Below are 57,671 nucleotides of genomic sequence, written 5' to 3'. Positions count from 1 at the left end.
AAATATAGATATATTGATTATAAAGGTATTAATGGAAATGTTCATATGCCATCAAGATTTGATGAATCAACAAATACTTTAACAAGATTATATGCTTATCAAAAACAAGAATTTTCTGAACATGCTTTACAATATACATTTAATAAAGAATTTGATTTATTTAATAAGAAAAATCATCTAAGTATAGGAAGTGATTATAATAGATCTTACTCAAAGACTACTATGTTTTTTGTACCAAATATTCCATATAATATAAATTTATCAAATCCTAGTTATGAACATCTTTCTAATTTAAGTGAGCATCCAAATGCTAGAGATATGACAGGAAATAAAAAATATCTTGAATCTTATGGGATATTTTTACAAGATAGTTTATATCTAAGTGATGATTTAATTTTAAATGCTGGTATAAGATATAGTGAATCAAAACCTCAAAATGGAAAGAAAACAGATGCAATCACTCCATCATTTGGTATAGTTTATAATCTAGCTCCAAAAACAAGCATATTTGCTAACTATTCTGAATCATTTAATCCTAATAGTGCAACTGATATAAATAATAATATTTTAGATCCGGAAACAGGTAAAGGATATGAACTAGGAATAAAACAAAAACTATTTAATAATAAATTTGATTTATCAGCTTCTATTTTTAAAATAAATAAAGAAAATATTGCTCTACCAGATCCAAATGCACCTGCTGTTGGAGGATGGTCAATTGCTAGTGGAGAACAAGAAAGCCAAGGTTTAGAACTAGATTTAAGTGGTGAGATAACAGATAATTGGTCTATAATAGCATCTTATGGATATACTGATACAAAAAATAAAGATCTAAATAATAATAAATTAAAAAATATTCCAAACCATACTGCAAACTTATTTACAACATATAAATTAGCATCTTTAAAACTTCCAGACTTTTATATAGGTGGTGGAGTTAAATATTTAGGTAGTAAATATGCAGATGATTCAAATAATATTAAACTAGATTCAGTAGCAATATACAATGCTACTATTGGGTATAAAAAAGCAAATTGGAGAGCCAATTTAAGTGTACAGAATTTAACAAATAAAGAGTATGTAAATGGTGCTATGACTAGTAATGCAGCTGGAACAAGAGTTTATGTAGGAACTCCTAGGACTTTTTTAGCTTCTATTGCTTATAAATTCTAAAGAATAATTTATGTTAAAAAAAACTTATTTATATTTATCTACTCCTGAAGTTTCAGGGAAAGAAATAGGACTATTTAGAACATTAGCCGCCATTTTTGGCGGTTTGTTTGTTGCTTATTTAGGTATGACTCTACTAGCTTTTATAATACCTATGGAAATTAAACAATCTGGAATAATATCAATTATGTTTAATACTTCTGCGTGGGCATGTAGTGCTACTTGGATAGCTTTATCTTATACGAAATTTGAAGCACTTGTAAAATCTACTGTTCCAAGTATAGTTTTTGCTATATCACTTTATTTTTTATATTAGGATTGAATATGGAAAGATTAAAATTATTTAAACAAAGATTATTTGCTCTTCATATTACTGCTGGAGTTACATTTTCTATTATTATGTACCTTGCAATATTCTTTGGAGTATTTGCAATATTTTTACCACAAATTCAAACTTGGGAAAAACCTTCTAGATATATAGAAAAAGCTGATCTTACAAAAATAAATTATAACTATATGATAGATGAAGTTTTAAAAGATCCAAACTATCCAAAAGATAATATTCTTATAAACTTACCTGGTCGTATTGGAGAAACAGCTGTTAGTGTTGGAAATCGTTTTGTAAAACCAGTGGTTTTTAATCCATTTACAAATGAAAAAATAGAGAATGAAAGTAAAGAAGTTACAAATTTAGCAAGTTTTTTAAATGAGCTTCATTATGGACAACCTTTAAAACTTTTAGGAAGATTAGCATTTGGGTTTACAGCAGTTGGAACTTTAGTTTTAGTAATAACTGGACTTTATTTAATATATTATTTTAAATTTAATTATAAAGTAAAAAATCAACAAGGTCTTTTTTCTACTATTCATATAAAAATATTTACTTGGGCATTTTTACCATTTTTACTTATTACTATAAGTGGTGCAGTTATGAATCTTGGTTTAATTTCTGCTCCACCTATGGCAAAAATGCTAACAAAAGGTGAAGCAAAGTCTATTGATGAACTTGTTGGTTCTGAACTATTTCCACAGAATAAAGCTGTTAAGAAAGAGAATATTCAGGCTTCTATGCTTCCTTTAAATGAGCTTTTATTAAAAGCTATTGAAATAAATCCCGAACTAACTTTTAAACAGATAAAAGTTTTAAATTGGAACGATACTACTGCAAGAGTTGAATTCTTAGCTTATAATCCATATAAGCCTTTTTTAAATGGTGGTATATTTAATATTCCTTATATAGCTTTAAATGCTCATACAGGAGAAGTAATTGAAAATAAAAAAGTATTAGATACTACTATTCCTGTTTTAATTGCTGAAAGTCTATTTTTCTTACACTTTTTATTTGGGATAGACTTTTTTTCAAGAACTATTGTAGCTATTTTAATGGCACTTTGTGGTATTTCAATCGGATTTGGAATTATGCTTTGGCTTGAAAAAAGAGCAAAAAAACTAGAAGGAAAGATTACTTTTTATCACTGGATGGGAAAATTATCTTTAACAACTATGGTAGGTGTAATTCCAGCAACTGCTTTACTATTTTTACTACAATGGATTCTTCCATTTGATTTAGAAGATAGAGTATTATGGCAACAAGGAAGTTTTTATAATGTTTGGCTATTTACACTATTTTGGTCATTTTATAGAATAAACTCTTTTCAAGCTAGTAAAGAGTTTCTATTTATTGGTGGAGTTATATTTTTATTAGCTCCTATTTTACACTTTATAAAATTTCAAATTATTATTCTTAATATTTTAGGAGTTGATATTGCACTAGCTTTATTTGGTATTTTACTTTTATTTATTGCAAAAAAACTACCAAATAAAAGAGAAGATTTTATATTAGCAAAGATTTTAAAAAAAGGAAAAACAGATGAATAAAATATCTAAAATAGCAATACTTTTACTATCTCCATTATATATTTTTGCACACTCTTTAGTATTATATGTAGATGACAATAAAGATGGAACAATAACAATTGCTGGAGAGTTTAATACAGGAGAAAGTGCTGCTGGTGCTTTAATATTACTTGAAGCCTTACATTCAGGAGAAATACTTTTTCAAAAAAGATTAACAGATGATGATTTGATAGTTGATATCCCAAAAATTCCTTATAAAATAGTTTTGGATGGAGGAGGTGCAGACCACCAAGAAGAGAAGATAGGAGTTCCACCACCAAATGGTTTTGATAAAATAGAAGAGGAAGTTGCTAAACAAGAGCCTAAAAAAGAGCAAAAACCTAGTAGAAGTTTGATAAAATTATCTTCAAGTACAGCTGTAAATGTAAGTATAATTTTAGCTTTTGTACTTCTTTTTGCAACAATATTTATAAGTATAAGAAATACAAACAAAATTCTTAAAAAACTAGAAAATAATAAATAAAGAGCTTTACTCTTTATTTATTGAATTGTGGGCTTCAAAGTATTTCTTCTAAATTTCTATTCAAATTATTTATAAGAAAAGCCAATCTTCATTTTTTACTTTGGAGCTCATACTTGAATAAATAAAATTATTCTTCTTCTATTTGATTAATAGGAATATATGAATTTATATACTCTTTAAAAGTATCAAATTCATCTTTTGTTTTATAGTCTTCTATTAATCCTACAATATAATCAACAACTTTTGTAGCAGGAATTTTTACTCCTATTTTTTTAGATAAACTACTAGAAGTTCCTTGAAGATTTCCACCAAATAATATTTCATAAGCCTCTACTCTATTTTTATTTTCATCTCTCATCATACAACCAACAAGTCCAATATCTGATATTTGTGGTTGTGAACATCCATTTGTACATCCAGCAAAAGCTATTGTTATCTCTTCATCAAAATCTTCTATCTTCTCTTCTAAAATATCAACAATATTTCTTACATACTCTTTTGTTTCAGTTACTCCAAATTTACAAAATTCTCTTCCTGTACATGATTGTAACCTAGCTCTTAAAGCACTATTTTTATATGGGAAACCTAAATCTTCAATCTTTTTTGCAAACTCATCTACAATATCTTCTTTTACATCATAAATTACAAAATTTTGTGTAGCAGTTAATGCCAAACCACCAACTTCATATTTTTTACAAACTTCATATATTTTTAATAAATTACTTGCTTCAATTCTCCCTGCATTTGTAGCAAAACCGATATAATAAAGCCCTTTTTGATTTTGTTTATGTATTCCAAAGTGATTTCTTTTTTCACTTGGAGTTATTTTTGGTTCAATTTCTCCATCTTCAAGTTTATATCCTAGATTTTCTTCTATCTTAGCTATAAATTTTTCAACTCCCCAATCATTTAGAAGATGTCTGATTCTTGCTTTGCTTCTACTATCTCTATTTCCATTATCTCTAAAAATATTTGCAACAGCAACCGCTACATCTCGTACTTGTTCCTTTTTTACATATTTATTTAATCTTGTTGCTATTTGTTGTGATTTTGATAATCCTCCACCTAAAGTTAAATCAAATAAAACTTCTCCTTCTATATTTTTAAAAGCTGTAAATGCTAAATCTTGAATTTCATGATTTGCACAGTGATGAGAACATCCGCTTATTCCCATCTTATATTTTCTTGGAAAATTACAAAACTCATCATCGTGTTTATCAAAATAGTTATCTACATCTTTTAAAATATCTTTTACATCCAAAATCTCGTCTTCTGCTATTCCACTAACTGGGCAAGTCATTATTGGTCTTGGTCCATCTCCTGAAGCCATTCTTGAAGTAAGATTAACACTTTTTAGAAGTTCAAATATCTCTGGCATATCTTTTATTTGTATAAAATGGTACTGCACATTTTGTCTAGTTGTAAAATCAATGTAATTTTGAGCAAATTTAACTCCAATTTGTGCAATTATATTTAATTGCTCTAAGTTCATCTTTGCATCAACAATCTTGATTCTTTTCATAAAGTATTTTTTATCTTCTAGATTATCTTTATTTACATGTGGATACATTCCATACCATTTTAAAAGTCCAATATATTCATCACTTAAAGGAATCCCTTCTAAAGCCTCTTTATAGATATCATCTATTACTTTTAAAGGATTTCTTGAAGCTTTTAATTGTTCAAGTGCTGATAAATCTGCCATATTTTTTCCTTATAACTATTATAATTTTAGAAGTATATCCTTAAATTTTTAAATATAGATTAAAATAAACTTGATTAATTTACTATATAATATTAATTTTTATATTAAGCTATAATTTAGCTTATTTCTAAAAATTTAGTTTATAATTCTTCGCGTAGAATATTATTCTATTTTATAATTTTTCTAGGAGTTATCTTGAATGCTTCATTTTTAAATGAGCAAAAAAACTTTAGTATTTTTCTTGATTTACTAAAACAGTTAATAAGAGTTCCTTCAGTAACAGGTGCTGAACACTCATTTTTACTCTACTTAAAAAGAGAGTTAGATGAATTAGGTATCAAAACTGAACACTATGATGGACTCTTAGTTGCTATTGGTAATGAACCAACAAATGGTATTTTAAGTGCTCATATTGATAGACATGGAATAATTTGCACTGGTCCAAATGAGTTCCAATTTGCTGCTTTTTTAGCAAAAAATCGCTCTGATTTAAGAGGAAATTCCCTTTCTGAACAAACATTTCAATTAATCTCTAAAAGATATATAAATCAAGATGTTCATGCTTATGATCCATTTAATGGTGGATATTTAGGTATGGGAAAGATAAAAGACTCTTTTTTAAAAGAAGAGATAAACAATCTAATTTTTGAAATTGAAGGTTTAAATCATTTAGTTCCTAGTACTCCTATTGCTTTTGTTGATAAACTAAAACAAGAAGAAGATTTAATTTCAGCTCAGCTTGATAATGTTATTAGTGCTGCAATAATTTTATTTCTATACCAAAATGGATTTCAAGGAACAGCATTTTTTACAGCTCAAGAAGAAGCTGGAAAAAGCTGGAGATTTATAAATGAATGGTTTAAAAAAAATAAACTTTCTACAAATAGATTAATTGTTCTTGATACTAGCCCTTATGACAATAGAGATGAAGCAAATAAGCAAAAAATAGTTTTAAGAAATAAAGATGCAAATGCCAAATTTAAATCTCCACTTTTAAAAGAGATAAAATCTTTTTGTAAGAAAAACAAAATATCTTTTTCTTGTAAAGATGAATTCCTAAAAGAGAAAAATATTTCAAGAGTAAAAGATGGACTAAAACCTTTAAGTATTGGAAGTACAGAACTTGGAAGAATTATTTTAGAATCAAATGGAACTATTCAAGGAACTACACTACAAATACCTACAACTGGTTACCATACTGTTGATGAAACAGCAAATATATTGTCTGTGAAATCTGTTATTTTTATTTTAAGTAGTTTTTATATTAAAAACTTTTCAAAACAATTTTAATTTTTGAGGGAAAAAATGAGTTTAGCTATTATTTATGAATTAAGAGCAAATGATATAAAAGAAGAAGATATCGAGCTTATAATGAGTAGAATAAAAAATAGATTGAGTGAAGAAAATATTGATAAAGAGTTAGTAAAATTAGGTTATCCAAAGATTTTTACAGTTGATTATGATGATTACGATAACTTTGATTATACAGAAGATGATTTTACTCCAAATAGCAAAGGGCACTATGACGATGAATAATCATCGTCATATCTTAATAAAAATCTTCATCAAAAATAATCTGAATACCATATTCTTCGTGTAAAACTACTTTCTTATAATAATCTTTTCTCTCTTTTTGTCCAAATCTTTTTTGACTTTTAAACTTTAGTTCTAATTCTTCATTATTTAATAAAGCCCGAACTTCACTATGTTTTAAATAGTGACCATATCTACTCAAAGCATTTTGCCAAATTCTAAACCCACATTTTGAAGAACTAGTTAATTCAAAAAACTCTCCATCTTCACTTATCCAAGAAGCATTTGAACAAGCATAGAGTTCGACTTTTTTGCCTCTTACTTCTTTTTTTCTAACTTCAATTTGTCCATCACCACAATATGGACAAGCTCCTAAAATCATATCTAGTTTTTAAAAGCTATTACTTCAACTTCAACCAAAACATTTTTTGGTAATGTTTTAACAGCAACAGTACTTCTAGCTGGAGCTATTAATACTTGAAAATATTCTCCGTAAACTTCATTAAAAGAATTAAAATTGTCCATATCTGATAAAAAACAAGTTGTTTTAATAACATTATCAAAAGAGCTTCCAGCTTCTTCTAATATTGCATTTAGGTTTTCCATAACTTGTCTTGTTTGCTCTTTTATTCCTCCACTTACAACTTCCATCTTTTTTGCATCAAGTGCTATTTGCCCCGATGTGAAAATCAATTCTCCAAAACTAACTGCTTGATTATATGGTCCAATTGCACTTGGAGCTTTTGTTGTACTTATTATTTGTTGCATATTTTATACCTTTTAAATTTTAATCGTATTGTATTTAGTTTTTAGTTTCTACCTCATTAAACAAATTTAATAGGTAAATAAAAATCCAATATAAAATTCCCATCTTCACTTAAAAAATGGTTCTTGTGATAAATAGTATATGATGGATTTGTTGTAGTTTCATATCCACTTTTTATAAGCCAAGTATGATAAACCCACTGTATTAATTTTATAATATCACCATATTTTCCATTTAAAGAGAATTTTGCATAAATTCCTTTTTGAATAGTTAAACTTGGAAGAGATAAGTTATTTAAAAATTTATCATCTTCTAAAACAACTACTGCATTATATTGGCATTTGTCAAGAGGAGTTATTATTGGATTATCATGATGAAGAGCAATTTGTTTATAATTTTTTATCTCATTTGTATAGATCCAAGTTTGAAGTTTAGTCCAAGTTTGCTTGATTGATTTATCATAACCATCATGCCTTATATAATATCCCTTCATTTGAGGCATTCTTACAACCACTGGCTCTATTTTTGTAAAATCAATATTATCTCTATTTGAAGATAGTTTTTCTACAATTTTATTTGAATATTTTTCATATCCTCCATTTCTCCACTCTTTTGGTGTCATTTTAAATCTTTGTTTAAATGATCTTAGAAATGAGATATGAGAACTATATCCAGTTATTGAAGCTATATCACTTATTGTTGAATACTGATTAGTTATAAGTAAATTTGCAGCTTTTTCAAGTCTAATAGATACAATTGTTTCATAAATATTTTTCCCAAACTCCTCTTTAAATATTCTTTGTAGATGAAATTTACTAATCTCTAATTCAAAACTTAAATCATCTATATTTATATTTGTATCAATATGCTGATAAATATAGTTCATAACATTATTTACAATTCTTGTTCTTTTTTTAAAAGTATCTCTTTTCATAACTCAATTATAGCATTTTTTGTTAATATTATAAGCATTTATTGTAAAGAATAAATAATATTTTTGCTGTAAAATTTCATAAAAATTAAGGAATTTTAGATGAAACGATCGTTTATAAGGGAAATTCTTGAAGCAATAGATGAACATACAATATCTTTTGCAGGTGGATTACCAAGTGAAAATTTATTTCCAATAGAAGATTTAAAAATAGCTACAAATAAAATATTAGATACTCCAAAGATTTATCAGTACACTGTAAGCAATGGAATAGCTGAATTAAGAGAACAAATAGCACAAAGATATACAAATGAAGGTTTTCCTACAACAAAAGATAATATCTTAATTACAACAGGAAGCCAACAAGCCATGTATATTTTGGCTAAATTTTTTGAGAATAAAGAGATTACTATAGAAGAGCCATCATATTTAGGTGCTATGAATATTTTTAGATTAAATAATTTAAAAATGCAAGGTGTAAAACTTGAAAATGATGGTGTAAATATAGATGAATTTGAAAAAAGTTTAAAAATTACAAAATTATCATATTTAATTCCTGATTTCCAGAATCCAAGTGCAACAACTTATAGCCAAGACAAAAGAGATGCTGTAGTTAATATTGTAAAAAAACACAATGCTCTTCTTATAGAAGATAGCCCATATAGTGAACTATTTTTCAATAAAAAAAGTAAATATATAAGCCAAGATTTACCAAACAACTCTTTTCATTTAGGAAGTTTTTCAAAGACTTTGGTTCCAAGTCTTAGAATTGGTTGGATAAGAGCTGATGAAGAAAAGATAAGATCATTAATGATTATAAAAGAGAGTATAGATCTTCATTCAAGTGGTATTTCTCAATATATTTTGGCAGAATATTTAAAAGATACAAATAAATATGAAAAACATCTTCAATCAATAAGAGATGATTATAAAGCAAAAGCTGATTTTTTTTCTGAACAATTAAATATATTAATGCCTGAATTTAAACATCAAAAACCAAAAGGTGGAATGTTTTTATATGGTGGATTTGAAGATAAAAAGATTGATACTTTTGCACTTGTTCAAGAGTGTTTAAAGAAAAAAGTTGTTTATGTTCCAGGAAATCAATTTTATATAGATAAAATACCAAATGCTGAGATTAGATTTAACTATACTCACTCAAGCTTTGAACAAATAACAAAAGGTATAAAACTTATAAAATCTTGTTTATAAGTCTAAATATCAAATCTTCTTTTAACTTTTTCATAAAATTCAATCACTCTATTATAAATAGGGTGATTTGTAATATCAAACTTATCTACTAAATAGTTCTTAATTTCATAAAATTTATTATATATCTTATTATAAATCTTAGAGTTTTGTATTTTTAATTTTAAATCAATTGTCAAAGAATAAACTATTTCAAACCATTTAAAACTAAGGAGTTTATATTTTGTAATATCAAAAAACCATAATATTACAACTGCAAATGGAAACTTTAAAAGATATACGAAAACTGCAAGAAATATTTCAGCTCTAAAAAATAAGATAGCTGCATAGATCCCAAAAAATTCAACTATTGCAAATAATATTAAAAAAATAAAAAGTATAATATATTTATTTAAGTTATTAATTCTTTCTATAACTTTGTCAAATATATTTATTTTGTCTATAATTTTTGATATAAAATTAAATATTGGTTTTGCAGTTTTTTCCCAAACAAGCTCTATAAAAACAATAAAAATAAGAGTCAAAAATGTTAGTAAATAATCAAATAGCTTTTTAAAAATATCTACTATTTTATACATTTTATTTTTTCTTTCTTACCTTCTTATAATAAATATAAGAGAAAATTGCAATTAATATCAATAAAGCTATGATAATTTGATGTAAATAGTCTTTTATAAGCTCTTCATTACCACCTAAGAAATATCCTAAAAGTGTTAAGATTATCACCCAAATACCTGCGCCTAAGCTTGTAAAAATAGAAAATAGAGCTATATTCATCTTTGATAATCCAGCAGGAAGTGAGATATATTGTCTTACAACAGGAATTAATCTTCCAAAGAAAGTAGAAATATGTCCATGCCTTTCAAAGAATTTTTCCATTTTAATTATAGTTTCTTCACTAATAAAAAAATATTTTCCATATCTTAATAGAAAAGTCCTACCAAATTTAAGTGCAAAAAAGTAATTAAAAAGTCCTCCAGCCAAAGAACCAAGTATTCCAAAAAGAACTACTAAAAATATACTCATCTCACCTTTAAATGCTAAATATCCAGCTGGAATCATAACAACTTCTGATGGAAAAGGGAAAAAAGAACTCTCAAGAAACATCATTATAAATATTCCAAGATAACCAAAATCTTGAACTTTATCTACAATAAAATTTATTATTTCTGAAAGCATAATTTTATATTTTTAGTATTTTTGTAAGTTAATAAAAAGAGTTTTAAACTCTTCTTATTATTTTTTAAGCTCTTTAATTTTAGCGGCTTTACCTTTTAAAGTTTTAAGATAGTTAAGTTTTGCTCTTCTTACATCCCCTCTTCTTATTACTTCAATAGATTTTAAAGACTCACAATATAGTGGGAAAATTCTCTCAACACCAATATTATTTGCTCCTAATTTTCTAATAGTAAAAGTAGCATCAACACCGTTTCCGCTTCTTCCAATTACAACACCTTCAAAAGTTTGAACTCTCTTTTTTTCACCCTCTTTAATTTCAACACCAAGTCTTAGGTTATCCCCTGCTCTAAATGCTGGAACTTCAATTGAAGCTATTTGAGCTGCTTCAAAACTTGCTATATATCTGTTTTTCATCTTCTTTCCTTATTAGGTCTATAGTATTTCGTCCTACAAACGGACATCTGAAATTTTAAGTCGCAAATTTTACTATGGTTTCCCTTTAAATATTCTTTAACTACAATTAAATTTTCATAATTTTCTGGTTTTGAAAATGAAGGAGCTTCTAAAAGATTATTTTCATAACTCTCAACTTCTAATGATGCTTCATTTCCTAAAACTTCTTCTACGTTCCTAGATATAGCATCTGCCATAACAAGAGATGGCAATTCACCTCCTGTTAAAACATACTCTCCTATACTAAAAACCTCATCTGCATATTTTTCAATAACTCTTTCATCAATCCCTTCATATCTACCACTAACAAAAACTATATTTCTCTTTTTTGCTAATCTTTTTGCATCATTTTGTCTAAAAGGTTTTGCAGCTGCTAATGGGAATATTATATATGTATCTTCATTTTTTCTTTTTATTTCATCTAAACAATCAAAAAGTGGTTGACAAAAAAGAAGCATTCCAGCTCCTCCACCAATCATAGTATCATCAACTTTTTTGTGCTTATTTGTTGTAAAATCTCTAGGATTATAAAACTCATATGATATAAAATTTGATTCAACTGCTCTTTTTAATATTGAATCTTTAAAATATGGTTCAATTAAATTTGGGAAAAGTGTTACAAATGTAAACTTCAACTCTTTTTCTCCTTCATAATGTTAAGTTAATATAATATCTTTAATTCGTTTTACTTATTATTAAGTTAATGTTTCTTAAAGTTTCAAACATATTATATAAGGAAATTCTTTGAAAGTTAAAGGTTTTGGGAAAAAATATTTCGCATTAGCTTCAATTCAAGCATATTCATGTGTATTAACTCTGCACAGAACTACTGCTGCTTTCAAATCTTTATTTATTTCAAATCTTAAAATTGTAAGCAAAAAAGATGAAGAGATACCTTTATTAGAAGATTTACTTCAAAAATCTTGTTTATTACAATCAAGTAAACCTTGTCATTGCGACTGTTTCTTTAGAAGAAAAACTGCTCTTGCAGTAAGACTTTTTAAATATATTCCTAGATGTCCATTTTATTGTACATTTTTTGCTTTTAGAAGAACTGGCGTTCATCCTCCTTTTATTAATCTTTAATTTAAAATTATTTTTATAATAAATACCAATTAATATTTTATAGAAGCTTTCAATAAAGGCTTTTTAGTTTTTACTACTTATGTAATTTAAATAATCAAGTAGTAAATAATTTATGGTTTCAAAAAATATGAAACTTTTTATTTAAGGATTAATAATGTCAAAAAACTATGTATTAGGATTTCCAAGAATTGGAGAAAAAAGAGAACTCAAAAGAGTTTTAGAAGAATTTTGGGCAAAAAAAGTTGATTTTAATGAAGTAGAATTTATTTCAAAAAATTTAAGACAAAGACACTGGACTTATCAAAAAGAAGCAAAAATAGATTTTATATCATCAAATGATTTTTCACTTTATGACAATATGCTTGATACAACTGTTCTTTTAGGAGCTATTCCAAAAAGATTTCAAGGTTTAAAAGAGAGTGAATTATATTTTACTATGGCAAGAGGTGATGATACAAGAGTTGCTATGCAAATGACTAAATGGTTTAATACAAACTACCATTATATAGTTCCTGAACTTGAAAAAGATACAAATTTCTCTTTAAATCCAAAAAAAGTAATTAATGAGTATAAAGAGGCAAAAGAACTAGGAATTAAAACAAAAATAAATTTAATAGGTGCAATTACATATTTAGCACTTTCAAATAGTGTTGATAATAGTGATAATTTCTTACATATAAACAAAGTTACTTCTGTTTATAAAGAGCTATTAAAAGAGATTTCAAAACTAGATGATGAAATTGTTGTTGAATTTGCTGAACCATTTTTTGCAAAAGATATTGATACTAAAGTTTTATCTTTATTAAAACCATTATATGATGAACTAGCTAATGTATCTTCAAATATAAAAATTGTTGTAAGTACATATTTTGAGCACTCAAATGAAGCTAGTAAAATATTAGTAAATACACCAATTTGGGCTTTAGCTTTAGATTTTGTTTATGGAGAAAAAAATAAAGAAGTTTTAGATTTAATAGCTAATTCTAATAAAGTGTTAATAGCTGGAGTAATTGATGGTAGAAATATCTGGAAAAGTAATTTTGAAAAGAAAGTTACTTTATTGGAAGATATTTCAAAAATTGTTCCAAAAGATAGATTAATTATTGGAACTTCTTGTTCATTACTACATGTTCCTTATGGTTTAAAATATGAAGAGAATTTGGATAAAGAGATAAAAAGTTCTTTAGCATTTGCAATAGAAAAATTAACTGAATTAAGACTTATCTCTAAAATATTTTTTAATGAAAAATTATCTTTAGATGATGAAGCAAGTATTAAAAAAAATAAAGAAGATAATAAAAAAAGAGAAGAATCTACAAGAATTCATAAAAAAGAGGTTCAAGATGAAGTTAAAAATCTTAAAAAACTTGAAAGAACTGATAAATTTGAAGATAGAATAAAAATTCAAAGAGATTTTTTCAACTATGATGCACTTGCAACTACAACTATTGGTTCATTTCCACAAACTCCTGAAATAAGAGAAAATAGAAAAAACTATAAATTAAACAATATTTCAAAAGAGCAATATGAAAATGAAATCAAAAAATACATTGATGATTGTATTGCATTTCAAGATGAAATTGGACTTGATGTTTTAGTTCATGGAGAGCCAGAAAGAAATGATATGGTTGAGTACTTTGGTGAATTACTTGATGGTTTTATATTTACAAAAAATGCTTGGGTTCAATCGTATGGAAGTAGATGTGTAAAACCTCCTGTAATTTTTGGTGATGTAAGCAGACCAAAAGCCATGACTGTTGATTGGATTAAATATGCTCAAAGCAAAACTAAAAAAATAGTAAAAGGAATGCTAACAGGTCCTGTTACTATATTAAATTGGTCTTTTGTAAGAGATGATATTGCTAGAAGTGAAGTTACAAAACAGATAGCTCTTGCAATAAATAAAGAGGTAGATGATTTACAAAATGCTGGGATTAAAATGATTCAAGTTGATGAAGCAGCATTTAAAGAGGGTTATCCTTTAAGAACTGAAAATATAAAAAACTATGAAAAATGGGCAGTTGATAACTTTAAACTAAGTGTTAGTAGTGCAAAAATTGATACTCAAATTCATACTCATATGTGTTATAGTGATTTCAATGATATTATAAAAACTATTGAAGCAATGGATGCTGATGTTATCTCTATCGAAACTGCAAGAAGTGGAAATAGACTTTTAAAAATTTTTAAAGAGACAAACTATAAAAATGAAATTGCACCTGGAATTTACGATATCCATAGTCCAAGAGTTCCAAGTGTTGAAGAGATGGTTAATCAAATTAAAGCTTTAATTGAAGTATTACCAAAAGAACAGTTGTGGATAAATCCTGATTGTGGATTAAAAACAAGAAAATGGCCAGAAGTTAAACAGAGTTTAAAAAACCTTGTTGAAGCTGTAAAAATAGTAAAAAACTTATAATTTATAGATAGTAAGAGAAATCTCTCTTATTATCTCTTTTTTAATCATCTTATCTTAATAGCTTTAATTTGATTTTAGATAGAATAATTTTAAAATTCCTAAAAAAGACAGAAAATGATTACACTAAATGATATAAAAGATGCAAAGAAAAGATTAGAAAACACAATCTCAAAAACTCCTTTAATGAAAGCTCCAATTTTAAGTAAAGAGAAAAATGCTGAAGTTTATTTAAAAGAGGACAATCTTCAAATAACTGGTAGTTTTAAATTAAGAGGTGCTTTTAATAAAGTTGCAATGCTTGATGATAAAAAAAGAGAAGCTGGTGTTGTTGCTGCAAGTGCTGGAAATCATGCTCAAGGCTTAGCTTTTGCTGCACAATATTTTGGCTGTGAAGCAACTATTTTTATGCCAGAAGCTACTCCTTTAACAAAAGTTAGTGGTGTTCGTTCTTATGGTGCAAATGTTGTTTTAACAGGTGAAAACTTTGATGAAGCATATGCAAGTGCAATTAAATTTGCAAAAGAAAAAAATAAAGAGTTCGTTCACCCTTTTGCAGATGATGAAGTAATAGCAGGTCAAGGAACAATTGCCTTAGAAGTTTTAGAAAATATTGATGACACTGATGAAATTGTTGTACCAATTGGTGGTGGTGGTTTAATAGCTGGTATTGCAATAGCTGCAAAATCAATAAATCCAAATATTAAAATAACTGGTGTTGTTGCAAGTGGTGCAAGAGGGATGAAAGATAGCTTTGAAGCAAGAATGCCAATTGATTCAAGTAGTGTTAGAACAATTGCAGATGGAATTGCTGTTCGTGATGTAACTCCAAAACTACTTGATATTATTTTGGAATATGTAGATGAAATAGTTGAAGTAAGTGATAATGAAACAGCAAATGCAATTTTGTTTTTACTTGAAAAACATAAATTAATGGTTGAAGGAGCAGGTGCAGTTAGTGTTGCTGCAATAATGCATGATAAAATAAATGTTAGTGGAAAGAAAATTTGTGCAGTTGTTAGTGGTGGGAATATCGATGTAACAATGCTTTCTCTTATTATTGAAAAAGGTTTAATAAAATCTCATAGAAAAATGAATTTAATTGTAACTTTAATGGACAAACCAGGAGCATTACAAAATCTAACAGATATTTTTACATCTTGCTCAGCAAATATTGTTCAAATAGATTTTGATAGAAACTCTTTAAAACTAGATTTTGGAGAAGCTCATGTAACAATTGCATTAGCAACAAAAGGTGAAGAACATCAAGAACTGATTAGAGAAAAATTGAAACAAAACGGATACAAATTTAAACAAATTTAGATTAATTTTATTTATTTATATAGATTTTAGAAAATTAATATTATAATCGTCACATAATTTAGTATTTGTAGAAAAGAAAAAAGGAAGAAAATGGAAGGAAGATTGTTTACATTCTTAGGAACTATTGGTGGACACGATCAAGTGTGGATTATTCTATCTCACTTAGCTTTAGTAGTTCTAATTATTTTTGTAGTTTCAATATTGGCTACAAGAAGGCTTCAACTAGTTCCAACAGGAAGCCAAAATGTTATGGAAGCATTTGTAGGTGGAATTATTGCAATGGGTAGAGACTCTATGGGTGAACAAAATGCAAGAAGATATATGCCACTTATTGGAACACTAGCTTTAATTATTTTTGTTAGTAATATGATGGGAGTTATCCCAGGATTTGAAGCTCCAACAAGTAATATTAACTTCACTGCAGCTTTAGCTATTATGGTATTTGTTTACTACAACTACTTAGGTATAAAAACAAATGGTGTTATAAACTATTTTAAACACTTCATGGGACCTTTACCAATCTTAGCTCCTTTAATGTTCCCAATAGAAATCATATCTCATTTCTCAAGAATAATCTCATTATCTTTTAGGTTATTTGGTTCTGTAAGAGGAGATGATATGTTCTTAATGGTACTTTTAATGCTAGTACCTTGGATTTTACCATTACCAGGATTTTTCCTTTTAGCTGTAATGGGTGTTTTACAAGCATTTATTTTTTGTATTCTTACTTATGTTTATATTGCTGGTTCAATTATGATGGAAGAAGAACACTAAGAAAAATAGTAATTATACTATTTCTTGAAGCGAAGGTTTTTTACCTTCGCTTTTTTTATACTTTTAATATTTCTACTTTATTCTCTTTTAAATATATTAAATATGCTTCTACATTTTTAGTATTAAAAATATCTTCAACTGCTTTTTTATAGTAACTTACTTGATTTTTATGTGAACTTAAAATTTCACTTGTTGTTTTATAATCAATAATTGTATAGATTCCATCTTTATATAGTAGTAAATCAATAATTTTTAACTCTTCTTTATACATAATATACTGTTCAGAAAATCTATCTTTATCTTTAATAAGATTAATAAATATATCATTTGTAATTAAATTTAAAACTAATATCTTGATATTATCAAACTCTTCATATGCTAAAAAACTGAGATATCTACTTTTTGCAAGTTTTAAAGTATATTCTAATTCATCAAGAGTAAAATCATTCATCATTTCAAGAATGTAGTGTGTAGCAAGTCCTATATATTTTGCTCTTAAATATTCATCATTAAAGCTAATATCTGATTTTATTTTTTGCTCTTGTTTACCTAGAAAAAGTGGATTATATTCAACTTTTACAATATCATCTTTTTTATCTATAATTTTACTTCTAACTAGCTCTCCAATTTTGATATCTTTCATATTTAAAATATCAAAAGCTGATGATTTTGTTTTTTTAAATATAATCATATTGGATTTTGCTCTTGTAAGAGCTACATAAAGAACATTTTTTTCATCATCTTCAACTAAGGATTTTTCATCTTCTAAAGCTTTTTTATAATCTTCATCAAAACTTTCATATCCTTTTATTTTATAATATATATTTTCTAACTCTATATTTTTATATGAAAAAAGAAGTGAGCTTCTATCATAACTCTTTCTTTTAATTCTATCAAGAACTATAACTGTATGAAATTCTAAACCTTTTGATTTAAAAATTGTAAGAATTTGCAAACCACTATTCTCACTATTTTCAATACTAGTTTCTAATTTATCAATATTATAAACAAACTCAACAATATTTTTGTAAGAGTTTAAATTTCCTAAAAGTTGAATTATATTTTCATCCATTAAGTCATATTTATATGCTAAAGTATGCACAATCTCATAAACTGATTTTTCTTCAAAGTAAAAATCAGTATCTATATTGCTATTAATGCTTTTTCCAATTAAAGCATTATAATTCTCTTTATAAATCTCTTCTTTAAAATAGATATATTTTATTAAATTTATTATAGCTTTTACATTTTGTGAATTTATTAATTTTGAACTCATATCAGTTCGTATTTTTATCTCTTTTATACTCTCTTTTAAATAGTAATAAAGTTCTAAAACATCGCTATTTGTATAGCATAAAACTGCTATATCATTTTCGTTAATTCCCTCTTTCAAAAGTTCATTAATCTTATTCTTAATATTTACAAACTTATCTTCATTTAAAAGTTCTTCATCTTCAAAAACCTCAATATATCCACCTGCTTTTATACAATTTTGCTCTTGATAAGAATAATTTGTCAAAGATAAAAAATTACTATTTACAAAATCTACTAAAACCTTATGTGATCTATAATTTGTATTTAAACTATCTAAAACTATCTGATTATTTTGTTCTAATACATAATCAAATAGCTTTTTATTTCCACCTCTAAATCTATAAATACTCTGTTTTGGATCTCCAACATAAAAAAAGGTTTTGAATTTATCGTTAGTACTTGAAATTATTTCTTCAATTAATGGATATAAAATTTTATATTGTAGAATTGACGTATCTTGGAATTCATCTATCAAAATATGATTATACTTGCTATCTAATCTAAAATATAAAAAATCTTTGTCTATTTTCGAGCTAAGAAGCTCATAAACCATATTTGAAATATCACTAAACTCATAATAATTCTTTCTTTTATTAAAAGTTCTTTTAAACTCTTTAAAAGCTAAATATAAATTTGAAATTTTACTAAGACTATATGCTGATCTTATTTTGTAATATTGTTTAAATATTTCTTTTAATCTTAAAAAGATTAAATTTATATTTTCATCTGCACACTTTTTGAAATAAGAGTAATCATATAAACTCTCTTTTTCTATCCAAGTTGTAGAAAACAACTCTTCAAAATTTTCAAAAGATACTGCTTTTTTTGCACTTGCACTAGCAAGTTCACAAGATAAAAAATGATCTTTTACTTTAAAAGCTTCTTTTAAAATCTCTGATTTTAAACTATCAATTAAAGTTTCATCTAATTCTATTGAATTTATATTCTCATTCTTCTCAATTAGAAATTTAAATAAAGAGAAAATAGAATTAAATTTTTTCTTTTCATATATTGAAAAATCAATCAAATCTTTATATAATTTTTCATCAAGTGAATTTAAAAAATGAAGTCCTAAAAGTTCTTCATCATCACTTAATATTTCGAAATCATCACTTACTCCAATATATCCACTAAACTCTTTTAAAATTTTATTTACAAATTTATCTATTGTAAAAATACTCAAACTTGAGTTTGTAAAAGAGTCAATTAGTTTTGCTTTTCTATCTATTATTTCAGATTTATTTAGTTTAGAAACTTTAGAGATCTCTTCTAAATAACTTTCATCACTTCCTAATTTTTGCAGAGTATCCAATATCCTCTCACCCATTTGAGATGCTGCTTTATTTGTAAATGTTAAAGTTAAAATCTCATTTGGATTTGCACCAAGTAACAATAAACTAATATATCTTACGGTTAGTGCAAAAGTTTTACCACTTCCTGCACTTGCTTTTAATGCTAAATATTTTTCCATATAAGATTTTACTATATTTCATTTTAAAAGAGATTTTTAGTTATAATTTAAGCTTTAATTTTTACAAAGTATTTTGAAGGAAAATAATGCCACAAACTAATAAAAAAGTTCAAACTTTAATAGATGCAATACCTTATTTCAAAAAGTTTTATGGAAAAACTATTGTTATAAAATATGGTGGAAGTGCTCAAACAAGTGATGATTTAAAAGAAAAATTTGCTCAAGATATTGTTTTGTTAACTCTTCTTGGTATTAAACCTATTGTTGTTCATGGTGGTGGAGCAAGAATTACTGAACTATTAAATAAACTTGAAATACCTTCTTCTTTTGTTGATGGTTATAGAGTAACTTGTAAAGATAGTATGAGAGTTGTTGAAATGGTATTAAGTGGAGAGATAAATAAAAACATTGCTTCTTTATTAAATCATCATGGAGCAAAAGCTATTGGTATTTCAGGAAAAGATAGTGGAATAATAAAAGCTAGTCCAAAAGATGGTGGTAAATTTGGTTTTACAGGTGAAATTGATTATGTAAATGGTGAAATGATTAATAAACTTTTAGGCGAAGGATTTATTCCTGTTATTGCTCCAATTGGTGATTCACTTGAACCAAATCATCCAGGATTTAATATAAATGCTGATGTAGCAGCTTGTGAAATTGCAAGTGCAGTAAAAGCACAAAAAGTTATATTTTTAACAGATACAATTGGTGTTTTAGATAAAGAGAAAAATTTAATCCAAACTTTAGATAAAAAAAGTGTTGAAGATTATAAAAAAGATGGAACAATCGCTGGAGGAATGATTCCAAAAGTTGATTCTTGCATAAAAGCTATTCATAATGGTGTAAATAAAGCACATATTATTGATGGAAGAGTTGAGCACTCAATTTTGCTTGAACTCTTTACAAGTGATGGAATTGGTACACAATTTATAAGAGTTGACAATCCAAATAATGGAATAAATATAGAAAAATTACTAAATGATTAATTAGGAGAAGATATGAGTTTTATTGAAACAAGAGGAAATGATGGAATTAAACCAAATGAAGTTAGCTTTAGCGAAGCAATTTTAAATCCTAGTGCATCTTTTGGTGGTCTTTATGTACCAAAAAATTTACCAAATTTAGAAAAAGATTTTATACAAAATCATCTAGATAAAAGTTATAAAGAGCTTGCATTTAATATTTTAAAAGCATTTAAAATTGATATTGAAGATAGTGAAATAAAAAAAGCTTTAGATTTATATGATAATTTTGATGATAAAAATAATCCAAGCCCAGTTGTAAAAGTAAAAAATGATTTATATGTAAATGAGCAATATCATGGTCCAACAAGAGCATTTAAAGATATGGCTTTACAACCTTTTGGCTCAATTTTAAGTTCTCTTGCACAAAAAAAGAATGAAAACTATCTGATTCTAGCTGCAACAAGTGGAGATACTGGACCTGCTGCATTAAGTACTTTTAGAAATAAGAAAAATATTCAAGTTGTATGTTTATATCCAGATGGAGGGACAAGTGATGTTCAAAAACTTCAAATGGTTTGTGAAAAAGCAGAAAATTTAAAAGTACTAGGAATCGAAGGAAATTTTGATGATGCACAAAATGCACTAAAATCTCTTTTATCTTCAAATAGTTTTAAAGAAGAGTTAGAAAAAGAAAATATTAAACTAAGTGCTGCAAATAGTGTAAATTTTGGAAGAATTATTTTTCAAATCATATATCACTTTTGGTCATATTTAGAGCTTATAAGACAAAATGCTATTAAAAATGGTGAAAAGATATATCTTGTAGTTCCAAGTGGAAACTTTGGAAATGTTTTAGGTGCTTATTATGCACAAAAAATGGGCTTAAATGTTGAAAAACTTTTAGTTGCCTCAAATGAAAATAATATTTTAACTGAATGGTTAACAACTGGTATATATGATATAAGAGATAAAGACTTAAAATTAACAAAATCTCCAGCTATGGATATCTTGAAATCATCAAATATTGAAAGAGTTATTTATGATCTTTTTGGAGCAAAAAGAACAAAAGAGTTGATGGAAGATCTAAACTCTAAAAATATTTTTACAATGAGTCAAGATGAAACAAAAGAGCTACAAAAATACTTTTCTGCTACATTTAGTAATGATTCATTTGGTAATCAAACAATTAAAGATTTTTTAGATAATGGTTATTTAATGGATCCACATACAGCAACTTGTATCAAAGCATACAAAGAGCTAAAAGATAAAGATTTAATCACTGTAATTTATTCAACAGCTGAATGGACAAAGTTCTCTCCAACTGTTTTAAATGCTTTAAATCAAAACAGCACTAAATACACAGATAAAGAGGCTTTAGAAGAGATTTCTACTAAATTTAATGCCAAATTACCTGATACAATAAAAGAGCTATTTAACTCAAAAATTATTCATAATTTAGTTATACAAAGAGAAAAAATCGAAGAAAATATCATTAGTTTTATTAGAAAATCTTAAGATTTTCTAATAAGTTTTACTTCTAATTCTTAAAGTACTTGTTACTTTTATTCCACAATCATTAAGCATTTTGATATATGTCAATAAGCTTTAAGTAATATTTCAATACAATCAACCTCGATTCTAATTTTAAAAAAAGGAAGCCAAATATGTCTAAAAACACTAATAGACGAGATTTTATTGGTTACTCTTTTGTAGCAGTTGCTGCAGTTGGAGGAGCCGCATCTTTATACGGGATGAAACAGGTTTGGGATCCACTTCCTAGCGTTCTTGCTGGTGGATTTACTAAAGTTGATTTAAGTGCTTTAAAAGCTGGTGAACCAGAAACATTTACATGGAGAGGAAAACCAATTTTCGTACTTAAAAAAACAGCTGATATGGATAATAGTGCTAGAGATCTAGTTGTTGCAAATGACAGATATACTGTTGCTATTGGATTATGTACTCACCTAGGTTGTATTCCAGCTTGGAAAAAAACTGAATGGAAATGTGCATGTCACGGTGGTGTTTTCGATGCAAGTGGGAAACAGACTTTTGGTCCACCACCAAGACCTTTAGATTTACCACCATTTGAAATTGAGGGAAATACTTTGGTTTTAGGAAACGAAGGACCAGAATACAAACAAATCGCTGAAGCGATGATGGCATAAAGGAAGAGCAATGGCAAAATTTGAAAAAGCTAACTCTGTAGGAGAGTGGTTAGACCAAAGATTAAATGTTAAAGCATTTAATAAAATAATGATGACAGAATACTGGATTCCAAAAGATATAAACTTTTTATGGGCTATGGGTGTTCTTCTTGCTACAACATTTGGTATTTTAGTAATCTCTGGATTATTTTTAATGATGTACTATAAACCTGATGTTAATTTAGCATTCAATTCTGTAAACTATACAATTATGCAAGAAGTTGCATTTGGTTGGTTATTTAGACATATGCACGGAGTTGCAGCTTCTGTTATTTTCTTAATTATCTATATTCATATGCTTACTGGAATTTATTATGGTTCTTATAAGCAAGGTAGAGAGATGATTTGGATTTCTGGTATGTTACTATTTGTTACATTCTCTGCAGCTGGTTTCTCTGGATATATGCTTCCATGGGGACAAATGTCTTATTGGGCAGCTATGGTTATTACAAACTTATTTGGTGGAGTACCTTTTATTGGTGATGCACTTGTAGTTTGGATTAGAGGTGATTTTAACGTTGCTGATGCAACTCTTACAAGATTCTTTATGCTTCATGTTTTCTTATTACCAATAGTTATTATGGGATTAATTGGATTACACTTCTATACATTAAGAATTCCTCACGTTAATAACCAAAGTTCAGAAGATATTGATTATGATGCAGAAGCACAAAAATATCTTTCAGGAAATAAAAAAGAGTCAAAAGTTATTCCTTTCTGGCCTGTATTTATCTCAAAAGATTTAGCAGTTCTTGGAGTTTTCTTAATTTTCTACTTCTATTTAGTGTTCTTCCATTATAGTTTTGCAATGGATCCAATTAACTTTGAACCAGCAAACCCAATGGTTACTCCAGCTCATATTTACCCTGAGTGGTATTTCTTATGGTCATATGAAGTTTTAAGAGGTTTCTTCTTTGATATTGCTGGAATTTCAGCATTTAATTTAGGTTTAATGGCATTTGCATTTGCAAATGGTGTTTTCTTTGTTTTACCTTGGTTAGATAGAGATAGTAAAGTTCTTCCAGCACACAAAAGACCATTTTTCTTTATTTGGTTCTGGATTTTAGTTGCAGATTTAATTGTATTAACAATCTGGGGAAAACTTCCTCCAACAGGTACAAATGCTTGGGTAGGATTCTTTGCAGCAATTACATTTATTCTACTATTTGTTCTACTTCCATTTATTACGAAAAAAGATCAAGAAAGAAGAGGATAAAAGATGAGAGAATTAAAAATATTAGCAGTAGTTGTAGTTCTTACACTTGTAATGTATTGGGGTGTTGAGCCTTTTGCTCACTCTCAAATGCATCCATCTGTGTCAAATGCAAATTTTAATTTTGCAGAAGCTGATTCACAAACTTCAAAAGAGAATGTTAATAAACTTCAGATTGCTTTAGATGATGCAAATAAAGCTTTAGTAAAAGCAAATGATGAAAATAGATCTAATTTAGAAAAAGCTGTAAAAGCAGCTGAAGCTGAATTAACAAAAGCTCAAAATTTTGAAAAAACTATCAATGAATTTTGGGCAAGTAATCAAGAAGCTATAAATGCAAATGGTAATGTATCAAATGGTGAAATGCTAGTAAATGCAAACTGTACAGCTTGTCATAGCATTGAATCAAAAGGTTTTGCACAAGTTATGGATAATGCTACATTAAGCTCTGCATATGGAGTTACTCCACCTGATTTAGGAAGTTCTGGTAAACTTTATACTAAAGAATTTTTAGTAGCATTTATAAAAGATCCTATACTTGCTTCAAAAGTATCTCATAAATTTGAAGATGGTTCAGCTGCTCACCCAATGCCAGGTTATGGATGGATGAGTTCTCAAGAAATAGCTGATATGGTTGCTTATTTAGAAGCCATTGCTCCAAAAGAGATGACAAATAAAGAAGTTTATGTTAATGCTTGTCAAAGATGTCATGATTTACAATATGCTGATATGAAAGATAAAACTATGTTATCTTTTACAAATCATGATGATATAGCTAGATATATGGGAAAACTTCCTCCTGATTTATCTCAACATATTATCAGTAGAGGACCAGATTATATTGGTAAACTTGTAAATGACCCTCAAAAATTACTTGAAGGTACAGCAATGCCAAGAGTTGGTTTAAATCAAGAATCTCAAGAACAAGTTATTGCTTATCTTGAAGAGATTGGTGATACTAAGAAACAAGAAAGAGAAGAATTAGGACCAAGATTTATTGTATATGCAATAATTTTTGCAATAATTGCTTTCTTATGGAAAGGTGTAAAATGGAGAGATATTCACTAAGAATATCTCCTATTTTCAAAAGCTAGAAAGAAATTTCTAGCTTTTTTTATATGTTTTTTATATAATTATCTTTGAACTTGCAGATATAATTGCAGTTTCTGATCTTAAAACCAAATTTGATTTAAATCCAAGTACTAAATCTTTATTAAAAAGTTCTCTTTCTCTTTTTGAAAATCCACCTTCAGGACCAACAATTAAATTATCAATTAAATCTTTTTTACTTTCTATTAAATTATTAGAAAAATCAAGAATATATGATTTTGGATAATCTTTAATAAATTCATCAATATTTTTATATATATCAATTTTAACAATACTACTTCTTCCACATTGAGAAGAAGAATTAATTAATATTTTTTCTAACTTTTCAAAATTTATTTTGAAATTCTTTTGTGAAAAATCACTATATATAAAACTTATTTTAGAAACTCCAAGTTCATTTAAACTTGTTATATTTTCATAAATTATTTTTGGATCAATAATACACCAAGCAAGATGAAGCTCTTTATCATTTTCAATAATTTTCTCTTCTTCTAACTCTAAATCTAAAATTGCAGATTTTTTATCTATATTTGAAAGCTTGTAAATATAGATAAAATTATCTTCTAAGTTTCTAAAAGCAATTTTATCTCCAAGCTTATGTCTTCTTGCTTTTATTAAGTAATTATAATTTTCATCTTTTATAAAAAGAGTATTATCCTTCGCATTTTTATCAAAAACATATTGCATTTAAAGAACTCTTGAAAGCATAAATATTAATATTAAAACAGTAATTTCTATCATATATATTTTACTTGCATATTTATAAAACTCTTCTTGAAGTTCTGTTTGTGATACCAATATAACTCTTTGTTTTTTATACCTTTTAATTTCAATCACAAGTAAAAATATTGAAGCTGGTATCATAATAGCAATTTTAAGACTAAACATATGTGAATAAAAAGCAACAATTGTTCCAGTATAAATTACTATTGCATTACTTAAATGATATATTGGAGTCATAAACTTTAATCTTTTGGCTAAAGATATGAAACTTTTTCTATTAATAACTGAATAAAGATTAAACATCATTATAAATAGAAAAACATATAAAGAATAGATGTGTACTGTAATAGCATTTTGCATAATTTCCATAAAAAACCTTTTTATTATTTAATTTTAGATTATATCTTAATCTATATAAGTTTCGATTTTGCTAATTTTTATATAAGAGATAGTAAAATATTAGGCTTAAAAATAAAAAAAGAGAATAAATGACAAAAAAACAACTAATTTTATATGTAACAATATTTTCATCATTAGTAATTACAGCAAACTATACAGTTCAATTTCCCATTAATGAATGGCTTACTTATGGAGCAATTATGTTTCCATTTACATTTTTACTAACTGATATATTAAGTGAGAACTTTGAAAAAAAAGAGGTTTTGAATGTAATTAAATATGGAGTTTTAATTGCAATTATTCCAACAATTTTAATTGCTGGTTGGCAAATAGCCTTTGCATCGCTTACTTGTTTAGTTGTTTCACAATATATAAATGTAAGAATATTTAAATTTTTAAAAAGAAAATTTATAAATCTTTGGTGGCTAAGAAGTAATGGAAGTACACTAATAGGACAATTTTTTGATACTTCAATCTTCTTCATATTGGCATTTTCATTTGTAATGCCTTTTGAAACTATTTTAAAACTAATAATTGGAGATTATTTAATAAAAGTATCCTTAGCTCTTTTGGATATGCCAATATTCTATCTTATTGCAATTAAATTTAGAGAAAAGATTTTTCATAGAGCATAATAAATATTTAAATTAAAGAATTGATATAATAAAATTAACAAAATAAAGGATAAAAATGAAATTTACAGGTAAAAATGTATTAATTACAGGTGCAAGTAAAGGAATTGGTGCAGAAATTGCAAGAAATCTTGCTTCTTATGGTTTAAAAGTTTGGATTAATTATAGAAGTAAAATAGAAGAAGCAGAAGCTCTAAAAGAGAATATAGAAAAAAATGGTGGAACTGCTGCAATTATAAAAGCAGATGTATCAAATGAAGAAGAATTTATCAATGCAATAAAAACTATTGTTGATAGTGATGGAGAATTATCATATTTAGTAAACAATGCAGGAATTACAAAAGATAAACTAGCTCTTAGAATGAGTGTTGAAGATTTTACAGATGTAATTAATGCAAACTTAGTTTCTACATTTATTGGTTGTAGAGAATCTTTAAAAACAATGAGTAAAAAAAGATTTGGTTCGGTGGTAAATATCTCTTCTATAGTTGGAGAAATGGGAAATCCTGGGCAAACAAACTATTCTGCTTCAAAAGGTGGAGTAAATACTATGACAAAATCATTTGCAAAAGAGGGTGCAAGTAGAAATATAAGATTTAATAGTGTAACTCCTGGATTTATTAAAACAGATATGACTGATTTATTAAAAGATGAAGTAAAAGCTGAATATGAAAAAAATATTCCTCTTTCAAGATTTGGAAATCCAAGTGAAATTGCTGATGCAGTTGCATTTCTTTTAAGTGATCATTCAAGCTATATTACAGGTGAAATATTAAAAGTTAATGGGGGTTTATATGTATAATCTAATTAAATAAATATATATTTATTTAATTTAAAAGTTTTTTTAAACTTTTTTGGTATAATTTTAGGACAATTTTAAAAAAGGAATTAAAAATGGCATTATTTGATGATGTAAAAGCAGTAGTTGTAGATCAACTAGATTGTGATCCAGCAGAAGTAAAAGAGGATTCAAAATTTATTGAAGATTTAGGGGCTGACTCTCTAGATGTTGTTGAGTTAGTTATGGCTTTAGAAGAGAAATTCGATATTGAAATTCCAGATGAAGAAGCTGAAAAAATCTTAACTGTTGGTGATGCTATATCATACATTGAAAACAACGCATAATTTCTTGCGTGTACTTTAAATGAAAGATTTTTCTTTCATTTAATTTTTATTATTGAGTTTTTATAAAAAAATTGAGTAATTTAAATAAATTTTGAAAATGGAGCATATTTTATGAAGAGAGTTGTTATTACAGGTCTAGGTACTATAAATTCAACAGGACACTCTGTTGCAGAATCTTTTGAAGCAATTAAAAATGGTGTTTGTGGAATTGATACAATCACACTTTTTGATGCAAGTGATTTTACAGTACAAATTGCAGGAGAAGTAAAAAACTTTGATCCTGAAACTGTAATGGATAAAAAAGAGGTAAAAAAAGCTGATAGATTTATTCAATTAGGAATTAAAGCAGCTCATGAAGCTATGATTGATAGTGGATTTGTTACAAGCGAAAATAAAAAAGTAGATGAAAATGATGCTGCTAGATTTGGAATCATTTCAGGTTCTGGAATTGGTGGATTATCAACAATTCAAAAAAACTCTACAATTTGTGACACAAGAGGTTCAAGAAAAATATCTCCATTTTTTATTCCTTCTTCATTATCAAATATGTTAAGTGGATTTATTTCAATTGAACATAATTTAAAAGGTCCTTCTTTAAGTCATGTTACTGCTTGTGCAGCTTCTACTCATGCTATTTGTGATGCTTTTAAAACAATTGCTTTAGATGGGGCTGATAGAATTTTAGTTGTTGGGGCTGAAAGTGCCGTTTGTGGTGCTGGTGTTGGTGGCTTTGCTGCTATGAAAGCTCTTTCAACAAGAAATGATGATCCTAAAAAATCTTCAAGACCATTTGATATAGATAGAGATGGTTTTGTAATGGGAGAAGGTGCTGGAGCACTAGTTATAGAATCTTTAGATAGTGCATTAGAAAGAAATGCAAAAATTTATTGTGAAATTATTGGTTTTGGAGAGAGTGGTGATGCAAATCATATAACTTCTCCAGTTGTTGATGGTCCTTTAAGAGCTATGAAATCTGCTCTTTTAATGGCAGAGAGAACTTTAGGAACTTCTGTAAAAATTGATTATATAAATATGCATGGGACTTCAACTCCTGTTGGAGATAAAAATGAAACTTCAGCTATAAAAGAACTATTTGGAGGAAAAGAAAACTCTCCTTTAGTATCATCAATAAAAGGTCAAATTGGACACTGCCTTGGTGCAGCAGGAGCGATTGAAGCTATTATGACAATAAAAGCATTAAATGATGGAATAATCCCTCCAACAATTAATGTAGAAAATCAAGATCCAGAATGTGATTTAGATGTAATTCCAAATATTGCTAGAAATGTAGAACTAAATACAGTAATGACAAATAATTTTGGTTTTGGTGGAACTAACGGTTCTGTAATTTTTAAAAAATTTACAAAATAATTTAAAAATCTAAGAGTAGCAATGCTCTTTATTTTAAGGAAAAATATTGGCAACTTATTTAGAATTCGAAGAGAAAATTAAAAAAATTGAAGATGAAATTGTATTAGCTAGAATTAAAGCTGATGAACCTGCAATTGAAATCTTAGAAAAAAAACTTGAAAAAGAAGTTGAAAAAACTTTTAAAAATTTAAATGATTATCAAAAACTTCAATTAGCAAGACATCCTGATAGACCTTATGCACTTGATTATATAAATGGTATTTTAGATCAAGCTTATGAGATTCATGGAGATAGACACTATATTGATGACCATGCTATTGTTTGCTATTTAGGCTTTATAAATGAACAACAAGTATTAATAATTGGTGAACAAAAAGGTAGAGGAACTAAAGAGAAATTAAAAAGAAACTTTGGTATGCCAAATCCTGAAGGTTATAGAAAAGCTTTAAGAGCTGCTCAAATGGCTGAAAAATTCCAAATTCCTATTCTTATGTTAGTTGACACTCCAGGTGCATATCCAGGACTTGGAGCAGAAGAGAGAAATCAAAGTGAAGCTATTGCTAGAAATCTTTATGAATTTGCAAATCTAACTACTCCATCTGTTTCAGTTGTAATTGGAGAAGGTGGAAGTGGTGGAGCACTAGCAATTAGTATAGCTGATAAACTTGCTATGATGAGATATTCTGTTTATGCAGTTATTTCTCCTGAAGGTTGTAGTGCAATCTTATGGAATGATCCAACAAAAGTTGAAACAGCTGCACAAGCTTTAAAAATTACAGCTGAAAACTTAAAACAACAAAATCTGATAGAAGATGTTATAAATGAGCCTTTAATCGGTGCTCATAGAAAAAAAGATGAAGCTATTATGGCTCTTAAGAAGTATTTTTTAGACTCTTTAGAAGAGTTAAAATTATTAAGTCCTGAAGAGAGACAAGCTAAAAAATATCAAAAAATCATGAATCTTGGTTCATTTGAAGAGTAAAAATTTCTAATATTTTAAGAAAAAGGAGAAGAATTTATCTTCTCCTTTTTTTATTTAAAATCTAAGCATTAATCCTGCATAAACTCCACTGAAATCTAAATCTGTTTCTAAATTTGACAATTTATCAACTTTAATTTTTTGAACTCTATATCCAACTTCTAAAGCTGGTTGAACAACTGGAAAATCAAAAGTATAATCTATTTTTATTTTGCTATCATAAGCTTGATTATCACTATACTTAATATATTTTATATCTGCTTCAATTCCAAATGGTGTTGCTGGAATTTCAACTCTTGCTCTTGCATACCCCATTGGAAGCACAAAAGATTTTGAAATTTTACTATTAGGAATTCCTGAAACTTCATAATCTGCATCAATTAATTTGAAATCAACTCCTAAATCAATTGTTGTCCAAAATGTATTATCTAAAATATTATAATAAGGGATAATATCTATTTGCTTCATAGTAAAATCTGAACTTTGATCCGTTGTGTTATAAGATGAGAAATTACCATCTGCTCTACCTTCATTTTCCACTTTTGAATACTCTAATTTAAGATTTGGAACAAGAGGTAAGAAATGTTTAAAATATGCCCAAGCATAAAAATTTGTTTGACTATCTTCTTTTGAGCTATCAATTCCATTTCCATTTTTTGCTTTTATCTCACCGCTTGGTTTTGCAAGCCATGCACCAGCACCTAATTCTGCTCTTAAGAAATCAGCATTTGCTGAACTTAGAAGTAAACTTGAAGCAATAATTGCTACTTTTATATTTTTATTCATTTTATTTCCTTATATTATAAATCATCTTTATCTCGTACTAATCGCCCTACTTTTTCTCCACCAATTATATGAAAATGTAAGTGTGAAACTTCTTGACCACCATCTGATCCAATATTTGTTATCATTCTATATCCACTTTCTGAAACATTTAACTCTTTTGTAACTTTTTTTATAAATTCACTTAATTTACCCATAATATTTGAAGGTGTATCTTCAAAAGATTCATAATGCTCTTTTGGAATCACTAAAGCATGAACTTTTCTTGTTGGATTAATATCATGAAAGGCTAAGAAGTTATCATCTTCCAAAATTAAACTACTTGGAAGTTCTTTATTCACAATTTTACAAAATATACACAAATTCTCTCTCCTTGTTTTAATATATTCTAAATAAAAAGTATCTATATCTCTTAGAAATTTAGACCTATTTTAAAACTTCATTATAACCAAACTCTAATAAAATTTTAGATAGACTCGCAAGTTCTAATGAGTATAGATTAATTTTAATTATAGGAAAAAAATTGGAAAATTGGATAGAAAAAATAAACTCTTCGTCTACATTTGAAGAGCTTGAAAATATAAGAATTGATATTTTTGGGAAAAAAGGTTTTTTAACTTTAGAATTCGCAAGAATGAAAGAGATTCCAAATGAAGAGAAAAAAGAGTTTGCTCAGAACTTAAATCTTCAAAAAGAGAGTCTTACAACAAAACTAGATGAGAAAAAAGAGTTTTTAAATAAAGAGTTTTTAAATCAAAGATTAGAATCAGAAAAAATAGATGTAACAAAGTTTAATAATACTATAAGTTCAGGTGCAACACATCCTGTGGCTGAAACAATGAATAAAATAATAAACTATTTTCAAAATCTGAATTTTGCAGTAGAAGAAGGTCCTCTTGTAGAAGATGATTTTCATAACTTCCAAGCTTTAAATCTACCACAATACCATCCAGCAAGAGATATGGCTGATACTTTTTATAACAAAGATTACACACTTTTAAGAACTCATACTTCTCCTGTGCAAATAAGAACTATGCTTACACAAAAAGCACCTATTAGGATGATAGCCCCTGGAACAGTTTTTAGAAGAGATTTTGATATAACTCATACTCCAATGTTCCATCAAATTGAAGGTTTAGTTGTTGATAAAGCAGACAAAGTATCTTTTGCAAATTTAAAACATCTTTTGGTAGAGTTTTTACAACATATGTTTGGTGATGTTGAAGTAAGATTTAGACCATCTTTTTTCCCATTTACAGAGCCATCAGCAGAAGTTGACATTTCATGTGTATTTTGTAAAGGCGAAGGTTGTAGAGTTTGTTCACAAACTGGTTGGTTAGAAGTTCTTGGTTGTGGTGTAGTTGATCAAAATGTTTTTAATGCTGTTGGTTATGAAGATAAATCAGGTTATGCTTTTGGCCTTGGAGTTGAAAGATTTGCAATGTTAATTCATAGTATTGGAGACTTAAGATCTCTATTTGAAAGCGATATAAGATTATTAGGACAATTTAAATGATAGTTACAAGAAAATGGTTAGAAGAGTTTATAAATATTTCAAAAATTTCTACAAGTGAACTTTGTAAAACTTTAAACAGTATTGGATTAGAAGTTGATAGTTTAGATAGTAAAACAATAGCTTCAAATGTTGTAGTCGGAAAAGTTTTAAAAAAACAAAAGCATCCAGAAGCTGATAAATTAAATATTTGTTTAGTTGATCTTGGATCAAATGTTGAACAGATAGTTTGTGGAGCTTCAAATGTTGAAGAAGGACAATTCGTTCCTGTTGCTAAAATTGGTGCTATTTTAGGAGATGATTTTAAAATAAAAGCTGCAAAACTAAGAGGAGTTGAATCAAACGGAATGATTTGTTCTTCTACTGAATTAGGACTTCCAAAATTAAATGATGGAATTATGATTTTAGATAATTCAATTGGAGAATTAGTTTTAGGAAAAGAACTAAGTGCTTATCCTTTATTAAATGATGATATTATAGAAATTGGTCTAACTCCAAATAGAGGAGATTGTCTTAGTATTTTAGGAGTTGCTAGAGAGTTAGCTGCTTATTATAATCTATCATTAATTATGTTTGAAAAACATATTAATTATGAAAGATTAAGTATAGGTCAAAAATTTATAGTTGATGTTTCTAACTTTGATTCAAATCTAGCTTATAAAGCTGTTGAAATCAAAAATTTCAAGATTGATCTTCTATCAAATATTAGACTTGCAACTATTGGTAAATTTAAAGAAAATTTTGAAATTAAAAACTCTTTAGAGTATATTATGCACTCTATTGGAGCAATCCTAAATATCTATAATAGTAAGCAATCTTTAATGAAAAATGATTTTTATAGTTTTGAAGTTAAGAAAAATAGAGATGGAATTGATAGTTTTTATTCAAATGGTGAAGAACTAAGCAATATTGGAGTAAATCATAAAAATATAATAGAAGATATAAATGGTGATTTTTTAATTGAAGCTTCATATAAAGATCCTGAAACTATTTCAAAATTAGTTTTTGATAAGAAACCAAAAACAAGTGAAATCTTCTATAAAACATCAAGAGGAAGTAACCCAAATATAACTGTTGCTATTGATTACTATTGTAACTACTTATCAAAATTTGGAGTTATTGTATATTCTGGTTCAAAAGAGTTTTTAGACGATATAGAAAGAGATGCAATAAATTTAAGTGTAGATAAAATAAACTCAATAATTGGTCAAAAAATTGATAAACATGAAATAGAAAGAATTTTATCATCTTTATCTTTTGAAATTAAAGATTCTGTTGATAATTTACTTGTAGTAAAAGCCCCTGTATATAGACATGATATAAAAAACATTGCTGATGTATCTGAAGAAATTATTAGAATGATTGGAATTGATAATATTAAATCAAAACCTTTAGCAGTTGATGAAGTAAATAGAGTAAATAAAACTTCAAAAGATATATTAAAAAGAAACAAAGTTAGATTTAAAGCTATTGAAAATAATTTCTTTGAAACTTTAACATATGTTTTTACTTCAAAAGAAAAATTAGAGAAATATGGGTTTAAAACAGTTAAAGAGAATTTAGATTTAATTAATCCAATTGTAAAAGAGTTAAACACATTTAGAACAACTCTTTTATTAAATCTTGTAGAAGCTTGTTCAAATAACTTTAGCCATGGAATAAGATCTAGTGCATTTTTCGAAATTGGTACAATATTTGATGAAAATAGAGCTGAAAGCAAAAAAATTGCTTTTATTTATTCAGGTGCAAATAGCTTAGAAGATGTATGCAATGCAGGAAAACCAAAGAATATTGACTTTTTTGAATTTTCAAAGAAAGTTTTAAATAGTATTGGAAAATTTGATTTAGTACCAATGGATAAAATTGATAATAGTTTCATCCATCCATTCCAAAATGCAAATGTTATTATAGATGGAAAAGTAGCTGGATTTATTTCAAAACTTCATCCAAGTGTTTGTGAAGATTATGATTTAAACGATACTTTCATTGCTCAAATTGATTTTGAAATGATTAAAGATGATAAAGTTTTAGCAAACTCTTATTCAAAATTCCAAACATCTATAAAAGATTTAAGTATTCTTGCTCCAAAAAATATGGAGTTCAAAGATATTAAAAAAGTCATTGATTCTATTAAAAATCCACTAATAAAACAATACAATTTAATAGATATTTATAGTGATGATAAGCTTGGAGATTTTGAGAGTTTAACTATCAGATTTACTCTACAAAGTGATGAAAAGACTTTAGAAGATGAAGATATAAATTTAGTTATATCTTCAATATTAGATATTTTGAAGAAAGATTTAAATATTACATTAAGATAAGGAAAAAAAGTGGCAAATTTTAGTATTAAAAAATTATCAAAAAAATTTGATATAACTATTGAAAATATTGCAAGTGATAAATCAATTTCTCATAGATGTGCCATGTTTGCACTTTTTTCAGATAAGACATCTTATATAAAAAACTATCTTACAGCTGAAGATACTTTAAATACTTTAAATATTGTTGAACAACTTGGAGCAAAAATAAAAAGAGACGGAAGCAGTATTGAAATAACTCCAAGCCCAAAATTAATAGAACCAGAAAACATACTTGATTGCGGAAATTCTGGAACTGCTATGAGACTTTTTTGTGGACTTTTAGCAAGTGTTGATGGAGCTTTTGTTTTAAGTGGAGATAAATATTTAAGAAGTAGACCAATGAAAAGGGTTGCTGAGCCTTTAAGAGCAATAAAAGCACAAATTGATGGTAGAGAAAATGGAAATAAAGCACCTCTTTTTATAAGAGGGGAAAAAAACTTAGAAGCTTTTACTTATATCTCTCCTGTTGATTCAGCTCAAGTTAAATCAGCTATGATTTTAGCAGCTTTAAGAGCTACTAATGTAAGTCGTTATAAAGAGAATGAACTTACTCGTGATCACACAGAAAGAATGTTAAAAGGAATGGGAGCTGAAATATTTACTGATGATGAAGGTTTTATAAATATAAAACCTCTAACTTCTCATTTAAAAGCTCTAAATATGACTGTCCCTGCTGATCCTTCGAGTGGATTTTTCTTTGCTCTTGCTGCTGCTATCAATAAAGGTTCAAGAGTTATAATAAAAAATGCATCTTTAAATCCTACAAGAATAGAAGCTTATATAATTTTAAAAAAAATGGGTGCTACTGTTAATTTCATTGAAAAAGAGAATATTTATGAACCAATAGGTGATATTGAGATTATTGGAAATGAATTAAATGGAATTGAAGTTAGTAAAAATATATCTTGGCTTATAGATGAACTTCCTGCTTTAGCAATTGCTATGAGTTTAGCAAAAGGGAAATCTCTTGTAAAAAATGCAAAAGAACTAAGAGTAAAAGAGAGCGATAGAATAAAAGCTGTCGTTGATAATTTAAAACTTTGTGGAGTTGATTATAAAGAGTTTGAAGATGGATATGAGATTATTGGTGGAAGTTTAACAAGTGCTAATATAGACTCTTTTGGTGACCACAGAATTGCTATGAGTTTTGCAATTGCTGGTCTTATATCTGGTATGGAGATTGAAGATGTTGATTGTATAAATGCATCTTTTCCAAATTTTAAAGAGATTTTAGACTCTTTATATAACTAAGGATAAGTTTTGAAAATAGAGTTAGCTAGTAGTTATGGTTTCTGTTTTGGTGTAAAAAGAGCAATTGAAATTGCAGAAAAGTATGAAAACAGTGCAACAATGGGACCATTAATTCATAATGATGATGAAATTAATAGATTAAAAAAAGACTTTAAAGTTGGTTTATATTCAAAATTAAGTGATGTAAAACCTGATGATACAGTAATAATACGAACTCATGGAATTCCAAAAAATGATTTAAGAGATCTTAGAAAAAGTAGTAAAAAAGTCATAAATGCTACTTGTCCTTTTGTAACAACTCCTCAAAATATTGTTAAAAATATGTCAAAAGAGGGTTATTCAATTCTTATTTTTGGAGATACTGAACATCCTGAAGTCAAAGGTGTTATGTCTTATGCTGAAGATTTAGATGATGTAAATGTAATATTATCTATTGAAGATTTAGAAAAGATAAATTTCAAAAATAAAAAAATTGCAACTGTTGCACAAACTACAAAGAAGAAAGAGACTTATCTTGAAATTGTAAATGCTTTAATATTAAAAAATAAAGAAGTAAGAGTTTTTAATACTATTTGCGATGCAACATTTGAAAATCAAGATGCAGCTAGAGATATATCAATAAAATCTGATGTAATGATTGTAATTGGTGGAAAAAACTCTTCTAATACAAAACAACTTCACTCTATTTGTTTAGAAAACTGTAAAGATTCTTATTTGATTGAAAATGAAAATGAATTAAAAAAAGAGTGGTTCAAAGAAAAAGAGTTTTGCGGTATAACTGCTGGTGCAAGCACTCCTGATTGGGTTATTCAAAAAGTTATAGACAAAATTAAAAGTTTATAGATATAAATTAAGTCATTTTTCTGTATAATCTTCCTATTTTAAAAAAACTGGTAAACAAGAAGGTACAATATGCATATGGAAGATATAGATTTAGGTGAAGACTTTGATTTTGAACAATTATTAAACGAGTCTTTTGAACAAGCAGAGAATAACTCTGTAGTTGATGGTATAATTGTTGAAATAAATGATGATAGAGTTTTAGTTGATGTTGGTCAAAAGATAGAAGGTCTTTTATCTTTAGATGAAATTAAAGAGAATGGTGAAGTAAAATATAAAGTAGGAGATACAATCTCTGTTATGCTTATGGGAAATAGAGGTGAAAGACCTAATATCTCTCATAAAAAAGTTTTACAAAGAGCTAAATTTAATGATTTTATAGCAACTCATGGTGAAAATTTTGAAGATATTATTGTTGAAGGAAAAGTTGTAGCTGTTAAACAAAGAGGTGGTTTCACAGTTGAAGATGAAAATGGTTGTGAATACTTTATGCCATTAGCTCAATCTTTTATGAAAACTATTGGTGCACTTGGAAAAAGTGTAAAAGCTAAAGTAATAAAAGTAAATAAAAACCAAGGTTCAATTATTATCTCTAGAAAAAAATTAATTGAAGAGAACAAATCATTAAAAGATGATAAAGTTGCTAAAATTTTAGAGAACAATGAACCTGTAAATGGAGTTGTTAAAAAAATCACTTCTTATGGTATGTTTGTTGATTTAGGTGGAGTTGATGGACTTGTAAACTACAATGAAATCTCTTATAAAGGTCCTGTAAATCCTGCAAACTACTACAATGAAGGAGACACTGTTTCTGTTGTAGTTTTATCTTATGATAAAACAAAACAACACTTAAGCTTATCTATTAAAGCTGCTTTATCTAATCCTTGGGAAGAGATTAAAGATAAATTAGAAGTTGGAGATACAATTACAGTAACTGTTTCTAATTTTGAATCTTATGGAGCTTTTGTTGATTTAGGAAATGATATTGAAGGACTTTTACATATTTCTGAACTTTCATGGAATAAAAATATTAAAAACCCAAAAGAGAGTTTAACTATTGGTGATGAAATAAATGTTGAAGTTATTGAACTTGATATTGATAAAAAAAGATTAAGAGTTTCATTAAAAAATCTTCAAGAAAAACCATTTAATAAATTTGTAAAAACAAATAAAGTTGGAGATATTTTAAAAGGTAAAATCTCTACATTAACTGAATTTGGTGCATTTATTACTTTAGGTGATGTTGATGGTCTTTTACACAATGAAGAAGCTTCTTGGGAAACAAATACAAAATGTAAAAATATCTTCAAAAAAGGTGATGAAGTAGAAGTTAAAATTATTAAAATTGATAAAGAGAAAGAAAACATTTCACTTTCAATTAAAGAAATAGCTGAATCTCCTGCAAAGAAATTTCAAGACAATTATAAACTAGGTGATATAGTGAAAGGAAATGTAAAAGATAAAAAAGATTTCGGTGTATTTATTAAACTTGAAAATAATCTTGATGGTCTTATTAGAACAGAAGATTTCGGTCCATTAAATGCTGAAGAAGTAAAAATTGGTGATGAACTTGAAGCTGTTGTTATAAATATTGATACAAAAAGAAATAGAGTTAGATTATCTATTAAAAGATTAGAACAACAACAAGAAAGAGAGATGTTAAAATCTGTTAATGATGATATATCTATGACTTTAGGTGATGCTATAAAAGATCAATTCAAAAAGTAGGAATTTTTTAAAATGAGTAAATATACAATTGTAGTTTGTGACCATATCCATGATGCAGGATTAAATATTTTACAAAACACTGAAGATATAAACTATGTTTATGCTGCAGATATTGATAAAGTAAAATTATTAGATATTATAAAAAATGCTGATGTAGCAATAACAAGATCTTCAACTGATGTTGATGAAAAATTCTTAAATGCAGCAACAAATTTAAAAGCAATTATCAGAGCTGGTGTTGGTTATGATAATGTTGACATAGATGGTTGTAGCAAAAGAGGAATTATAGCAATGAACGTACCAACAGCAAATACTATTGCTGCTGTTGAACTTACTATGGCTCATATGTTATCTTGCCTTAGAAAATTTCCATATGCACACAATCAACTAAAAGAAGAGAGAGTTTGGAAAAGAGAAGATTGGTATGGAAATGAACTTTATGGTAAAAAACTAGGTGTAATTGGTTTTGGAAATATTGGACATAGAGTTGCATTAAGAGCCAAAGCTTTTGAAATGGATGTTATTACATATGACCCTTATATTTCAAGTACAAAAGCAACTGATTTAGGAATTAAATATACAACAAACTTTGAAGATATTTTAGCTTGTGATATTATTACAATCCACACGCCAAAAAACAAAGAAACTATTGATATGATTAGTTTTGATGAAATTAAAAAGATGAAAGATGGAGTTGTATTAATAAATTGTGCAAGAGGTGGATTATATAATGAAGAAGCTCTTGTAGAAAACCTAAAATCTGGGAAAATTGCAATGGCTGGAATAGATGTATTCAAAAAAGAACCAGCAACTTCTCATCCACTTTTAGATTTACCAAATGTTACTGTTACAGCACATCTTGGTGCAAATACAAAAGAATCTCAAAGAGAAATTTCTATTCAAAGTGCAAATAATGCAATTGAGAGTGCAAGAGGAATATCTTATCCAAATGCTTTAAATCTTCCAATTGATGAGAGTAAAATACCTGCATTTGTAAAACCATATATTGAACTTACACAAAAAATGGCATTTCTACTTGCTCAAATTAGTAAAAGTCAAATTAGAGCAGTTGAAGTTAGTGCTGAAGGTGATTTAAGTGAATATGTTGATTCTTTACAAACTTTTGCTAGTGTTGGAGTTTTAAGTGTTAGTACAGGTCTTAGTGTAAACTATGTTAACGCAAACTTCATAGCAAATGAAAAAGGTATAGATTTAAGTACAAAAACTATTACAAATAATAGTGGATATAAAAATAGAGTTACAATAAAAATTACAACAGCAAATGGTGTAAAATCTATCTCTGGTACAGTTTTTGAAGATAATATTCAAAGAGTTGTTAAACTAGATGATTTTGTTTTAGACATTGAACCAAAAGGTAAAATGATTATTATGAAAAACAAAGATATTCCAGGTGTTGTAGGACAAGTTGGTTCTATATTAGCTAAAAACAATATAAATATCTCTGACTTTAGATTAAGTAGAGGTAAAAATGATCATGCATTAGCAGTTATTTTAATTGATGAAAAAGCAAATTCAAAGGTTATCGAAGATTTAGATAATCTTGAGGCTAGTATAGCTGTTGCTTATGCAGAAATTTAAGGAGAGAAAATGGCAAGTATAGGAATGAGCGAATTAAAAAAAGGTCTTAAAATACAAGTTGAAGGTATACCATATAAAATTGTTGAATACCAACATGTAAAACCAGGAAAAGGTGCAGCTTTTGTTAGAGCAAAAATAAAATCTTTTATAAATGGAAAAACAATAGAGAAAACTTTTCATGCTGGTGATAAATGTGAAACTCCCGATTTACAACAAAAACAAATGCAGTTTTTATATGACGATGGTGAACTTTTACAATTTATGGATGTTGCAACTTATGAACAAGAAGGTTTAACTTACGAACAAGTTGGTGAAGCTAAAGATTGGATTATTGATGGAATGCAAGTTGATATGATGTATTTCAATGGAAAAGCAATCACTGTTGAACCACCAATGGTTGTTGAGCTTAAAATTGTAGATACTCCACCAAACTTTAAAGGTGATTCTCAAGGTGGAAGAAAACCTGCTACTTTAGAATCAGGTGCTGTTGTACAAATTCCTTTTCATATATTAGAAGGTGAAGTTATAAAAGTTGATACAAGAACAGGTGAATACCTAGAAAAAGTTAAATAAATTAATTTTTTGACTTTTTCTAATATGGCTTAAAGTTTTACTCTTTAAGCCTTTTTTATATATTAATTCTTTTTTTAAGAAAAACTATCTTTTCATCTCCTAAATAATTTTCATGGAGTATTTCATAATCTATATTTAAATTATTTGTAGTATTTGTTCCAGCTCTTATTTTTGGAGAAACTATAAGAACTAAGAAATCTATTTTATCTTTTAAAATATCTAAAAGCTTATAAACACCCTCAACCATTACAAACTTATAATCAAGTAATTTAAACAGATCTTCACTAATTATTACTTTTCTATTTGGAACTTTAAACAAAGCTATATTTTGATTAAAATCCTTAGTTTTACTATATATCATAATATCAGGATTTTTTCCTCTTACATATCTTGAATCAAGTATTGGTTTATCAATTCTAACACTATTTCCACCTATCATAAGCAAATCAATCTTATCTCTTAACATATGAACATATAACTTTGCTCTTTGGCTAGAAACGGCACCATCAATCATTCCATTTAGTGTTTGTGCCATTTTAAAAAATATACAAGTTTTATTCTGCCAAGCTTTAAATGGAATTAAAATATTATCACACTCTTTTTCTAAAACTTTTGTGCTTACTTTTATATTTGCATCTTCTAATGTTCTTATTCCACAACTTGCAACTTTATTTGTATCGTAAGAACCAATAATTACTCTTTTTAATTTCAAAATAGATAGTAAGTTTGCACAAGATGGTGTTTTACCTATATGATTACAGGGTTCAAGTGTTGTATATATTTCACAATCATAAAAGAATCCATTATGATTTTTAATCAAAAAATCATGTATTTCACTACTATTTGTTAAAGTTTTTAATAAGGAGTTTTTATCTTCTGTAAGAAAAGCTGTTTTAAGTGCATTTATCTCAGCATGTGGTGTTCCAGCTTCTTTATGAGCTTCAATAGCTAATATCTGCCCATTTTTTACAATTACAGCTCCCACAGCTGGATTTGGATAAGTTAAAAGTTGATATTTCCAAGCCTCATCAATGGCTAATTTCATAAAGAAATTGTCATCAATTTTCATCTTGGTTTTTTACCACTTATAGTAAGTCGAAGCGCTTAAAATATCACTATATTCAAAAATTTCTATCTCATCATCTTCAAATTTTATAGAAATTTTATCTTCATTTGCTTCTACTAATTCACCTTCATAAACTGCAAGTCCATTTGTTTTTACTCTTACAAGTTCACCAATACTTGCTATAAAATGCTCAGTTTTTCTTAATTTTCTTTCAATTCCAGGAGAGCTAACTTCTAAAAAATATTTCCCATATATTGGATCTTCAACATCAAGTAAAGGTGAGATAAGCCTTGAAATTTCTGCACATTTATCCAAATTTACACCATCTTTAGAACTTACAACTACTCTAAAAATATCCTTATTATTCTCTTTTAGTTTTACAATATCATAAAGCTTTAAACCACTATTTTCAACTATTACTTTAATTTGTTCTTCTAAATTCATTCTTCATCACTTTCAATTGTAGTATCTTTTTTATTTTTTTTTATTTTTGCAAATAGATCTTCAATTTGTTTAGATTTTTCAAGAGATGTATCAACTTCAAATTTAAAATTTGGACATTTATACCATCCAGTAGCAGATAAAACTTCACTTTTTATTCTTCCATTTGCTTTATTTAAAGAGCTTATAATCTCTTTTATCTCTTTATTATCAAAATCACTTCCATCAAAATAAACAGTAGCATCATATTTACCTTTTTTACAATTAACACCTGTAATTGCCAAAGAGTTAATACTTGCATTATTTAAAGAAGATAGAGCTTGTGGTATTAGCTCCATCAAAAGAGATTCAGTTCTTTGAAGATTTATACTTTTCATTAATCCTCTATTGAAACTTTTTCTTCTATTTGAATAAATGTTTCAATAAAATCTCCAACTTTTATATCATTGAATTTTTCAAACATAATTCCACATTCATAACCATTTGCAACTTCTTTAGCATCATCTTTAAATCTTTTTAATGATGATATTTTTCCAGTATATGTTACAACACCATCTCTAATGATTCTTGCATGTCCACCTCTAATTACTTTTCCATCTGTAACCAAACATCCAGCAACTGTTCCAATTTTTGGTACAACAAATGTATCTCTAACTTCTGCTTGTCCAGTATTCTCTTCTCTAATAACAGCTGTCATCATTCCTGATAATGCATCTTTAACATCATCAAGTAGATCATAAATTATTGAGTATGTTTTAATTTCAACACCATCTGTTTTTGCTTTAGCTTTAACAGCTCCTGTTGGTCTTACATTAAATCCTAAAATTATACAACCTTCACTAGCACTTGCTAAAACAATATCTGATTCTGTAATTCCACCAACTGCTGAATGAACTACTTTTACTTTTACTTCATCATTTGCTATTTTTTCTAAAGAACCTTTAATAGCTTCAAGGGTTCCACCAACATCAGCTTTTATAATTACTGGAAGCTGTTTTATTCTACCTTCTGCTATAAGACCACTCATCTCTTCAAGTGAAACTTTTGTAGATTTAGATAACTCTTTTAATCTTGAATGTTCAGCTCTTGTTGTAGCAATATCACGAACTTCTTTTTCACTATCCATAGCTACCATACTTGAACCTGTACTTGGAACTTCGTGTAATCCTAAGATAGTACCTGTTTCACTAAGTCCTAACTCTTTTACACTCTCTCCAACATCATTTGTAATAGCTTTTACTCTTCCAAATGTTGTATCACAAACAATATTATCCCCTATTCTTAAAATACCATTTTGAACAATAATATTTGCAACAGGACCTCTTCCTTTTTCTAAACTTGATTCTATAACTGTCGCTTTTGCTTTTGCATCAGGGTCAGCTTTAAGTTCTAAAATTTCTGCTTGAAGAAGTATATTTTCTAATAAATCATCTATTCCATCTCCTGTTCTAGCAGAAACTCCAATAAATTCAATATCTCCACCCCAATCAACTGGTGTCATACCTTTTTCAGCCATTTGAGCTTTTACCATATCAGGATTTGCTGTTTCTTTATCCATTTTATTCATAGCAACAATAATTGGGCAACCACTAGCTTTTGCATGTGAAATAACCTCTTCAGTTTGTGTTTTCACTCCATCATCAGCTGCAACAACTATGATTATAATATCTGTTACATTTGCACCTCTTGTTCTCATAGATGAGAATGCTTCGTGACCTGGTGTATCTACAAATGTAATTTTTTGCCCATTTTTTGTAATTGTATAAGATGCAATGTGTTGTGTGATTCCACCTGCTTCACCTGATGCAATTTTTGAGCTTCTTATTTTATCTAAAAGTGAAGTTTTACCATGATCAACGTGACCCATTATTGTTACAACTGGAGGTCTTGTTACAAATGAACTTGTATCAATCTCTTCATCATAACTCTCTTCATAATTTACATCTTCTAAAGCATCCTTAACAGTTACTTCAATTCCAAACTCTTCACCAAGAATTTCTAACTCATCTTGCTTTAAAAAATCATTTTTTGTAACCATCATTCCTAAACTAAATAGAACTTTGATAACTTCTGCTGGTGTTTTTTGACAAGCTTCTGCAAACTCATAAACTCTTATATCTTCTGGAATAACAACCGATGTAACTTCTGCTTTCTCTTGAGTTCTTACAACTCTTTTCTTTCTCTTTCCTCTTTGAAGACCAGTTGGTGCATTTCCAAATGCTGCTGGTTTTGAACTTCTTGAATGATTTGTAGTATTTACAGGCTTTGGCTCATCAAAAACCTTATATGTATCAGATAAATCCATATCAAAAAGCACAACTTCTTCACCTAATAAAGAATCATCACTACTTCTAAACTCATTATTTTCTTTTAGTACTTCAATTTTTTTACCATGTTCTTGAGCTTTTATTGGAGTCTTTTTTCTATCTTTTTTAATTTTTGCTTGTTGATTTGCTACTTGTCTATCAACTTTTACTATTCTATCTTGACCAATCTTATCATCATTGAAAATTTCACTTAAAGGTTTTTGAATTTTTTTATTAACTGTTAAATCTTTTTCAACTGTTTTACTATCTAATTCACTATCTCTTCTTTTCTTGATAATAACTAAACCTTTTCTTTTTGGCATAACTTTAACAATATTATCTTGCTCATTATTTATATTAGTTTTTGATTCTTTGATCTCTTTTTTAATTTCTTCTTTTGCTATTTCTTCTTTTTTAGCCTCAACTTTATTCTCAATTTTTGGCTCTTCTTTTTTTACTTTTTTAGGTGTAACAATCTCTTCTTTTATTCTTTTACTTTTTCCAGTAAGAATATATTGCATAATTTCTTCTGCATCTTCAAATGATACACTCGCTTGTGCTGTTTTTAGTTCTATTCCTAATTCTTTTGCTTTTTGCATTATTTCAGCACTATTTGAACCTGCTTCTTCTGCAATCTCAAACACTTTTACTTTATCTGACATCTAATAAAATCTCCTTAAGTTGATTAACATGGTTTTGTTTACTTTTGCACTCTTTTTGAAGTACTTTTTCTATTCTCTTACTATCTTTTACAGTAAGCTCTTCTTTTAGCTTTAAAATACATATTCTGCATAGATAAAAGCTTCTGCCAAGATTGTTATAAAATGACAATCTTTCATTTTGATATATAAATCTCAAGAGCTCTTTTTGCTCAAGTTTTTCTCTACAAAAAACACAAGTTCTTAAGATTTTTTTTGAATTAGCCAAATATTATATCCAGTTTTTCTTAAAATTTAATTTTTATAATTCTACTTTTACACCAGAATTATCAAAATCCAAGCACAATACCCTAAAATGAGGGAACTTTTCTTTCAATCTTTCTGCCAAAGCAACACTATCTTCATTTGAACATAAATTTAACATTGTAGAACCAGAGCCAGATAATGTGCTCATCAAAGCACCTTTTTGTAAAGCTGTTTTTTGAACTTCAAAAAGTTCTGGCATTAATTTCATTCTATATTTTTGGTGAAACATATCTTGTGAAGCATGTTTTAACATATCCCAGTTTTCACTCATAAATGCAGCTGTTAATAAAGATGAGTAAGATAGATTAAATACGGCATCTTCTTTTGAATATTTAAAAGGTAATGCTTTTCGTGACAATTGAGTTGAAATTGATCTATTTGGTATAACAACAACTGCTTTTAAGCCTCTTGGCATTGATTTATTTATAAATTTAACTTCATTTTCTTGAACTGTTGCTACATTAAAACCACCCATAACAGCTGGTGTTATATTATCTGGATGATTTTCATAAGCTAAAGCCAAATTCAAAATTTTCTCTTTTTCTAATTTAATTCCTTCTATTGCATAAGCACTTGCAATTGCTGAAACAATAACTGCTGATGAACTACCTAAGCCTCTTGATAATGGAATTTCATTAAAAAATTCAAATCTAAAAAATCTTCTTTTTTGTGTTAAATTATTGTAAAAATCATTAAAAATTGATACAAACATATTATTGTCTTTTAATACAGGATTATTTGAACCCTCTCCTTTTAATGATACACTATGAAATTTTGATGGTCTTATTATTACTTGATTTTTTAAATTCAATGCTAAACCTAAACAATCAAATCCTGGCCCTAAATTTGCGCTAGTTGCTGGAACGCTTACTCTCAAATATTCTCCTTTTATACTGCTGGTAAATTATATATTGGTAAAGTATCTTCTGAAAAATCTATATCTTTAAGATTCTTTAATAATTTAAAATCCGAGATTCTACAACCTTTTTCTAAAAAATCTACTTTAAGTCCATCTTTTGTATTTATAAAGTACTTTTTACCAAGTGCTTTTATTGGAGAATTTTCATTAAATTTAAATCCATCAATAGCCAAAAATTCAATATTTTTAATCATACATATTGTTTTTAGAAATATATAAGCTATTTTTATAGACATAAATGAACCAGGTGTATTAACATAACTTACTCTTTTTATATCATACTCTTCTAAAATATTTTTAAAAAATATAGGTAAAACCTCAGAAGTCAAACCATCTATTTGGTACTCTTTTACCAACTCTTTATCTTTATAGATACCTACTAAAAGAGGATTAGATATTGTTATTACTAAAATTTCAATCAAAATATTTAGCTCATCTGTTTTGAATACGCAAGTTCAAATGTATTTGCTTCTTCTTTTGCCTCTTCTAGATCAATTATTTCATAATTTTCTGGATCTTCATAAAGTTTTTTTGTCAAAAGATGATTTAAATGATGACTTCCTGCAACAGCCTCATATTCACCAATCATTGTATACTCTAAAAGAGCCATATCTCCAATTGCATCAAGAATTTTATGTCTTACAAATTCATCATCATATCTTAAACCTTCAGGATTTAAAATCTTTGTTTCATCTAAAACAATAGCATTTTCCATTGAACCACCAAGTGCTAAACCAATACTTCTTAAGTATTGAACTTCATGTAAAAAACCAAAAGTTCTGGCTTTGCTAATACTATCTTTGTATTCTTCTATTGAGTAATCAAAATGAAATTTTTGCTCTCCAATTGCTGGATGGTTAAATTTTATTTCAAAATCATATACGATTTTATTTGATGGTTTTAGAGATACTCTTTTCCCATCTTCAGTTGTTACAACTACCTCTTTTTTAATTTTTATAGCTTTTTTTGGTTTATCTTGTTCTATTACATTTGCTTCTTCAATCAACATACAATAACCAGCAGCACTTCCATCTAGAATTGGTATTTCATCATTATCTAATACAATTCTTAAATTATCAATTCCATATGCATAAATAGCAGATAAAAGATGTTCAATAGTTGAAACTATAACTCCATCTTTTCCTAAAACTGTTGCCATTTTTGTATCTACAACAAACTCTTTTTTTAAAGGTATTGTAACTCCTGCATCACTTCTATAAATTATAATCCCACTATCTTCTGGTAGTGGCTCTAACCTCATTTTTACAGGTACGCCTTTATGAAGTCCTATTCCAACTATTTCAACACTTTTTCCTAATGTTCTTTGTTTCATTTTGCACCTTTTATTTTCTCTTTAGCATTATATATTATATTTATTATATTTTCATCAATCCACTTTGCATCTAACCACTCATTTGGATTTGCTTCAATTCCTTGAATTAATATTCCAAAATGTAAATGATCTCCAAAAACTGCTCCTGTTGAACCAGTATTTGCAATATGTGTTCCAGCTTCAACAATATCTCCTAAAGATACATTTTGACTACTTGTATGCGCATATAAAGATGCTAATCCTAAACCATGATCTATAACTATACTTTCTCCATAAATTCCCAAATAATCTTTAAAAATAACCTTTCCTTTATTTGAAACATAAATATTTGCATGTTTTATACTTGCCCAATCCATTCCTAAGTGCCAAGCTTCATCTATTTTTACATCATTATAATAATAATGTCTTCTCTCTCCAAATCTTGCAAAAGTTTTCGCACCTTTCATTCTAATAAATGGTTTTATATCAAATTCATTTTGAGAATTATTAAAGTTTTCAATCACAACATTTCTAATAGTTTTTAAATTTATATTTCTTAATTCACTATTCGTTTTTATAAAAATTTCTTCAGGAGTTGATGGAATATCCAAATTGCTCATCTCTAAAACATTTTTTGAAACACTATGAATAAAATTATCACTTATTTTTAATTTATCAATTTTTTCATTAAAAGATTGAATATAAAATGGAACCCGTTGTATTGTCTTATTTCCTGCTTTATCAATACTATCTATATTTATTCCTTTAAAATCTTTTATATCAATTGGCCAAGTCACTATTGATACAAAATATCCCTCTTTTTCAAAAGGAAAAAGCTCAAAAACAACCTCATCATTGAATGTAACAAAGTAATCTTTTAAGTTTTCATCTTCTACTTTTACAACTAAAATAGCACTACCACCTTGTTTTATTGAATAAGAGTTTGAAAGTATTTCAACCTTTGGTGCTACTTTATCAATAACGATATCTATACTTTTCATAGATTTTTCATTTAAAAGATGATTAATTTTATTATCATCTTGTACTTCAATTTGAAGTTCTGCTGTTTTTATATTTTGTTTATTTCCTTTTGCTGGAAAAATTAAATATGTATAAATTCCTGATATTGAATCTTCATTTAATAATTTACTATCAAGTGATATTTTTTCACCACTCTCTTTTATATTTAAATTTGCTTCAAAACTTGCAATTTTTCTACTACTAACAATATCAACTGTAAGCTCTTTTTTTAAATTCCAATATATTTTTGACTCTTGTTCTTCTTGTTGAAAATAGATTTCTGGTTTACTTTTTCCAAAAAAGAATACATAGATTCCAATAGCCATAAACAAAAACAAAATAATTGTAATAATATATTTTAAATAACTTTTTTTACGCATAATATTTTTTAATTTCCTTTAATAATAGATTTTTAGCTTCTTCCACATCATTTGTTTCAATAGTACATCCAGCAGCATTAAAATGTCCACCACCATCAAAGATTGAAGCTATTTTTGATACATTAATTTTTCCTTTTGATCTTAAGGAAATTCTGCATTTATCATTTATATATCTTATGAAAAATGCAATTTCAACAACACCAATACTCATAATCATATCAAGTGCATCTTCACAATCTCTAGCATGTGCTCCTGTTTGTTCAAACCACTCTTTTATAGCAATAATTGAAGCTATTTTACCTTCATTATATAAAGATAAACTATCAAGAACTTTTGGAATGATTCTATATTTTGCCAAAGAATCTCTTCTTAAAAGTTTATTTGTAATATATGAAGGATTTGCTCCACTTTCAACTAAAAAATTTATCTTTTTAAATGTTTCTTGATCACATCTTGGAAGTGAAAAAGCCAATGTATCATCATAAATCCCAACATATAGGGCTTCTGCACTATTTTTTGATATATTTAATCCATTATATTTAAAAAAATCAAATACAAGTTCAGCTGTACTACTTTTATATGGATCAACTATATTTACATCCCCAAAATTTTCATTTGATGCATGATGATCAAAATTTATAAGAGGAATACTCTTATCAAGTTCAAACCCTAATCTTTTATATGTTCCACAATCAAAACTTATTGCTAAATCAAAAAAAGCTGGTAAAACATTTGTCATCTTCTCAAATCTATTTAAAAAATCTAAACTTTGTGGTAAGTCTGAACTAATATTATAAACTTTATGTTTAATTTTATTTTCAAAAAGAAGATTAGATATTGCTAATGCAGATCCAATAGAATCTGGATCTGGATTTACATGAGTTATTAATAAAATATATCTACTTTTTTTTATTAGTTCCAAAGCCTCTAAAAATTTATTTGTATCAACTTGGTTTTTTAGAGTAAAATCACTTATCATATTTTAATCAATCAACTCTCATAGAAAAATCGAGCCAAGTTGCTTGATGAATTATACTTCCACTACTAACAGCATCTACTCCTGTACTAGCATACTCTTGTATCGTATCAAGATTTATATTTCCACTAGCTTCTAACAAAATATGTGGATATTTCTCATTTCTATATGCTACAACTTCTCTTATCCCTACATAATCCATATTATCACACATAATAATATCAGCTCCAGCTTCCATTGCTTTTTCAACTTGTTCAAAAGTTTCACACTCGATTTCAATTTTTGTAACCCAAGATATTCTTTTTCTAGCTTTTTTTATAAACTCTTTTAAATCTACTATTGTTCTTAAGTGAGTATCTTTTAGCATTAAACAATCATCTAGACCTAATCTGTGATTTATAGCTCCACCAATTCTACTAGCATATTTTTCAAAATCTCTTAAATGTGGTCTTGTTTTTCTAGTATCAAGTAAAACAACATTATAGTTTTCAAGTTTTTTTGCAAACCTACTAGCCATTGTTGCAATTCCACTTGCATGTTGAAGCATATTTAAAAAAGTTCTTTCGCTTGAAAGTAGTTTTGATGCTCTTCCCTCTAAAGTTGCAAGAACATCGCCTTTATAAATTCTTTCACCATCTTTTTTTAAGAATTCAATTTTTATTTTTTCTGTTTGAGCCAAAATCTCAGCATATTTAACTCCAGCTAAAACACCATCACTTTTTGAAATAATTCTTGAAGTAAATTTACCTTCAGGTGCGATATCATAAAAAAGATCCCCCCTTCCATTATCTTCATTTATCGCATATTTAACAAATTTTTTTATATGTATCATATTTCAAACATCCTTTGAAGTGCTATTTTTGCCCATTTTACTGTTTCTTCATCTACATTAATTTCATTTAATGCACTAATTTTATCATCTTTTATTGACTTTAAAGTCATATAAACATGCTCTAAAGTTGTCTCATTCATAGTAGGACACTCTGGTTTTGTAGAACTTAAAATATAAGTATTTTTATCTCTTAACCTATTTACCATATTAAACTCTGTCCCAACAACAACTTTTTGCTCAACTGGTAACTCTTTTATATATTTAATAAGTTCAGAAGTTGAACCTACAAAATCAGCTTTATCACAAACTTTTGGATCACATTCAGGATGAACAGCTACCAAAATTCCTGGATATTTTTCTCTATAAAAATCAATATCATCAATATTAAACTGTTGGTGCACACTACAAAATCCGTTATAGCAAATAATATCAGCTTCATTTAAATCACTTCCATCTCCAACAACAGCAGACTTTAAATTTAAAGATTTTGCAAAATTTTGTCCTAAACATCTATCTGGAACAAAAAATATTTTTTTCCCGCTTTCTAAACCTTTTTTAATTATTTTATAAGCATTTGACGATGTACATACAACTCCACCCATCATTCCAACTCTGGCTTTTACTCTTGCACTTGAGTTTATATAAGTTATTGGCAATATATCTTCATTTTTGATTCCAGCTTCATTTATCTTTTTTAAATTCTCTTCAAAATAGCCTTCATCAATCATTCTAGCCATTGCACAACATGCAATTCTTGGCATTAAAATTCTTTTTGCAGGGTTTAGAATTTTTGCACTTTCTCCCATAAATCCTACACCACAAAAAACAACAAATTTATTATCACACTCAATTACTTTTCTAGCAAGTTCAAGGCTATCACCTTTGATATCAGCTAAATCATATACTTCATCTCTTTGGTAATGATGAGCTACTAAAACAACATCGAGTTCACTTTTTAGTTTTATAATCTCTTCTTTGTAATTCAATAATATTACCTCATAAATTTTTATTAAGTGAGAATATATCAAAATTTTAGTTATAATCACATTTAATTTAAAAAATAGAAAAGGTATTTGATGGATTTTTTAACAAATCAAAATATAATTTTTTATATTCTTGCATATCTTCTAGGTTCAGTTCCTTTTGGATTAATTTTAGCGAAAGTTTTTGCAGGTGTTGATATAAAACAAAGTGGTAGCAAAAGTATTGGAGCTACAAATGTTTTAAGAGTTGTAAAAGAGAAAGACCCAAAACTTGCAAAGAAACTTGGTCTTGCAACAGTTATTTTGGATGCTATAAAAGTAACTTTTATTTTACTTATTGCAATGGCATTTGACTTAAGTAATGAAACACTTTGGATGATTGCTGTTTTAGGTGTTTTAGGTCACTGCTACTCGATTTTTCTTGGTCTTGAAGGTGGGAAAGGTGTTGCAACTGGACTTGGTGCATATATTGTTTTAATTCCAATTTCAACAATAATTGCTGCAATTGTTTGGGCTATTTGTGCAAAAGTTTTAAAAATCTCTTCTTTATCTTCATTAATAGCCTTAATTGCTCTTCTTATAAGTGCAAATTTTATATATGATGGATTAAATATAGGTTCAAATGTTCCTATGTACTTAATCGCTTTTATAGTTTTTTATAAACATATTCCAAATATTGTAAGACTTCTTAAAGGTCAAGAAAAAAAAGTAGTATGAAAATCTCTATAAAAAAACTTACTTTCAAATCCATAATTGGTATTTTGGATTTTGAAAGAGAAAAAAAACAAAAAGTCGTTGTAGATTTAAGCTTTGAGTATGATTTTAGGAATGATGAGTTTATAAATTATGCTGAAGTTTCTAAACTCATAAAAACTACTATGAAAAATAAAAAATATTATCTTCTTGAAGATGCAATAAAAGATATTAGCTCTTTACTTTATGAAAAATATAGTATAAAAAACCTAAAACTTAAAATATCAAAACCAGATATTTTAAAAGATTGTATTGTATCTTTATCTTTATAACAAAGGAAAAAACTTGAAAAAAATCTTATTAAGCTCAATTTTATTGCTAAATACTTATTTATTTGCAAATACAACAATGTGTTTTAAAGAGAATCATAAATCTCTTACAACAATAGAATCAACTCCTTTAGATGGTGGAGAGTGTGCTGGTAAATACTCACTAAATGATATGAAAAAGGGTGGTTGGAGTGTTTCAGATATAAAGATTTCTGGCTCTAATTTTATATATGTATTAAAAAAAGACAATAAAGAAAACAATAACAAAATATCTCAATCAGAGTTAGAAGCCACAATTTTAGCAACAACAAAAGAACAAGAAGATAAAAAGAAAATAGAAAAAGAGCAAGAATCTTTTGAAAAAGCAAAAAAACTATATATAGCTCAATGTAAGAATTGTCATGGAGAAAAAGGTGAAATATCTAAAGGTGGTTCAAAATTAAATATCTTAAGTGAAGATAAAATGATTGAAGGCTTCAAAGATTATATTTTAGGAACTAATGATAAAGCAAACTCAGTTTTTGCACCTATACATATAAATCATCTAAATGATAGTTTAATAAAAGATATAAAGAAATATTTAGATAGTTTAAAATAATAAATTAATTTATAAATAAGGAAAAAAAGCAAATGGATGCTTACGAATACTCAGAACTTTTAAAACTATTAAACACAAAATTAAAAAATATTGAAGGTATTTTGAAACCAAAAGAACTGAAAAAAAGATTGGATGAAATTATAGAACTAGAATCCAATCAAGACTTTTGGAATGATGTTGAAAATGCAACAAAAATAGGTATTGAGAAAAATAGAATTTTAGGTAAATTAAATAAATTTAATAAAGCATTTGAATCATTAAATGGTACAAATGAACTTTATGAACTTGCAACAAGTGAAAAAGATGATGACACTTTTGAACTATTATATGAAGAAGCAGAAGATTTAGAGGATTTAATCAAATCAACTGAAATATCTGTAATGCTTTCAAATCCTGATGATGCTTCAAATGCAATTGTTACAATTCATCCAGGAGCTGGTGGAACAGAGTCTCAAGATTGGGCTAGTATTTTGTATAGAATGTATTTAAGATGGGCTGAAAGAAATGATTTTAAAGTTGAAGTACTAGATTATCAAGCTGGAGATGAAGCTGGGATAAAAGATGTGAGTTTTATAATAAGAGGCGAAAATGCCTATGGTTATTTAAAAACTGAAAATGGTATTCACAGACTTGTAAGAATCTCTCCATTTGATTCAAATGCAAAAAGACATACATCTTTTACTTCTGTTATGGTGAGTCCTGAAATTGATGATAATATTGATATTGTAATAGAAGATAAAGATATTAGAATTGATACATATAGAGCAAGTGGTGCTGGTGGACAACACGTAAATAAAACAGAGAGTGCTATAAGAATAACTCATATTCCAAGTGGAATTGTTGTTCAGTGTCAAAATGATAGATCTCAACATAAAAATAAAGATAGTGCATTCAAAATGCTAAAATCAAAACTATATGAACTTGAACTTGAAAAACAAAGGGATAGTAAAAATAGTGGAGATAAGAGTGAAAATGGTTGGGGACATCAAATTCGTTCTTATGTTTTACAACCATATCAACAAGTAAAAGATAGTAGAAGTAACATTGGATATTCAAATGTAGATGCAATTTTGGATGGAGATATTACAAAAATGATGGAAGATGTTTTAATAGCTACAAATATAGAATAATATTTTATGTAATTTTTATTACTCTTTAGTTATTATCTTTTTTATTATTTTACAGGGGAAAAGATGAAAAAAAAGATTATTAGTTTTATATGTGCAACATTATTATCTTCTAGTTTATATGCAGATAATAATGTTTATTTAGGTTTACAATATGGTGTTGATTTATCTCATTTTGGGATTGAAGATCATTATGGAGATAAAGATAACTTTTCTGATTCTGGAGATGCTGTAAAAGCTGTTTTAGGTCTTGATTTAAGCGATAATTATTATCTACAAGTTTATTATGAACGTACAAAATTTAGCAATGAAGATTTAAAACTTGTAACAGAAAATCAAGTTCAAAATGAATTTGGTTTAGAATGGATAAAAAAAGATAAAATTGCAAACAATTTATATCCTTTTGTGAAATTAGGTATTGGGATTGCAAATATGAAATTAAATAATCAAATAACTGCTAATAAAGATATTTCTGCGCTTTCGTTAACTTTAGGTGCAGGTATTGATGTAAAAACAACTGATAAATTAACTTTATTTGTAGGCTTGGATTATAATTATAAAGAATGGGAAAAATTTCATGATGCTTTATATACTTATGAATTTGAAACTTCACAAAATAGTATTAAACCATATATTGGTCTAAACCTAAAATTCTAATAATATTTCTTATAATATTATCTTTATAAAGTGCCTAGAAATAGCACTTTATACAAAAATCATTTTTTCTTATTTTATCAACTGCAAAAATCAAAAATAGTAGTATAATTCGCAAAATATTCAAGGAGTTCAATCTTGTCAACTTTGACAATAAACAATATATCACTTTTGCAATTTGATATTAAAGCAAAAGAGCAAATGAAAAAGTATTTAAGAGAGATAAATGTAGATTTAAGTGATTATACTTTTGCACAAAATTATATTTGGCTTAGTTCTGTAAGTGGTTTTTATAGTATCATTGAAGATACTTTCTGCTTTTTTGTTTTAAGTGGTGGAGAACTATCTATGCTTTTACCTCCTTTAGGTAAAAAAGAGAATGTTCACAAAGCAATTTTTAAATGCTTTGAAATAATGAATGAAAATAATAGTAATAAGTTTTACTCAAAAATTGAGTATGTGCATGAAGAGATGCTTGAAGGATTTGTAAATCATCTTGAAGAAGGAACACTTATTTTTGAAGCTTTAGAAGATTTTCTAATTGAAAAAAAGCTTGTGGATTATATATATAAAATTGATGATTTAATTGAGTTAAAAGGTGATGCTTATAAATCAAAAAGAAATGAGATAAATAGATTTAAAAAAGCTTATCCAAATTTCAGAATTGAGGTTTTAGATACATCTATTCACTCTTCTTTAATTATGAATCTTTTTAATAAATGGGTTAGCGATAGAACAAAGTATATGCCAAAAGAAGAAGTTGAAATATTTATGGATGGTATTTATTTTGAAAGATTTGCTATAAAAAAGATTTTAAATGAATATGATAAGCTTGATATTGTAGGTATTGTTATCTTTATTGATGATGAATTAAAAGGATTTACTGTTGGAGAAAAGATAAATGATCACACTTCAAGCGTGATTATTGAGAAAACAGACTTTGAAGTTTTAGGTTGTGCTCAATTTATTTTTAGAGAGTTTTCTAAATATCTAAAAGATGAGTTTAATAGCTCTTATATAAATGTTGGTGATGATATGGGATTTGAAAACTTAAAAAAAGTAAAAATGTCATATAGACCTGATAAACTTGTACCAAAATATACAATTTATCAAAAGTAATTTATATGTTAAGATATGCCAATTTAGAAGATTTAGATAAGTTATTTTCTATTGAGAATGAAGTATTTACTAAATTTGATTCGCCTTTGAGTCTTGCTAACTTTAAATATCATACAAAAAAGAAGCAAATCATATTAATAGAAGAAGAAAAAGAAATTTGTGCATATCTTATGTTTTTTAATTATAAAAATACAATACGACTATATTCATTAGCTGTATCAAAAGAACATTCAAATAAAGGTTTAGCAACAAATTTACTTAATTATTCAATAGAACTTGCAAAGAAAAATAATAAAAATCTAAGCTTAGAAGTAAGAGTTTCAAATGAAAGAGCAAAAAGTATTTATATAAAACTAGGCTTTAAAGTAATCAAAATTCTAAAAAAATACTACTTAGATAGTGAAGATGCTTTTAAAATGATTTTAAGATTCTAAACTTTATTATAAGTACATAAAATAGAACTGTGAAAAGAGATATACAAATAGAAGCAAATATATCTTGCCAAAAATGCATTCCAAGTAGTAATCTACTAAGTTCTACACTAAAAGCTAATAAATAGATAAAAGAAACAAGAAAATATTTTCTTTTTTCCAATAAAAAGCAGAAAAGTAAAATTATCCAAGTTGCCATAAAAACTGTATGTCCTGAAGGAAAAGAGTATCCAACTTCATTTTTAAAATGTTCTTTTTGCCAAGATGAGATATTTATAGCTTCTAAATTCATATTATCAATTAATTCAACTCTTTTATTTTTATCTAATATATAAAATTCTTCACTACTTTTTAAATAGTTATTCTCAACTAAAATTTCAACATAAGGTCTAGGTTCTTTAACTATAAGCTTTGTGAAAAAAACAATACCTTGAGAGCT

The 57,671-nt window shown here is 27.2% G+C and carries 61 protein-coding genes (2 of these 61 running past the window's edge); 35 read left to right on the top strand and 26 right to left on the bottom strand.

Annotation, left to right across the window (positions count from 1 at the left end; translation table 11 throughout):
- The 4 genes in view from ATH_RS01560 to ATH_RS01545 are tightly spaced (at most 10 nt apart) and all read left to right on the top strand, a layout consistent with a single transcriptional unit that may run on beyond the window.
- Nucleotides 1–1,173: the 3' portion of a TonB-dependent siderophore receptor gene (locus ATH_RS01560; protein WP_066182789.1), read on the top strand. It extends 891 nt beyond the left edge of the window; only the last 1,173 of its 2,064 coding nucleotides appear in the window; the start codon falls outside the window, past its left edge; the stop codon is at nucleotides 1,171–1,173.
- A 10-nt stretch (nucleotides 1,174–1,183) separates the two neighbouring features.
- The gene (locus ATH_RS01555) at nucleotides 1,184–1,486 is read left to right on the top strand and encodes a hypothetical protein (protein ID WP_066182786.1); all 303 of its coding nucleotides are present in this window, start codon (nucleotides 1,184–1,186) and stop codon (nucleotides 1,484–1,486) included.
- Between the two features lie 8 nt (nucleotides 1,487–1,494).
- The gene (locus ATH_RS01550; protein ID WP_066389980.1) at nucleotides 1,495–3,048 is read left to right on the top strand and encodes a PepSY-associated TM helix domain-containing protein; all 1,554 of its coding nucleotides are present in this window, start codon (nucleotides 1,495–1,497) and stop codon (nucleotides 3,046–3,048) included.
- Nucleotides 3,041–3,550 (top strand): hypothetical protein, encoded by a 510-nt coding sequence (locus ATH_RS01545; protein WP_066182781.1) that lies wholly within the window; start codon nucleotides 3,041–3,043, stop codon nucleotides 3,548–3,550. The genes ATH_RS01550 and ATH_RS01545 overlap by 8 nt, the downstream gene beginning before the upstream one ends.
- A 127-nt stretch (nucleotides 3,551–3,677) precedes the next feature.
- Here the strand turns inward: ATH_RS01545 and ATH_RS01540 are convergent, their stop codons facing one another.
- Nucleotides 3,678–5,255, bottom strand: a complete 1,578-nt coding sequence (locus tag ATH_RS01540) for a nitrite/sulfite reductase (RefSeq protein ID WP_066182780.1) — start codon at nucleotides 5,253–5,255, stop codon at nucleotides 3,678–3,680.
- A gap of 195 nt (nucleotides 5,256–5,450) precedes the next feature.
- On the opposite strand from ATH_RS01540, the gene ATH_RS01535 reads away from it, so the two are divergent.
- On the top strand, nucleotides 5,451–6,545 hold the full coding sequence (locus ATH_RS01535; protein WP_066182777.1) for a zinc-binding metallopeptidase family protein: 1,095 nt from the start codon (nucleotides 5,451–5,453) through the stop codon (nucleotides 6,543–6,545).
- Between the two features lie 15 nt (nucleotides 6,546–6,560).
- Nucleotides 6,561–6,791, top strand: coding sequence for a hypothetical protein (locus ATH_RS01530; RefSeq protein WP_066182775.1), 231 nt, complete (start codon nucleotides 6,561–6,563; stop codon nucleotides 6,789–6,791).
- Between the two features lie 13 nt (nucleotides 6,792–6,804).
- Here ATH_RS01530 and ATH_RS01525 read toward each other — a convergent pair whose 3' ends face one another.
- Genes ATH_RS01525 through ATH_RS01515 form a run of 3 tightly spaced genes read right to left on the bottom strand, consistent with a single transcriptional unit; the run spans nucleotide 6,805 to nucleotide 8,488 of the window.
- Nucleotides 6,805–7,170, bottom strand: a complete 366-nt coding sequence (locus tag ATH_RS01525; protein ID WP_066389981.1) for a hypothetical protein — start codon at nucleotides 7,168–7,170, stop codon at nucleotides 6,805–6,807.
- 2 nt (nucleotides 7,171–7,172) lie between these two features.
- The gene (locus tag ATH_RS01520; protein WP_066182770.1) at nucleotides 7,173–7,556 is read right to left on the bottom strand and encodes a RidA family protein; all 384 of its coding nucleotides are present in this window, start codon (nucleotides 7,554–7,556) and stop codon (nucleotides 7,173–7,175) included.
- A 56-nt stretch (nucleotides 7,557–7,612) separates the two neighbouring features.
- Entirely contained in the window at nucleotides 7,613–8,488 is an 876-nt protein-coding gene (locus tag ATH_RS01515) for an AraC family transcriptional regulator (protein WP_066182768.1), read from the bottom strand.
- 99 nt (nucleotides 8,489–8,587) lie between these two features.
- Between ATH_RS01515 and ATH_RS01510 the strand changes: the two genes are divergently transcribed.
- Entirely contained in the window at nucleotides 8,588–9,697 is a 1,110-nt protein-coding gene (locus ATH_RS01510; protein ID WP_066182766.1) for an aminotransferase-like domain-containing protein, read from the top strand.
- Between the two features lie 2 nt (nucleotides 9,698–9,699).
- Here ATH_RS01510 and ATH_RS01505 read toward each other — a convergent pair whose 3' ends face one another.
- The 4 genes from ATH_RS01505 to trmD are packed head-to-tail and all read right to left on the bottom strand — an operon-like array spanning nucleotide 9,700 to nucleotide 11,961.
- Complete coding sequence (locus tag ATH_RS01505; protein ID WP_083190918.1) at nucleotides 9,700–10,272, bottom strand: hypothetical protein; 573 nt, start codon at nucleotides 10,270–10,272, stop codon at nucleotides 9,700–9,702.
- A 1-nt stretch (nucleotide 10,273) separates the two neighbouring features.
- Nucleotides 10,274–10,873, bottom strand: a complete 600-nt coding sequence (locus tag ATH_RS01500; RefSeq protein WP_066182763.1) for a DedA family protein — start codon at nucleotides 10,871–10,873, stop codon at nucleotides 10,274–10,276.
- A gap of 57 nt (nucleotides 10,874–10,930) precedes the next feature.
- Nucleotides 10,931–11,287, bottom strand: a complete 357-nt coding sequence (gene rplS, locus ATH_RS01495) for a 50S ribosomal protein L19 (protein WP_066170026.1) — start codon at nucleotides 11,285–11,287, stop codon at nucleotides 10,931–10,933.
- On the bottom strand, nucleotides 11,284–11,961 hold the full coding sequence (gene trmD / locus ATH_RS01490) for a tRNA (guanosine(37)-N1)-methyltransferase TrmD (protein WP_066182759.1): 678 nt from the start codon (nucleotides 11,959–11,961) through the stop codon (nucleotides 11,284–11,286). The genes rplS and trmD overlap by 4 nt, the downstream gene beginning before the upstream one ends.
- A 109-nt stretch (nucleotides 11,962–12,070) precedes the next feature.
- Here trmD and ATH_RS01485 point away from each other — a divergent pair, with 109 nt between their 5' ends.
- The 4 genes from ATH_RS01485 (at nucleotide 12,071) to ATH_RS01470 (ending at nucleotide 16,925) form a co-directional block, all read left to right on the top strand.
- Nucleotides 12,071–12,412: a hypothetical protein gene (locus ATH_RS01485; protein WP_066182756.1), complete on the top strand. Its 342-nt coding sequence runs from the start codon at nucleotides 12,071–12,073 to the stop codon at nucleotides 12,410–12,412.
- A 154-nt stretch (nucleotides 12,413–12,566) separates the two neighbouring features.
- Nucleotides 12,567–14,831 carry a 5-methyltetrahydropteroyltriglutamate--homocysteine S-methyltransferase gene (gene metE, locus ATH_RS01480; RefSeq protein ID WP_066182753.1) on the top strand — a complete coding sequence of 755 codons (2,265 nt, stop codon included), beginning with the start codon at nucleotides 12,567–12,569 and terminating at the stop codon, nucleotides 14,829–14,831.
- 114 nt (nucleotides 14,832–14,945) lie between these two features.
- Nucleotides 14,946–16,151: a threonine ammonia-lyase gene (ilvA, locus tag ATH_RS01475; protein ID WP_066182750.1), complete on the top strand. Its 1,206-nt coding sequence runs from the start codon at nucleotides 14,946–14,948 to the stop codon at nucleotides 16,149–16,151.
- A 90-nt stretch (nucleotides 16,152–16,241) separates the two neighbouring features.
- The gene (locus ATH_RS01470; RefSeq protein ID WP_066182749.1) at nucleotides 16,242–16,925 is read left to right on the top strand and encodes a F0F1 ATP synthase subunit A; all 684 of its coding nucleotides are present in this window, start codon (nucleotides 16,242–16,244) and stop codon (nucleotides 16,923–16,925) included.
- 55 nt (nucleotides 16,926–16,980) lie between these two features.
- On the opposite strand, the gene ATH_RS01465 is transcribed toward ATH_RS01470, so the two are convergent.
- Nucleotides 16,981–19,710, bottom strand: a complete 2,730-nt coding sequence (locus ATH_RS01465) for a RecB-like helicase (RefSeq protein ID WP_066182747.1) — start codon at nucleotides 19,708–19,710, stop codon at nucleotides 16,981–16,983.
- A gap of 86 nt (nucleotides 19,711–19,796) precedes the next feature.
- On the opposite strand from ATH_RS01465, the gene argB reads away from it, so the two are divergent.
- The 5 genes from argB to ATH_RS01440 all read left to right on the top strand — a co-directional run bounded on the left by argB (nucleotide 19,797) and on the right by ATH_RS01440 (nucleotide 25,160).
- Nucleotides 19,797–20,696, top strand: coding sequence for an acetylglutamate kinase (gene argB / locus ATH_RS01460; RefSeq protein ID WP_066182746.1), 900 nt, complete (start codon nucleotides 19,797–19,799; stop codon nucleotides 20,694–20,696).
- A 12-nt stretch (nucleotides 20,697–20,708) separates the two neighbouring features.
- Nucleotides 20,709–22,190, top strand: coding sequence for a threonine synthase (gene thrC / locus ATH_RS01455; protein ID WP_066182743.1), 1,482 nt, complete (start codon nucleotides 20,709–20,711; stop codon nucleotides 22,188–22,190).
- Nucleotides 22,191–22,339: 149 nt separating this feature from the next.
- Nucleotides 22,340–22,840: a Rieske 2Fe-2S domain-containing protein gene (locus ATH_RS01450; RefSeq protein ID WP_066182741.1), complete on the top strand. Its 501-nt coding sequence runs from the start codon at nucleotides 22,340–22,342 to the stop codon at nucleotides 22,838–22,840.
- 10 nt (nucleotides 22,841–22,850) lie between these two features.
- A complete protein-coding gene (locus tag ATH_RS01445) occupies nucleotides 22,851–24,095 on the top strand; it encodes a cytochrome b (protein ID WP_066182738.1) in 1,245 nt (414 codons plus the stop codon).
- Nucleotides 24,096–24,098: 3 nt separating this feature from the next.
- Nucleotides 24,099–25,160 carry a c-type cytochrome gene (locus ATH_RS01440; protein WP_066182735.1) on the top strand — a complete coding sequence of 354 codons (1,062 nt, stop codon included), beginning with the start codon at nucleotides 24,099–24,101 and terminating at the stop codon, nucleotides 25,158–25,160.
- Nucleotides 25,161–25,217: 57 nt separating this feature from the next.
- Here ATH_RS01440 and ATH_RS01435 read toward each other — a convergent pair whose 3' ends face one another.
- Both ATH_RS01435 and ATH_RS01430 read right to left on the bottom strand, forming a co-directional pair.
- Complete coding sequence (locus ATH_RS01435; RefSeq protein WP_066182732.1) at nucleotides 25,218–25,889, bottom strand: 16S rRNA (uracil(1498)-N(3))-methyltransferase; 672 nt, start codon at nucleotides 25,887–25,889, stop codon at nucleotides 25,218–25,220.
- A complete protein-coding gene (locus ATH_RS01430; protein ID WP_066182729.1) occupies nucleotides 25,890–26,294 on the bottom strand; it encodes a hypothetical protein in 405 nt (134 codons plus the stop codon).
- A 119-nt stretch (nucleotides 26,295–26,413) separates the two neighbouring features.
- Here ATH_RS01430 and ATH_RS01425 point away from each other — a divergent pair, with 119 nt between their 5' ends.
- From ATH_RS01425 to accA, 5 genes are all read left to right on the top strand, one after another.
- The gene (locus ATH_RS01425) at nucleotides 26,414–26,959 is read left to right on the top strand and encodes a queuosine precursor transporter (protein ID WP_066182726.1); all 546 of its coding nucleotides are present in this window, start codon (nucleotides 26,414–26,416) and stop codon (nucleotides 26,957–26,959) included.
- Between the two features lie 55 nt (nucleotides 26,960–27,014).
- Nucleotides 27,015–27,758 carry a 3-oxoacyl-ACP reductase FabG gene (gene fabG / locus ATH_RS01420; RefSeq protein ID WP_066182723.1) on the top strand — a complete coding sequence of 248 codons (744 nt, stop codon included), beginning with the start codon at nucleotides 27,015–27,017 and terminating at the stop codon, nucleotides 27,756–27,758.
- A gap of 92 nt (nucleotides 27,759–27,850) precedes the next feature.
- Nucleotides 27,851–28,081: an acyl carrier protein gene (gene acpP, locus ATH_RS01415; RefSeq protein ID WP_066170078.1), complete on the top strand. Its 231-nt coding sequence runs from the start codon at nucleotides 27,851–27,853 to the stop codon at nucleotides 28,079–28,081.
- 111 nt (nucleotides 28,082–28,192) lie between these two features.
- Nucleotides 28,193–29,452 (top strand): beta-ketoacyl-ACP synthase II, encoded by a 1,260-nt coding sequence (locus ATH_RS01410; protein WP_066182720.1) that lies wholly within the window; start codon nucleotides 28,193–28,195, stop codon nucleotides 29,450–29,452.
- Between the two features lie 46 nt (nucleotides 29,453–29,498).
- Entirely contained in the window at nucleotides 29,499–30,434 is a 936-nt protein-coding gene (gene accA / locus ATH_RS01405; protein WP_066170084.1) for an acetyl-CoA carboxylase carboxyl transferase subunit alpha, read from the top strand.
- 54 nt (nucleotides 30,435–30,488) lie between these two features.
- Here accA and ATH_RS01400 read toward each other — a convergent pair whose 3' ends face one another.
- Both ATH_RS01400 and ATH_RS01395 read right to left on the bottom strand, forming a co-directional pair.
- Nucleotides 30,489–31,217: a TIGR04219 family outer membrane beta-barrel protein gene (locus ATH_RS01400; RefSeq protein WP_066170086.1), complete on the bottom strand. Its 729-nt coding sequence runs from the start codon at nucleotides 31,215–31,217 to the stop codon at nucleotides 30,489–30,491.
- 14 nt (nucleotides 31,218–31,231) lie between these two features.
- On the bottom strand, nucleotides 31,232–31,576 hold the full coding sequence (locus ATH_RS01395; RefSeq protein ID WP_066177480.1) for a histidine triad nucleotide-binding protein: 345 nt from the start codon (nucleotides 31,574–31,576) through the stop codon (nucleotides 31,232–31,234).
- Nucleotides 31,577–31,737: 161 nt separating this feature from the next.
- Here ATH_RS01395 and pheS point away from each other — a divergent pair, with 161 nt between their 5' ends.
- The 7 genes from pheS to efp all read left to right on the top strand — a co-directional run bounded on the left by pheS (nucleotide 31,738) and on the right by efp (nucleotide 41,081).
- Nucleotides 31,738–32,730: a phenylalanine--tRNA ligase subunit alpha gene (pheS, locus tag ATH_RS01390; RefSeq protein ID WP_066182712.1), complete on the top strand. Its 993-nt coding sequence runs from the start codon at nucleotides 31,738–31,740 to the stop codon at nucleotides 32,728–32,730.
- Nucleotides 32,727–35,051 carry a phenylalanine--tRNA ligase subunit beta gene (gene pheT / locus ATH_RS01385; protein WP_066182709.1) on the top strand — a complete coding sequence of 775 codons (2,325 nt, stop codon included), beginning with the start codon at nucleotides 32,727–32,729 and terminating at the stop codon, nucleotides 35,049–35,051. The genes pheS and pheT overlap by 4 nt, the downstream gene beginning before the upstream one ends.
- Before the next feature lie 9 nt (nucleotides 35,052–35,060).
- A complete protein-coding gene (gene aroA / locus ATH_RS01380) occupies nucleotides 35,061–36,341 on the top strand; it encodes a 3-phosphoshikimate 1-carboxyvinyltransferase (RefSeq protein ID WP_066182706.1) in 1,281 nt (426 codons plus the stop codon).
- A 9-nt stretch (nucleotides 36,342–36,350) separates the two neighbouring features.
- A complete protein-coding gene (locus ATH_RS01375; protein ID WP_066182703.1) occupies nucleotides 36,351–37,184 on the top strand; it encodes a 4-hydroxy-3-methylbut-2-enyl diphosphate reductase in 834 nt (277 codons plus the stop codon).
- 69 nt (nucleotides 37,185–37,253) lie between these two features.
- The gene (locus tag ATH_RS01370; RefSeq protein WP_066182700.1) at nucleotides 37,254–38,909 is read left to right on the top strand and encodes a 30S ribosomal protein S1; all 1,656 of its coding nucleotides are present in this window, start codon (nucleotides 37,254–37,256) and stop codon (nucleotides 38,907–38,909) included.
- A 12-nt stretch (nucleotides 38,910–38,921) separates the two neighbouring features.
- Nucleotides 38,922–40,508, top strand: coding sequence for a phosphoglycerate dehydrogenase (serA, locus tag ATH_RS01365; RefSeq protein ID WP_066182696.1), 1,587 nt, complete (start codon nucleotides 38,922–38,924; stop codon nucleotides 40,506–40,508).
- A 9-nt stretch (nucleotides 40,509–40,517) separates the two neighbouring features.
- On the top strand, nucleotides 40,518–41,081 hold the full coding sequence (efp, locus tag ATH_RS01360; protein ID WP_066182693.1) for an elongation factor P: 564 nt from the start codon (nucleotides 40,518–40,520) through the stop codon (nucleotides 41,079–41,081).
- Nucleotides 41,082–41,136: 55 nt separating this feature from the next.
- On the opposite strand, the gene ribD is transcribed toward efp, so the two are convergent.
- The 12 genes from ribD to nadA are packed head-to-tail and all read right to left on the bottom strand — an operon-like array spanning nucleotide 41,137 to nucleotide 52,284.
- Nucleotides 41,137–42,150 carry a bifunctional diaminohydroxyphosphoribosylaminopyrimidine deaminase/5-amino-6-(5-phosphoribosylamino)uracil reductase RibD gene (gene ribD, locus ATH_RS01355; protein WP_066389983.1) on the bottom strand — a complete coding sequence of 338 codons (1,014 nt, stop codon included), beginning with the start codon at nucleotides 42,148–42,150 and terminating at the stop codon, nucleotides 41,137–41,139.
- A gap of 9 nt (nucleotides 42,151–42,159) precedes the next feature.
- Nucleotides 42,160–42,591 (bottom strand): ribosome maturation factor RimP, encoded by a 432-nt coding sequence (gene rimP, locus ATH_RS01350; protein WP_066182688.1) that lies wholly within the window; start codon nucleotides 42,589–42,591, stop codon nucleotides 42,160–42,162.
- A complete protein-coding gene (gene rbfA, locus ATH_RS01345; protein WP_066182686.1) occupies nucleotides 42,588–42,965 on the bottom strand; it encodes a 30S ribosome-binding factor RbfA in 378 nt (125 codons plus the stop codon). The genes rimP and rbfA overlap by 4 nt, the downstream gene beginning before the upstream one ends.
- Nucleotides 42,965–45,556, bottom strand: a complete 2,592-nt coding sequence (infB, locus tag ATH_RS01340; RefSeq protein WP_066182684.1) for a translation initiation factor IF-2 — start codon at nucleotides 45,554–45,556, stop codon at nucleotides 42,965–42,967. Before infB ends, rbfA begins: the two co-directional genes overlap by 1 nt.
- A complete protein-coding gene (locus ATH_RS01335; RefSeq protein ID WP_066182681.1) occupies nucleotides 45,546–45,821 on the bottom strand; it encodes a DUF448 domain-containing protein in 276 nt (91 codons plus the stop codon). Before ATH_RS01335 ends, infB begins: the two co-directional genes overlap by 11 nt.
- Nucleotides 45,822–45,854: 33 nt before the next feature.
- Nucleotides 45,855–46,736 (bottom strand): homoserine kinase, encoded by an 882-nt coding sequence (gene thrB / locus ATH_RS01330; protein WP_066182679.1) that lies wholly within the window; start codon nucleotides 46,734–46,736, stop codon nucleotides 45,855–45,857.
- Between the two features lie 11 nt (nucleotides 46,737–46,747).
- Nucleotides 46,748–47,200, bottom strand: coding sequence for a hypothetical protein (locus ATH_RS01325; protein ID WP_066182677.1), 453 nt, complete (start codon nucleotides 47,198–47,200; stop codon nucleotides 46,748–46,750).
- A 5-nt stretch (nucleotides 47,201–47,205) separates the two neighbouring features.
- Nucleotides 47,206–48,111, bottom strand: a complete 906-nt coding sequence (gene lpxC / locus ATH_RS01320) for a UDP-3-O-acyl-N-acetylglucosamine deacetylase (RefSeq protein WP_066170129.1) — start codon at nucleotides 48,109–48,111, stop codon at nucleotides 47,206–47,208.
- Nucleotides 48,108–49,490: a M23 family metallopeptidase gene (locus ATH_RS01315; protein WP_066182675.1), complete on the bottom strand. Its 1,383-nt coding sequence runs from the start codon at nucleotides 49,488–49,490 to the stop codon at nucleotides 48,108–48,110. The genes lpxC and ATH_RS01315 overlap by 4 nt, the downstream gene beginning before the upstream one ends.
- A complete protein-coding gene (locus tag ATH_RS01310; RefSeq protein WP_066182673.1) occupies nucleotides 49,483–50,469 on the bottom strand; it encodes a DHH family phosphoesterase in 987 nt (328 codons plus the stop codon). The genes ATH_RS01315 and ATH_RS01310 overlap by 8 nt, the downstream gene beginning before the upstream one ends.
- Nucleotides 50,470–50,476: 7 nt before the next feature.
- On the bottom strand, nucleotides 50,477–51,298 hold the full coding sequence (gene nadC / locus ATH_RS01305; protein ID WP_066182669.1) for a carboxylating nicotinate-nucleotide diphosphorylase: 822 nt from the start codon (nucleotides 51,296–51,298) through the stop codon (nucleotides 50,477–50,479).
- Nucleotides 51,295–52,284, bottom strand: coding sequence for a quinolinate synthase NadA (nadA, locus tag ATH_RS01300; protein WP_066182667.1), 990 nt, complete (start codon nucleotides 52,282–52,284; stop codon nucleotides 51,295–51,297). The genes nadC and nadA overlap by 4 nt, the downstream gene beginning before the upstream one ends.
- Before the next feature lie 90 nt (nucleotides 52,285–52,374).
- Here nadA and plsY point away from each other — a divergent pair, with 90 nt between their 5' ends.
- From plsY to ATH_RS01265, 7 genes are all read left to right on the top strand, one after another.
- Nucleotides 52,375–52,998, top strand: a complete 624-nt coding sequence (gene plsY / locus ATH_RS01295) for a glycerol-3-phosphate 1-O-acyltransferase PlsY (RefSeq protein ID WP_066182665.1) — start codon at nucleotides 52,375–52,377, stop codon at nucleotides 52,996–52,998.
- Nucleotides 52,995–53,306: a dihydroneopterin aldolase gene (locus tag ATH_RS01290; protein WP_066182662.1), complete on the top strand. Its 312-nt coding sequence runs from the start codon at nucleotides 52,995–52,997 to the stop codon at nucleotides 53,304–53,306. Before plsY ends, ATH_RS01290 begins: the two co-directional genes overlap by 4 nt.
- A 13-nt stretch (nucleotides 53,307–53,319) precedes the next feature.
- Complete coding sequence (locus tag ATH_RS01285; RefSeq protein WP_066183280.1) at nucleotides 53,320–53,901, top strand: c-type cytochrome; 582 nt, start codon at nucleotides 53,320–53,322, stop codon at nucleotides 53,899–53,901.
- A gap of 32 nt (nucleotides 53,902–53,933) precedes the next feature.
- Nucleotides 53,934–55,031 (top strand): peptide chain release factor 2, encoded by a 1,098-nt coding sequence (gene prfB, locus ATH_RS01280; protein WP_066182660.1) that lies wholly within the window; start codon nucleotides 53,934–53,936, stop codon nucleotides 55,029–55,031.
- A gap of 63 nt (nucleotides 55,032–55,094) precedes the next feature.
- A complete protein-coding gene (locus ATH_RS01275; RefSeq protein ID WP_066182658.1) occupies nucleotides 55,095–55,685 on the top strand; it encodes an outer membrane protein in 591 nt (196 codons plus the stop codon).
- Nucleotides 55,686–55,820: 135 nt separating this feature from the next.
- Complete coding sequence (locus ATH_RS01270; protein ID WP_066182655.1) at nucleotides 55,821–56,801, top strand: DUF2156 domain-containing protein; 981 nt, start codon at nucleotides 55,821–55,823, stop codon at nucleotides 56,799–56,801.
- Between the two features lie 5 nt (nucleotides 56,802–56,806).
- Nucleotides 56,807–57,235, top strand: coding sequence for a GNAT family N-acetyltransferase (locus tag ATH_RS01265; RefSeq protein ID WP_066182650.1), 429 nt, complete (start codon nucleotides 56,807–56,809; stop codon nucleotides 57,233–57,235).
- Here the strand turns inward: ATH_RS01265 and ATH_RS01260 are convergent.
- Nucleotides 57,213–57,671, bottom strand: the 3' portion of a protein-coding gene (locus ATH_RS01260; protein ID WP_066182647.1) for a phosphatase PAP2 family protein. 300 nt of this gene lie beyond the right edge of the window; only the last 459 of its 759 coding nucleotides appear in the window; its start codon lies beyond the right edge, outside the window; it ends in the stop codon at nucleotides 57,213–57,215. The two genes, ATH_RS01265 and ATH_RS01260, sit on opposite strands and share 23 nt — an antisense overlap.

Source organism: Aliarcobacter thereius LMG 24486 (assembly GCF_004214815.1).
Taxonomy (GTDB): Bacteria; Campylobacterota; Campylobacteria; order Campylobacterales; family Arcobacteraceae; genus Aliarcobacter; species Aliarcobacter thereius.
The sequence above is the reverse complement of the archived record's forward strand: the minus strand, read 5'-3'. Positions and strand labels throughout refer to the sequence as shown.

Coding starts and splice junctions, on each gene's coding strand:
- argB (WP_066182746.1), top strand. CDS start 19,797: ATGCCACAAACTAATAAAAAAGTTCAAACTTTAATAGATGCAATACCT.
- rplS (WP_066170026.1), bottom strand. CDS start 11,287: ATGAAAAACAGATATATAGCAAGTTTTGAAGCAGCTCAAATAGCTTCA.
- ATH_RS01555 (WP_066182786.1), top strand. CDS start 1,184: ATGTTAAAAAAAACTTATTTATATTTATCTACTCCTGAAGTTTCAGGG.
- ATH_RS01410 (WP_066182720.1), top strand. CDS start 28,193: ATGAAGAGAGTTGTTATTACAGGTCTAGGTACTATAAATTCAACAGGA.
- infB (WP_066182684.1), bottom strand. CDS start 45,556: ATGTCAGATAAAGTAAAAGTGTTTGAGATTGCAGAAGAAGCAGGTTCA.
- ATH_RS01550 (WP_066389980.1), top strand. CDS start 1,495: ATGGAAAGATTAAAATTATTTAAACAAAGATTATTTGCTCTTCATATT.
- ATH_RS01315 (WP_066182675.1), bottom strand. CDS start 49,490: ATGCGTAAAAAAAGTTATTTAAAATATATTATTACAATTATTTTGTTT.
- ATH_RS01430 (WP_066182729.1), bottom strand. CDS start 26,294: ATGGAAATTATGCAAAATGCTATTACAGTACACATCTATTCTTTATAT.
- ATH_RS01500 (WP_066182763.1), bottom strand. CDS start 10,873: ATGCTTTCAGAAATAATAAATTTTATTGTAGATAAAGTTCAAGATTTT.
- ATH_RS01505 (WP_083190918.1), bottom strand. CDS start 10,272: ATGTATAAAATAGTAGATATTTTTAAAAAGCTATTTGATTATTTACTA.
- serA (WP_066182696.1), top strand. CDS start 38,922: ATGAGTAAATATACAATTGTAGTTTGTGACCATATCCATGATGCAGGA.
- ATH_RS01510 (WP_066182766.1), top strand. CDS start 8,588: ATGAAACGATCGTTTATAAGGGAAATTCTTGAAGCAATAGATGAACAT.
- plsY (WP_066182665.1), top strand. CDS start 52,375: ATGGATTTTTTAACAAATCAAAATATAATTTTTTATATTCTTGCATAT.
- ATH_RS01290 (WP_066182662.1), top strand. CDS start 52,995: ATGAAAATCTCTATAAAAAAACTTACTTTCAAATCCATAATTGGTATT.
- metE (WP_066182753.1), top strand. CDS start 12,567: ATGTCAAAAAACTATGTATTAGGATTTCCAAGAATTGGAGAAAAAAGA.
- fabG (WP_066182723.1), top strand. CDS start 27,015: ATGAAATTTACAGGTAAAAATGTATTAATTACAGGTGCAAGTAAAGGA.
- ATH_RS01520 (WP_066182770.1), bottom strand. CDS start 7,556: ATGCAACAAATAATAAGTACAACAAAAGCTCCAAGTGCAATTGGACCA.
- ATH_RS01540 (WP_066182780.1), bottom strand. CDS start 5,255: ATGGCAGATTTATCAGCACTTGAACAATTAAAAGCTTCAAGAAATCCT.
- ATH_RS01470 (WP_066182749.1), top strand. CDS start 16,242: ATGGAAGGAAGATTGTTTACATTCTTAGGAACTATTGGTGGACACGAT.
- ATH_RS01530 (WP_066182775.1), top strand. CDS start 6,561: ATGAGTTTAGCTATTATTTATGAATTAAGAGCAAATGATATAAAAGAA.
- ATH_RS01445 (WP_066182738.1), top strand. CDS start 22,851: ATGGCAAAATTTGAAAAAGCTAACTCTGTAGGAGAGTGGTTAGACCAA.
- ATH_RS01265 (WP_066182650.1), top strand. CDS start 56,807: ATGTTAAGATATGCCAATTTAGAAGATTTAGATAAGTTATTTTCTATT.
- ATH_RS01400 (WP_066170086.1), bottom strand. CDS start 31,217: ATGAATAAAAATATAAAAGTAGCAATTATTGCTTCAAGTTTACTTCTA.
- ATH_RS01275 (WP_066182658.1), top strand. CDS start 55,095: ATGAAAAAAAAGATTATTAGTTTTATATGTGCAACATTATTATCTTCT.
- ilvA (WP_066182750.1), top strand. CDS start 14,946: ATGATTACACTAAATGATATAAAAGATGCAAAGAAAAGATTAGAAAAC.
- ATH_RS01440 (WP_066182735.1), top strand. CDS start 24,099: ATGAGAGAATTAAAAATATTAGCAGTAGTTGTAGTTCTTACACTTGTA.
- ATH_RS01435 (WP_066182732.1), bottom strand. CDS start 25,889: ATGCAATATGTTTTTGATAAAAATGCGAAGGATAATACTCTTTTTATA.
- ATH_RS01545 (WP_066182781.1), top strand. CDS start 3,041: ATGAATAAAATATCTAAAATAGCAATACTTTTACTATCTCCATTATAT.
- ATH_RS01465 (WP_066182747.1), bottom strand. CDS start 19,710: ATGGAAAAATATTTAGCATTAAAAGCAAGTGCAGGAAGTGGTAAAACT.
- ATH_RS01515 (WP_066182768.1), bottom strand. CDS start 8,488: ATGAAAAGAGATACTTTTAAAAAAAGAACAAGAATTGTAAATAATGTT.
- ATH_RS01310 (WP_066182673.1), bottom strand. CDS start 50,469: ATGATAAGTGATTTTACTCTAAAAAACCAAGTTGATACAAATAAATTT.
- lpxC (WP_066170129.1), bottom strand. CDS start 48,111: ATGAAACAAAGAACATTAGGAAAAAGTGTTGAAATAGTTGGAATAGGA.
- prfB (WP_066182660.1), top strand. CDS start 53,934: ATGGATGCTTACGAATACTCAGAACTTTTAAAACTATTAAACACAAAA.
- rimP (WP_066182688.1), bottom strand. CDS start 42,591: ATGAATTTAGAAGAACAAATTAAAGTAATAGTTGAAAATAGTGGTTTA.
- rbfA (WP_066182686.1), bottom strand. CDS start 42,965: ATGAAAAGTATAAATCTTCAAAGAACTGAATCTCTTTTGATGGAGCTA.
- ATH_RS01370 (WP_066182700.1), top strand. CDS start 37,254: ATGCATATGGAAGATATAGATTTAGGTGAAGACTTTGATTTTGAACAA.
- acpP (WP_066170078.1), top strand. CDS start 27,851: ATGGCATTATTTGATGATGTAAAAGCAGTAGTTGTAGATCAACTAGAT.
- efp (WP_066182693.1), top strand. CDS start 40,518: ATGGCAAGTATAGGAATGAGCGAATTAAAAAAAGGTCTTAAAATACAA.
- pheT (WP_066182709.1), top strand. CDS start 32,727: ATGATAGTTACAAGAAAATGGTTAGAAGAGTTTATAAATATTTCAAAA.
- nadC (WP_066182669.1), bottom strand. CDS start 51,298: ATGATACATATAAAAAAATTTGTTAAATATGCGATAAATGAAGATAAT.
- ATH_RS01450 (WP_066182741.1), top strand. CDS start 22,340: ATGTCTAAAAACACTAATAGACGAGATTTTATTGGTTACTCTTTTGTA.
- ribD (WP_066389983.1), bottom strand. CDS start 42,150: ATGAAAATTGATGACAATTTCTTTATGAAATTAGCCATTGATGAGGCT.
- ATH_RS01525 (WP_066389981.1), bottom strand. CDS start 7,170: ATGATTTTAGGAGCTTGTCCATATTGTGGTGATGGACAAATTGAAGTT.
- thrC (WP_066182743.1), top strand. CDS start 20,709: ATGAGTTTTATTGAAACAAGAGGAAATGATGGAATTAAACCAAATGAA.
- ATH_RS01425 (WP_066182726.1), top strand. CDS start 26,414: ATGACAAAAAAACAACTAATTTTATATGTAACAATATTTTCATCATTA.